The sequence below is a fragment of the Thalassospira sp. HJ genome (assembly GCF_000948415.1).
Classification (GTDB): domain Bacteria; phylum Pseudomonadota; class Alphaproteobacteria; order Rhodospirillales; family Thalassospiraceae; genus Thalassospira.
The window spans coordinates 1-57671 of sequence record NZ_JYII01000007.1 but is presented as its reverse complement, the minus strand read 5'-3'; the positions used below and the strand labels follow the sequence as shown (position 1 = coordinate 57671).

Below are 57671 nucleotides of genomic sequence, written 5' to 3'. Positions count from 1 at the left end.
CCTGCGGGCTGACATAAACCGCCCGCCATTTTGCCATCGCCATGAGCGGCGCAATCGCCAACGCCTGTGCGCGCCCGGTATCGTTGAGTGGCGGTTCGTTTGACCCGGCAATGATGCCCGCCCGGTTGGCATCGGTTTCCCCATGCCGGATGAAAACAAACGGCAGGCTGGGAAAATCGAACTTTTCAGCGGCATAGATCATGACCGGACATCACCTTTGTTGGAAAACGCATGCATTACAAATAGAACCGATCCGCAAGCTGTAGCCGCCCGTCAAACCCGTCGACAAGTCCAAAATCCTCTGGTCGGCTGGTGAAAAGCGGCACGACCTGCATGGCATGGCACTGATTGGCAAGGTCGATCACGTGGCTTGCCAACGGATGCACGTTCCAGCGCCTGAAATGCGCATGGCCCTTTTCGACCATCTTGCGGGCCTCGATCGGCATGAAGCCGGTAAAGATCACATGCGCACTTGACCCCATCCGACCTGCATCCTGCCACTGATCAATCAGTTCACGCGCCTTGCCAAAGGTCGCGCATGGTGCATGACACAACAGCAGCCGTGCATCGGCATTGAAATGCTTTGCCTTGTCCTTAAGCGCGCGCAGTTGACGAATGGCATCACCTGCGACGTAATCCGATCCATGGGCATCAAGCACCTGCTTGACCTGCCCGTAGCAGCGATCATCCATCGACCAGTCGGTCAGACCATGGCGTTCAAACAAAAGCGCCATTTCCGCCGCCCGGCCACTTGGCGGCACGGGAAACAGGATTTGCCCATCAAGCTTCGCCATGGTGGTCAGCAAGCCATCAATACGGACCTGCTGGGTGAGTTGTTCCATGCCATAGGACGCATCGAGTAACACGGTCGCAGCGTCCGGCGGCACGTCATAAAGGAAGTAACCCGATTCCTGGCAGAAATCGCCGGAATAGAGCACCCCACCGCCCAGTTCGAAATGCAACCACACCCCGCCAAAGGAATGCCCCGTGCGCCCGGTCGTGACCGTGACGCCATCAACCTGAATTTCCCCAAACGGTGGCAAGGGCACGACATTCGCCCCCTTGGGAAGCGAGCGCGCGGTGACTTCGGTGCAATAGATCGGCAAACCGGCATCAACGATTTCGCCCGCCGCCCCGATATGATCGATATGGTCGTGGGTAATGAAAACAGCGTTAACTTTATTGAGCCACGCCGGATCAAATCCCTGATCGCTTTCCGGGCCGACACCGCAATCAAGCAGCCAGCGCCGGTTAAAAAATTCCAGTCGCAAACAGGCCGGGCCTTTTTCACCAAGACCTGAAAGAACACGCATACGGGCTGACATCAGGCGGCCTCACCTGCCATGCGATCAAACACCCAGCCGTCTGATACTTTCAATCCGACCTGCTCACCAATCCGCGCTCGGCGGTTGGAATAGACCGGAACCGTGTGATCCGCACCAATCCGGACCGACAGGCGGAACCGCCCACCGAGATAGACGCAATCGTCGACCTGCCCGCGCAACGGCGCTTCGTCAGCAACCCAGACGTCTTCGGGCCGCAGACAAAGACCGGCATTGGTATTGGTGATGCCATCGGCCAGTTTCTGGCAGATGCGGGCGGTAAGGCTGCAGTCACCCAGCTGGACGGAGCAGTTTCCATCTCTTCCGACCGTAACACCTTGCACCGGCAGCACAGCCCCTGCCCCGACAAAGCCTGCCACCATCAGATCGGCGGGTTCGCGGTACAGCGTTTCGGGGGCGGCCATCTGGCGAATATGGCCCTTGTCCATCACGGCAATCCGGTCTGCCATCGCCATGGCTTCGGACTGATCATGGGTGACGTAAATCATCGTCGCGCCGGTGCGGCGATGGAAATCAAGAAAGGCCTGCTGCATGGTTTCACGCAAATGCACATCAAGGTTCGCCAATGGCTCATCGAGCAATACCGCGCGCGGCTCCATGACAAGGCAGCGTGCCAATGCAACACGCTGACGCTGTCCACCGGAAAGCTCGGACGGGCTGCGATCGGCATAGGGGCCAAGGGCGACGATATCGAGGGCCTCGGCAATCTTGCGATCCTGATCAGCACGGTTTAGCCCGCGCACCTCAAGCGGATAGCCGACATTGCGCGCGACCGACATATGCGGCCACAGGGCATAGGACTGAAACACGATGCCAAGATTGCGGTCTTCGGGGCTGATCATGATCCCGTTTTCCGGGCTTGCCATGATCTGACCGCCCAGCGAAATCTGCCCGTGATCGGGTTCTTCGAACCCGGCGAGCAACCGTAAAAGCGTTGTCTTGCCACAGCCCGACGGCCCCAGAAGTGCCACGAATTCACCATCGGCAATATCAAGCGAGACCTGATTGACCGCCCGATAATCGCCAAAGCATTTGGTAATGCGCGAAAGATTTATGTCTGCCACGGTACAACTCCTTTGGGCAAACGGCGCGCGGCAAGCTGAAAACAGCTCATCAGCGCGATCACCACAAGAACGACCAGAACCGCTACGGCAGAAGCCAGAACGGTGTCGCCACTGTCATCAAGATTGAAAATCAGAACGCCCAACGTCTCGTTCCCGGCCGACCACAAAAGGGCCGAAACGGTAAGCTCGTTAAAGGCCGTCAGGAACACCAAAAGCGCCCCGGCCGCCGCCGAGGGTGCAGCAAGCGGCAGCAGGATATCGCGCAAGCGCCGCGAAAGCCCGGCGCCACAGGCCTGGGCGGCTTCTTCGAGGGCCGGATCAAGCTGGGTAAAGCTGTTCATTACCGGGCGCAGCGCGATCACCAGAAAACGCGCCAGATAAGCGACAAAAATGATCGCAAGCGTGCCATACAGGCTGACATCAATCAGCGGAATGCGGATGAACAACAAGATGCAGGCAATCGCCAGAACCACGCCGGGAAGCGCATAGGGCACCTCGACCAGAAGGTTGATCAGCTTGGTCAGGTTGGATGGACGGCGGACCATCACATAAGCCAGCGGCAGGCACATCAGAACAAGCGTCACCGCCGCCCCGACCGAGAGCACGAAGCTGTTCTGGAATGCGCGAATGGTGGAGGGCTGCACGAACATGACCTCACGGAATGCCTCGAACGTGGCGTTGGCAAAGGTCAGCTTGACGCCAAAGGCCGGAACAAGTGCCGTGGTAAAGAGTGCCAGAAGCGGAATGACCAGAATGGCAACCAACACCGCCCAAAGTGCCGTTTCAATCACACTCCGGCGCGCGCCAAGTTTCACATCAAGCGGCCGTCCAACCATGCCCATCAGGCGATAGTCACGTTTGGACAGCAAGCGGTGATGCAGTGCCACACCGCAAATCGCAATCGCCCCGATCAGCATGGCAAGAACGGAAACCTCGCCCAGAACAGACGGGCCAAATCCGGCAAGCTTTTGATAAATCAATGTCGGCAGGGTCTGATAGCCCGCCGGAATGCCCAGCATCGCCGGAATACCAAAATTGCCAAGGGCGGTAACAAACGCCATCGCGGTGCCGGCAATCAGGCCCGGACTGGTCAGCGGCAAAATTATCTGCCACCACAAACGCCCGCCACGTGCACCGGCCAGACGGGCGGCTTCGATCTGTTCACGTGGCAACATGCGTAAATTGGCGCGTAGTGTCAGAAACACGATGGAGGCATGCTGAATACCGAGCAAAAGGGCAATGCCTTCTGCGGAATAAAGCGGCTGGGGTGATCCCATGGGCGGGGCCATGCCAATGGCGTTTAAAAGCGCGCTGCTGGGCCCGGTCAATTGCACCCAGCTAAGGGCTGTGATCTGTGGCGGGATCATCATCGGGATCATGAAACAGAACACGAGTGCCGCCTTGGCGCGTATGTCGGTCAGTGCGACCAAAAAGGCAAAGGCGCCCCCAATCAGAAGGGAAATAATCGTTCCCAGACCCGCCGTATAAAGACTGTTTGCCGTGGCCCGCCAGGTCGAAGAACTGCCCAGCACGTCACGAAAATAATCAAACGAAGGCACACCACCGACCATCACGCCCTCAAACCCAAGGCGCAGGATCGGCAAAATCGAAATAACAAATACCGGCACCACCAACCAGATGAGCAACCGGTCCGAAGACCGGTTGCCATTTGGTTTGGCGATTATGCCAGGCAGAACGCCGCGAAGGCGACCTGTAGCCTGCATTATTCAGCCCCGAAGATGTCTGCGAATTTTTCTTTGTTGGCTTCGGCCTGTTCCAGCGCGATGGCCGGATTGAAGTCCATCAGCTTGATGTCGCTACGCGCCGGGAAGCCAGCCGGAAGATCCATGCCGTTACGTGCCGGGATGTAGCCCATATCAAGAACCAGTTCCTGACCGGCTTCGGACAGAACGAAGTCAACGAACTTGTGCGCGGCATCAACGTTCTTGGCGTCTTTCATGATTGCGACCGGCTCGGTCACATAAGTCACACCCTCTTCCGGGAAGACGAAATCAACCGGTGATCCGTCGGCCTTGCCACGGATCGCAAGGAAGTCGACAACCACGCCATACGGCTTTTCACCCGATGCAACGGCCTTGAAGGTACCGCCATTACCACCCTTTGCACGTGCTTCGTTGGCAGCCAGTGCCTGATAGTAATCCCAGCCAAGATCCTTGTTCTCGGTCAGGGTGGACAGGTGAATAAGGGCCGCACCGGAATAAAGCGGGCTTGGCATTGCGATCTGGTTTTTAACGGCCGGATCAGCAAGGTCTTTCCACGATTTCGGGGCCTTGACGGCGGTGTTGTAAACGATGCCGCTCGTGATCAGCTTGGTCGAATAGTAATAGCCCTCACCGTCATAAAGGCCGTCTTCATAAGCACTTGCTTCGCCAGACTTGTAAGCCTGCAGCTGACCTTCCTGCTTGAGACCTTCAAGCGTTACGGTATCGGCAATCAGAAGAACATCCGGGCGCGGGTCGCCAGCAGCGATTTCGGCACGCAGCTTGGCCATGATTTTGGTGGTGCCGTCACGGACCCACTCAACTTCAACATCCGCATTGGCAGCCATGAAGGCATCAACAGTGGTCTGGGCATCCTTGTTCGGCTGGCTGGTATAAAGCACCAGCTTCTCAGCAGCCTGACCCACAACCGGCAGCATCATCGCGGCAGAGGCAACCGCAGCAAGAAGAACGTTACGCATGATCGGCATCCCTTAGATCGAAAAGAAGGTTTCGTTCGAAAATATTTCGACCGGGACGCTATATGGATTTCGATAACAGTTGTGTGACAACACCAAGAATTAAATGTTTCAATAGGTAAACCGCGCTATGCAGCAGCATTTCGGCCTGTTTATAAATATGCTACAAGCGAAATCACAACTTTCGAACGAAAGAAAACCCGTGTCCAAAACCCCCGATCCAGTACCCCTTGACCGCCGACGTGACCGCATCGTTGCCCTTGTCAAATCGACGGGCTTCATGGCGGTCGAGGAACTGGCACGCCGGTTTAATGTCTCGGTCCAGACCATCCGTACCGATCTGCGCGACCTGCATGAACAGGGCCGCGTGTTTCGCCGTCACGGCCTTGCCGGCCCGGCACCTGATCCGGATAACTCGGCCTATGAAAAACGCGAAGACTGGAACCGCACGGGCAAAATGGCGATTGCCGCCAAGGTGGCTGATCTGATCCCGGAGGGCTGCACGATTGCGATTGGCACCGGCACCACCGCCGAACTCGCTGCCCAGCATCTGGCATCGCATCGCAACTTAACGGTGTTAACCAACAACCTACATGTGGTGATGGCGCTGCAAAATGCGCCCAATGTCACGCTCCGCCTTGCTGGCGGCACAGTGCGCACCCGAGATCTTGATATCATTGGCGCAGACAGTGCGGACTTTTTCGGCAGCATGCGCGCCGATTTCGGGATTGTCAGTGTGGGCGGGATGAGTGACGAAGGCGACTTACTCGACTTCAACATGGATGAAGTCCGCGCAAGGCGTGCACTGGTATCGTGCTGCGACCACGCCATTCTGATGATCGACGAAAAGAAGGTCGGCCGCAAAGCGCTCTGTCGCGACGGCCACGCCAGTGATTTCCAAACGGTGTTACTTAACGCCGCGCCGGGGGATGCCCTGCAACGTGCGCTGGTCAAGGCGCGCAGTCAGATTGTCGTCGTGTCGTAATCAGCAGGCGAGCGTTGCTTCTTCGCTGATGGTCAGATCGCCTTCGACATGCAGGGTGTGGTTGGGCGCCACGGCCTTCCAGCTGTCGCTTTCGGTATCAAGCGGTTCGGAAACGACAATCACGTGGTCGTCGCGTTTGCGCCAGTAAAGCGATGGCGGCTTATCGTCGCTGGCGTGGCGGATGGCGCAGACGCTTTTGCCGTTTGACAGGCAGGCGGTGAAACGGAACGGCGACGTTGCACCGCGCTGCTTCATTTCATTTTCAACGACCTCGATCGTGCGGCGGATGGCGCGGTGCGGGTCTTCGCGCAAGCCAAGCGTCAGCATCAGACAAAAGATCAGCTCGCTGTCGGTGGAACCCTGCCGCCCTTCGTAAAACTCATCCTCGATCATCATTTCAAGCGATCGGCGTACCAGCGGGTAATCGCCGATCTGACCGTTATGCATGAACAGATATTGGCCATGGGAGAACGGGTGGCAGTTCGTGCGGCTGGTGTGGGTCCCGGTGGAGGCGCGGACATGGGCAAAGAAAAGGCCCGAGCGGATGTGATGGGCAAGCGAGCGCAGGTTCGGGTCGTTCCAGGCCGGCAGGATTTCGCGATAAAGCCCCGGTGTCGGGCGCTCGTCATACCAGCCAAGGCCAAAGCCGTCGCCATTGGTCGGTGTTTTGGCCTGTTCGGCATGCAGGCTTTGCTCGACCAGCGAATGGCGCGGCTCAAAGACCAGCTTTTCCAGATAAACCGGATCCCCGATATAGCTTAGCCAACGACACATGATTTGCCCCCGCACATGATTTTTGGTCGATTTTGATCGCGCACATCTAAGCCGGATAATTACAGCATGGTCAATGTGATATTGTGCGTCATCGCCCTGATTTCAGGGCATGGCTGAAAGTCCGGCATTTGTTGGCAAAAAGAACAACAAACCTCTTGCCAAGGGCGGTGATTGTCCGTATTTTCCGCGCCACAAAATGAATCGTGCTGGTGTAGCTCAGCTGGTAGAGCGGCGCATTCGTAATGCGTAGGTCGTAGGTTCAAATCCTATCACCAGCACCATTTTGATTAACAAAACCCCGTCGGGTCAGCCCCGGCGGGGTTTTGTGATTCAGGTCACATTGCACAACACAAAACCGGTGATTTCCCGGTCATTTGGCCGCAAAACTTTTCACATCGCACTCCCCGCCTCGTCTTTTTGCAAGGAACGTTAAACTTCTTGCAGATCAGGAGGCAGCTTTGTGCAGAGCCCTTTTGAGTGCTGCAAGGCACCATTGGGGAGTGCAGGCATGACCGATAGTGACGCGCCCAAACCAGCCAAACCATCTGGCAAATCCATGACCGATCCAGACAGCAACACCACCCCCGGACAAACCCCGTCCGAGGCTGGTCCCGCAGAAGCCGAAAACAATCTGAAAGAACCAAGCGAAAATCCCGATGCCGGCAGTGCCGAGCAGGCCGCCATTGATATGATGGCAGCCCTGTGTCGTGACCTTGGCCTGCCGGGTTTCCCGCCAGATCAAGGCGGGGGTCAGAGCACCCAACCCCAACCGATGGAAACAGCATTCCAGATCATTCAACGCTATCTGCTGGATGGGGATGGCAATGGTTCGACACATGCGCCCCAGGTCATGATGCCAAGCTATGTCGCATCATCGGAAAGTTCTGAACCCTGGTACAGCGCCGGGGATCATGGTGCATCCGCCCCGACAAGTACGGCAGATACCAATGCGCAGTGGGATGTGACCACCACCCATACTGACGGCAGCGTGACCGACATGAAGGGCCCGGTGATCGCCGATGATATGTTCAGAACGGCGATGCCATCGCTTGAAGGCAAGTCGGATACCACGGATGGCACGCCGGACTGGTCGATCAGGATGAAACAGGGCTATCCGCTGTCCCCGACCCGGACCAGCGCGCAAACGGCGATTGCCGCACGCATGCAGGCAACGGACATTCCGACGTCGCTTCGCAAATGGTCCCTGCATGTCGGGGCAACGCCCGATGCGCAGTCGGAACTTTCTGTCACCGTGCCGACCTCGGTCCCGTCGCAATTGCGCGCACTATTGTTTGACAGTGCGACAAGCGATGGCGGTGCACCGCTGATGTCGGAAGTACCGATTTATGGCGGGGAGGCCCATGCCCTTCATCTGGAACAAAACGTTGGCACCGTTACCAGCGAAACGACACCTGATCTGGCAAAAATCTGCCTGATCCTTGGCAACCATGCGCCGGTGCCAATCCATCTGGAATATACCGGCAGCTTGCCCAGCCCGATTGTGGCCGGCAGTGTCGTGGTCGGCCCCAATAACAGCATTCCGTTCTGGGTGCAGATCACCCCGCCCAGCGAAGGCAAAAAGGGTGCAGGTCTGGTCGTTCTGGTCCGTTATGAGGCCGAGGCCAGCTTTGATGTAACCGCCCAGCTTTTGACCGCGGCGCGCACCAGCACCCCGACCGCGATCCTGACCTGTAGCAGCCAAACCGATCATTCGGCCTGCCGTGCGGCAAGCATGATCTCCGATAGCCGCGGGCGGCTTGAAACCAGCCTGACCGGCCTGCCCAATGATCCCGATCCACAGGATCTGAAGAAGTATGGCTTCATGCCGCCAGCCTTCATGCTGGAAACAAACTCGACACCGTCAAAACCGTCAACACCATCGCCAGCGGCAAAAGCCGATAGCACCACCGCGAACGATAGCGATGACACAAGCAGCACGACCAGCGAGCACCCCCAGCCCCCCGCGACCAAGTCGCCAACCCGCAGCACCAAGGGCAAAACCGGCAATGCGGGAGGGTCTGGCAGCAGCAAGGGAGGCACCTGATGTCCGGACAGGCACAGAACGATATCGCCACGGCAAGTGGCCGCAAGGATGCGGTCAGAAAGGCGTTCAATCAGGAATATCTGGCAACCCAACAGGCCATGTCACAGGCCGCCGAACGCGCCCGCGCGCAGGTTCTTGATCAGAAACAGACCATTGCCGGTCACGCCGAGAACGTCAAAGCGGGCACTCAGGCCCCGCAGCCGCCCATCGGCGCACCAGCCACAGGGCAGGTCAGCGCGCCACCGGCACCAGGTCCACAACAAGGGGCACCGCATATGGCATCCGATCCGAACCCGCATGACGGTCAGCAGGTCATGTTCGAGATCGCAAACGAGATCCGCAAAATCATAGCACAAGAGATTGATTTGCGTATGCAGGCCCTGTCGGAAAAGGTCGAAACAGCCCTTGCCGAAGCCTTTCCACCGCGCACGGCCGATAAAGACCAGCCTTCTGAAAGCAGCACCCCGGACGGGCAAAAACCCGCTTCGGGCAAGAAGGCCTGATGTAACAACAAGGCGGGATTAAAACCCGCAACGTCCGAGATAACAACAAGCGCATCAAAGCGCGATCACGCGTCCCAACCTGACTCTCAGCCCGTTTCGCGACGGCTGCGCCGTTGCGTATGCAATTACAACTATAGGATGTATTGAAACTTTTATTCACACTTTCTTTGCGGCCACGTCATAATGATTACCGCGAAACTTAATCAGCCTATGGTTGCATTCAATCAACCGGAGGGGTCCATAGTGCAGAATGAAAAGAACAGTCCGCAGGATGAGGCAACCCTGACAGAAGCCGAGATCAGCTTTGCAAAAAGTCTTGAACAAAGCCTTTCTCTGGCGTTGGGCGACGATGACAAGGTGACCTCGATCTGGTCACGGCTCAAACCGGAACAACGCGCACGCATCGCCGAGGATTATCTGGCAAAGCTTGCCGAAACAGATGCGCAAGAAGAACCCGATGAGCCAGATTGCGATCCAACAAGCGCAACCGGTCCGACAAACGGGCCACTTGATGCGCGCTCGATCATGCAATCGATGGCAGCCATGTCAAAGCAAGTGCAAACACCGACTTGCACAGCCAAACAACCAACCAATACCGGTCAAACCCCCTATAGCCCACCGCCCGGTTATCCTTCTGACTTCAATCCGCTGGCAGGCTTTCCCGGTCTTGAACCATCGCGCAGCGGCCCCAGCCCGGAAGACATCATTGCCGGTGCTCTTGGATCCCCGGGGACCACACCAACCGACCCGCTTGATATCCTGCGCGGTCTTGTACCCGGCGCAGATAGCCCGGCCCTGCGCCAGCCGGTCCCCCAAGCACCCGTTACCCCGCAAACACCATCCACACCCGCCGAGGGGCAAACACCACCGGCGCAATCGACACCGCAAAGCCCGCCGCAAGAAAATGCGGATCTGGGTCCGGCAGCGCCGAATTTCTGGCCACTGTGGATTGATCAGCAGGACACGCTTTTGAAACAATGCCTGAAACTGATGTCGGGCAATATGGATGACGCGCAAGACGCATTGTCCGAAGCGATGGTCAAGGCATCGACCAAGTTTGAAGATTCCATGGATGAAATCCGTAACCACCGCGCCTGGCTGTCACGCATTGTCCATAATGCCTGCATTGATTTGCACCGCCAGAACCGGCGCAAGGCGGAATACCGCGAGGAAACCCATGGTGCGGCCGATACACCGGCCTCCCCCATCACCGCCCCGGTGACACCAAGTCCCGAGGAGTCCTATCTGGCCGGTGAAAAGCTTGATCAGCTTGAAACAGCGCTTCTGGCGATGCAGGAAAAACTGCGCAAACCGCTTTTGATGCGCTGTGTTCAGGATCGCACCTATGACGAGATCGCAAGCGCCCTAGGGCTTAGCAATTGCGCGGTGCGCAAGCGGGTTCAGCTCGCGCGTGAACATCTGAGAGCATCGGGCATTCAATAGGCCTGATGTGCGATGAAAAAAATAATCACCGCACCAAAAAGACGCGTCACAACAGCAAACACCCAGCGTCGATAGACTGAAAACGGGACGGCGAAACCCCGACAGAAGCACGATAGAAACACAACAGCAAGCAGCACACCGCAAAGCGTAACGAAGGAGAGTTTACAATGGCGATTCCGACCCCGGTAAACGGTCAGATCACTGATGCTGTCACCCAGGCTAACGTGAAAGTTCTGGGCGACGCCCCGGCAATGGCAATGGGCTCGATCTTCCAGTCCCTCGCACATTCCACCGGCATTCTTTATGAAAATGCTGTCAGCGCACAGCAGCAGATCGGCATCACTTCGCAGGCCGCAACCAATCAGGGCGTCATCCAGATCTATTCGGTCGACACGATGGCAGACTCTGTTGCGACCTCCAAGATTGCCAAAAGCGACGTTCCCGACAACATGCTGTCGCTTCTTACCGCCCTTCAGGCAACCAAGGGCTGATTTACCCGAAAATCTTTGGCCCGAACGGCCAGTTACCAATCGGGCGGTCGCATCCATCTGCGACCGCCCGATTTCTGTTTGGCAGGCTTGTTTTTCCACGCGGCAAGTTTCGCGCACCACGCCATCACAGAAGCCCGACTTCCCCGTCAAATCTTTGGACGCACTAGATGCGGAAGGCGAACGGCCTGACCAAGGTCATCGTTTTCCTTCTGCGAATTTCCCAAGCAATCAGGAGATAAACAGTGGCTGATAACACTCCGCTCAATGGTCAGATCACCGATGCCGTGACCCAGGCGAACGTGAAAGTTCTCGGTGACGCGCCGGCAATGGCGATGGGCTCGATCTTCCAGTCCCTCGCCCATTCGACCGGCATTCTTTATGAAAACGCCGTCAGCGCACAACAGCAAGTCGGCGTCACCTCGCAGGCGGCCACCAATCAAGGCGTCATCCAGATCTATTCCGTCGATACGATGGCTGGTGCCGCCGGGACCGCCAAGATCGCCAAAAGCGACGTTCCCGACAATATGCTCTCGCTGCTCACGACGCTTCGTGCGACGGCGGGCTAATCCCAGTCGGGCCAAGACGCATGTCCTTTAGCCTGGCGGTCAAATTCCAATCAGGCGGTCGTATCGATTTGCGACCGCCTGTTTGCGGTTTTCCGATACCGGTTCCCAAGATCCAAGTTTTTGCCCCGCCAGCGTCACAACCCCCAAAGCCCTCCGTCAAAAGTCTGACCGCAGGACATGCGGAAAGGGCCGGTTGCGAGCATCGCTTTCCTACCGGTACTTCTTTAGGCAATCAGGAGATACACAATGGCTGATAACACTCCGGTCAATGGTATGATTACCGACGCTGTCACCCAGGCCAATGTCGAGGTCATGGGTGATGCGCCGGCAATGGCCATGGGCTCGCTTTACCAGTCGCTGGCGCACTCGCATGGCATTCTCTACGAGAACGCTGTCAGCGCTCAGCATCAGGTGGGCATTTCCTCGCAGGCGGCCACCAATCAGGGCGTCATCCAGGTCTACTCTGTCAACACCATGGCAGGGGCTGTTGCGACCTCGAAGCTCGCCGCAAGCGACGTTCCCGACAATATGCTTTCGCTGTTGTCGGCTCTCAAGGCAACGACCGGTACGGCCGTGTCTTAACATCCAAGATGGTTTCGCCGCCAATCCCGCCCGGCATGCATGCGCTTGCCGGGCTTTTTCTTTCACAACTTTCACCGCCCGGCGTCATTTCGGTACGCACCCATTTTGCCAGCCCCATCCCTTCAGACCAAGGAGACGGACATGCCATCGGCACCACCTGCGCAAGACGGCAAGAAATCCCAGCACAGCCACGCCGATCACAGTGATGATCTGCACCAGTGCGAGGTTTCCGACCAGATCACCGACAGTGTCGCACAGACCAATGTCGCCACCATGGGCGCTGGCCCCGGCTATGCCGCCCTGCAATCCATGCTGGGACAGGCGCAATCGCAGAACATCCTGATGGCGAACATGGTCTCGGCCCAGAAGCAAAATGCCATGATCGGCATGACGACCATGACCCAAAGCATTCTGCAAATGATGAAACGTCGTAGTTAATAAGGATCACCCCGATGAGCAATCCGAACGAAGTCGACGAACAGATCACCGACAGCGTCACCCAGACCAACACATCGGTCATTGCCAATGGCCCGGCGATGGGGGCGATGCAGTCCTATCTGTCACAGGCCCAGGCACAGGGCATCCTGTTTGCCAACATGGTCAATGAACAGCAGCAACAGGCGGTTGCAAGCCTCGCAACCACTATGGAATGCGCCAAGGCGACCCTGTCCGTTCAGGAAGCCAAACCAAATTTTTTTACTATGGCCAGCCCGGCCAGTTCGCCGGCCAAGAAACCGGACGTGAACAACAACCCGACCTGAATGCGAACGCATCCCGGCAAGGTCAGAACAAGACAGGGGGCGAAGGATCTGGTGACGACGGCGAGACAGCGGAACCTTGGTATAAAAACATGGATCCACGGTTCTTTGGCCCGGCCAGACTCCCGACAGAGCCCGACACCAACAAGGGTGAGACAAGCAGTGAGGTCAAAGGATGAGTGATATCGTCAATCCACAAGTCACCGATGCCGTCACCCAGACCAACGTCAAGGTGCTGGGCGAAAGCCCCGCCCAGGCGGTTTCCATGGCCCTGCAGTCGCATTCCCATGCCACGGGCCTTGCGATGGAAAACGCCACCCTGACACAGGGCAACATGCAACAGGTCGTCAATACATCGACATCAAAGCTTGTTGCCCTGATCACCGCCCAGGCGGGCTGATGGCCCGGCAAATTTGATCACAATCGCGTCCGTGCGACGTCTAGAGATGTGCGGTCAGAAAGATCGCTTTTTCGGAGGATAACATGGCAATTCCAACCCCGGTGAACGGTCAGATTACCGACTCTGTCACCCAGAGTGCGGTCAGTGTTCTCGGCTCCGCCCCGGCAAACGCGATGGGCGCGATCTATCAAAGTGCGGCCCATTCGACATCGATCCTGTTCCAGAACGCCGTGCAGGCACAGCAGCAGGCATCGATGTGTTCACAGGCCGCAACCAATCAGGGCGTGATGCAGCTTTATTCCGTCAACACGATGGCGGGCGCACAGGCCACCGCCAAGCTCGGACGGTCGGATACCAGTGATACGCTTTTGACACTACTCGTAATTTTGGCAGCAACCCGCCGCTAGGCACCTGACCTGATCGGTCTTTAAGACCGGCAATGGTCACAAACGTGAGGGCGTGAAATGGCAGACAACACCCCTGTAAATTCACAAATCACCGACGCGGTGACCCAGAACAACGTCAAGGTTCTGGGTGAGGCGCCGGCACAGGCCATGGGCCTTGTGTATCAGACGATGGCCCATTCCATCAGTCTGTCGATGCAAAACGCCATGCAGACCCAGGGCGGCCTGCAGCAGATCGGCAATGCCGTAACGTCCAGCGCGTGCCGCATGATCCTTGATAGTTCGGGCGGCGGCATGGGTGGTGGCAAAGGTGGCGGCGGGTCAACCTAACCCCCAGCCACATTCAGACAAACCCGGCACTTGATCCAATTTGATCTTTCGACCAGTCATAAACGAGGTCTCCGATGGCAGACGAAGACAACAAAGCAAACGAAGATCCGAAAGCTGAAGGCAGTGATCAGGATGGAGCACAAGGCAGCGGCGATGCCAAGTCTGCCAGTGGTGAGGCCGGTGGCGGTGACGCATCAGGCAAGGACGCGTCAGCCAGCGAGAAAAGTGAAGACGCCAGCAGCCAGGATGACGCCAACAACAGCCCTTCGGGCAGTGATCCCTCAGCCCCGGACAACCCACCCGGCACACCGCCCCTTAGCACCGCCCTTAACCCGCAGATCGTTCAGGCTGTCGGCACGACCAACCATGCGGTCCTGAACGGGGCCATTCCAGGTGCGAACGGTGTTGCCTATCAAAAGGTCGCCCAGGCAGCGGCCTATGCTGTTCAGGATTCAACAGACTACATGCGCAACATCATGTCGATGGCAACGGCCACGACCGGTGTCGCCATGCAGAAAATGCTCGCAGAAAACAAGCCGGACCCCTACGACAAGATCATTGAAGCGGCGACCAAGGCTGTCGCAGATGCGCAAAAAACCTTCACCAGCGTCGGCCAGGCCGCAAGTGGTGTGGTGAAGGATTTCGACAATCTGGCTTAGATCAAGCTAGCCCGCACGCATCAGCTCGATACGGTGACAAGCTTCCGAGAAGTCAGGGGCAAACAGTTTGACACTAAGTCCCGTACCCTGAAGCTCATAGGCGCCCATTTCCGCCGTCGGACAGGAAATGAACTGTGCGACGGTCGAGCTGACCAGAACGCGTTTGCCAAGCTGTTTCGTCAGCTGTTCGATCCGGGCGGCTTCGTTTGCCGCCTGCCCGACTACGGTAAAGTCAACACGTTCGGACACCCCGACATTGCCGTAAATCACATCCCCGACATGCATGCCAAGGCCGTAATCAAACGGCAGTTTTCCCTCAGCCTCGCGCCGGGCATTAAGGGCATCGATATTTATCTGTGCCTCGGCCGCGGCATAAAGGGCCGCGTGACAGGCGGTTTCAAGGTTGGTTTCGTCTTCATCAATCGGGAAGATCGCAAGTGTCGCATCGCCGATATAGCGCAGCACTTGCCCGCCGTGCTTGAGCACCGCACTGGCGGTGGCACCAAAGAAATCGTTCATTTCACCAAGAAACGCGTCATCGCCGACATGAGTCGCGACCGAGGTCGAATTGCGCATGTCCGAGAACCAGATAACCGCACGGGTCTTGGTGCTGTCGCCCAGTTTGATCTGACCATTGCGTACGCGCTGCCCGGCGTCGGTACCCAGATAGGTTTCCAGAATCGTGCGGGTTTCTTCATGGTTGATGCGCATTTTGCAAGACACGGCAAAGCGGCGCTGAATACCGGAAAGGATCGCCAGATCCTCGTCCGAGAAGCCACTTGGGCGGCGCGTCAGATAGGTCATGAAAATGCGGTTGCTGTTAAGCGTGCTGTCGCTATCGGTCACGAACGGCGTCATCAGCGCGTAGTAATCCGTGCCGCGCTTCTGGCGGAAACTTTCAAGGATCGGGAAATCAACAACCGCGCTCGGACCGATCAGATGGCGGCGCATGAAGCTGACATCGTTATCAAGCATCCATTTCATCGGGCTTTCGGCCCAATCGCGGTTCTTTTCGTCACCGCCCATATGGGTTGTCCGCTCAACCTGGCCATTTTCCTTGGTCCAGATATAGGAAACACCTTCGTAAAGCGGGTGCAGGGTCTTGAATGCGACCATGACACGATCAACCGGAATGCCCGATGCGACCAGACGACTGGCCATGCCCGACAGAAGATCACTGATGTCGGTATCATCAAGCGCACATTCCATCAGCCAGTCATTGACAGAACGTACAAAGCCGCGCGCGGCCTGCGCGTTATTGGTCCCGGGAAGTGCGGTTACCACCCCCGTAGAAGACTGGTTATTGCTCATGGGTACGCTCCGTCCGTTCCTATGCTTGATTGTTGCACCGCCGCGGGTCCAAATCCAGACCCTAAATAGAACAGCATCACAATTTAGCAATTGTTGATTTTGATTTCTTGAAATTCCACGCAACAAATGACCACCGGTCACGTAAATTGCAAGTGCTAACTGTCAAAAAACTGACGCACTTTGTCAGGAGAGTTTTCGTCCCCGTCCAGACCGGCACAAAACACCTTTATTACGGCTGCGCCGGTGGCAGGTAAATACGCGCCAGAAGCCCGCCTTTCCGCGACTCATCAAGATAGATTTCCCCGCCATGGGCGCGGACGGCAGTACGCGCAATGGCCATACCCAGACCAACACCCCCGGTATCACGATTGCGTGACTCTTCAATCCTGAAGAACGGCTCAAATACCTGTTCGCGCTGCTCAATCGGGATGCCCGGCCCGTCATCGGCAATTTCGATCCACAGACCGTCATCATCGGCATCACGTACCGCAACTTCGACCGTATCGCCGAAGTTCAGCGCATTGGATACCAGATTGCCAAAGGCACGCTTGATCGAAAGCGGCCGGCACGGATAGACGCGCGTATCGACTTCGCCGGTGAATGTGATCGGGCGACCGGTTTCTGCCAGATCCTCGACCGCGGATTCAACAAGGGCGGTCAGATCGATCTTGCGGGTTTCCTCATTGGCGGTTTCTTCGCGCGCAAAGGTCATCGCGGCTTCGACCATCTGTTCCATTTCATCGAGTGTCTCGATAATCCGCGCACGGTTTTCCGGATCATCGACAAACTCTGCACGCAGACGAAGCGACGTGATCGGCGTGCGCAGATCATGGGAAATGGCGGCCAGCATGCGTGTGCGGTCCTCGACAAAGCGTTTGAGGCGCGCGGTCATGCGGTTGAATGCCTTGGTCGCCCGTCTGATTTCAATCGGCCCGGTTTCGGGCACCGGTTCGGGATAATCGCCGCGCCCGACGCGATCGGCCGCACGGGTCAATACATCCCAGGACCGCGAAATACGACGTGCAAGGAAGAAGGCAATGATTGCGATCACCAGTGTTGAAAGCAAGACACGCAAGGAACTATCGAGCACGAACCACGGGGGTGGCATTACCCCGCCAATCATGGCCTCAAGCCATATCTCGGGTTCGCTGCCCGTCGGCTCGCCATCAGGTCCGACCGTTATCACCGGTACGGCAAGGCGCATCACAGGTGCCGTATGGCAATCAAACCGTTCGAGATAGCGCAAGGACCACGGTGCGTCGCGGTCCCTGTGACCGTGGTGCTCGTCATCCTTGTCCTTGTTGTCTCGATCATCGTCATGATCTTCGTCCCATCCTGCCGAGCCGGGAGAGATTTCTTCGAGCAGGCTTTGCTTGGCACTGCGCAAAGATTTTCGCTCGTCCCAGCACTCATCTTCGGACAGGATTTCCACCCTGGCACTTGCACCGGTTTTGCTTGAAAGTGCCTCGTTCAAACGGCGGGAAAGGCCGTCGGCTTCACGCCCCTCGCCCATAGCAACATCGGTGACATCAACCAGTCGCAAACGACTTTGCGGCGACTGCGCCACTCGCAAAACATCGCGCCAGGTTTCTCGGGGGGTTGTACTCATAATTCGGGAGATTGCTGCGATACGCATCAATGAATAGACCCGGCGCTCCGAGGTAACAGCATCGCGGCGCTCCTCGGCCAGCATCACGCCAAGCACGATATGGGTCAGGATGATCGCGCCCAAAAGCAGGCAAACCAGCTGCGCGGTCAGGCTTTGGGGCCAAAGGCGTTTGATCAGGCGGCGCTTGGTCATTTTTCAGCCACCTCGCAAGTAAACATATAGCCCCCGCCCCAGACGGTCTTGATCAAGGCCGGATTCTTGGCATCGATTTCGATCTTTTTGCGCAGGCGACTGACCTGGTTATCGATGCTGCGATCAAACGGTACGGCTTCGCGCCCGCGCGTAAGGTCAAGCAGCTGATCGCGGTTAAGCACCATATTGGGATGTTCGACAAAGGCACAAAGAAGACCGTATTCGCCAGCACTAAGCGGTACGACCACATCATCGGCATCGCGCAATTCATGCCGGGTGCGATCCAGAACCCAGCGATCAAAATACACCTGCCCACCCGGAAGCGGTCCCTTGCGCCCGACCGGAAGACTTTGCGCACGCCGCATCACCGCCTTGATCCGGGCGAGCAATTCGCGCGGGTTAAACGGTTTGGCCAGATAATCATCCGCCCCCATTTCAAGACCGATGATGCGATCGGTTTCCTCGCCGAGCGCGGTCAACATCACAACAGGCACATCATAATTTTCCCGCAGCCACCGACACAGGCTCAGCCCATCTTCACCGGGCATCATCAGATCGAGCACAATCAGATCCGGTGCGATGTCATCATTCATAAGTTTGCGCAACTCGCGCCCGTCCGATGCCAATGTGACGCGATATTCATGCTGGCGCAGATACCGGCCGAGCAGGTCGCGGATATCGCGGTGGTCATCAACAACAAGAATGTGGGGCTGGTCGCTCATATGCGGTCCTGAAATCAAAAGTCTTGGCTCAGCCTAACTTAACGCGTTGGTCACGCGGGCAGAAATGGCAATTTGTATCAGATTGTCGCAAAGAGCCGTTTTGGCAAATCTTGCGACCAATTTGGCGGTTTGTCGGGATCATTTCGCGACAATCATAGGTGATAACCGTCCTCAACGAACTGATCCCCCACAAACCTGATGAGGTTACCATGAAACGCAAAAACACCCTGAAACTTGCTGCGGCCCTGATCGCAACCACCATCATCGCCACCCCGTTTGCAGCTTCCTATGCATCGCCGGGTGACCGTGGCGGCAACCCTGAATGGGCGATGTCCGGCGGCGACAATTGCGAAGGAAAGTTTGAACATAAGCGCGGCGAACGTGGTGAGCTTGGTGAACATCACAAAGGTGGAAAATTCGGACAAGAAGCCCGCGAACGCGCCGTTCCCCTCACTCCTGCAGAAGCCCGCATTCTGGTTGATGCAATGCTTTTGAAAACCGGAACCCCGGATTTCAAAACCGGTGATGCACTGATGGCCGAAGAACCGGGCAAGATCGACGTCCTGCTGGTCAATGCCGGAGGTGGCGTTGTCGAAGTCATCAAATTTGACGCAAAAACAGGCCGTATGGAACGTGAAGACCGTCGCGACATGCGTAAACTGATGCCGCGTCCTGACAAGGCTGAACGCTTTGATAACAAATACACTGCCGAACAAATGAACCTTCTGGCAAATGCCATGGTGATCCGGTTTGGCAATGGTGAATTGAAACTCGGCGAGCTGAGCGAAACCCCGCGCGGTACTTATACCGCCACGGTTACCAATCAGGCGGGCGACATCGTCCGCGAAATGGAACTGAGCAGCGTCACCGGTCGCCCGGTCAGCTGATCAGTTTGCGCTTTTAACATCCCCACCCCGGTCCGGGGCTTCCCCCATCCCAACCGATACCCCGGACCCGCACCGCGCCCCCAAGGCTCCCTTGGGGGCGTTTTGCGTTTTGGCGTTTAACTTCACCACTTTGTCACGCAATTGGGTTTGACGGCTCGTCGCAATCGACGCATTGTTACACGCTTCTGAATATTGCCCCATGAAAGAAGCACCATGACAACACCCGCCCCGAAATCCGCCCCCAGAACAGCCGAGCTTTCTGATATCCCCGTCCTGACAACGCTTTGGCAGGAAACCGGGCTTTATCGCCCGTATAATCCGCCGGAATGGGATGTGCGTTTTGCGCTTGAAAGCGACGAGGCCACCCTTTTCGTCTGGGAAGATAACAGCGATAACATTGTTGGTTCGATCATGGCTGGCCATGACGGACATCGCGGCTGGATCTATTACATGGCTGTTGCGCCAAGCCTGCAGAAATCGGGACTAGGTCGCCGTTTGATGGAAGTTGGGGAAAACTGGCTGCGTGATCAGGGTGTCTGGCGCATGCAGTTGATGGTGCGTGCCGATAACCATGCAACACAGGATTTCTATCGCCATCTGGGCTATCGCGCCTGCGATGTCACGGTGATGCAAAAGGATATCGACACCCCGCCGGCGGATCGATAATCCGCTAAAACGTTACATGGCATCGGCGATGGTCGATGCCGCATTCTGTTCATCAGGCGCTGGTTCTTCCTGATTTTTAATTGCGGTGGTCGCATGTGCAATCCGGCGCGCACGCTCATAAAGGCGGTTGACGCGTTCGACCATCGCAACCTCGATCCGGTAGCGGCGAATATCGATATCACGCGGACCGATTTCATCGCTGACCTTGCGCAATGTCGCTTCAAGCTTGGCGGCAAATTCCGCCTTGCGCCCCAGCACATGGTTGGCGGCCTCGATATCCTCGGCCGTGAAGGCGGTCATGGACTGTTTCAGGCAGTCCTCGGCGATCTCGTATAGCTCCGCCATTTTCTGACGGCTTTCGGCAGATGGCATGTGGCGAATATCAAGCCATTCGCCCACCAGTTTGACCATTTCCTCGCTGATCAGGTCGCCAACGGCCTCAAGATGGTTACTCACCGCCAATTCATTCTGCATGCGGTTAACGTCGCCTGGCAGCAGTTCCGCACGCGGCAGCTTTGCGGCAAACAGCGCAATCGCGTCCTGCAGGCTATCAACCCCATCATCGAGTTCGCCAAGTTTCTCAAGCTTGGCCCGCGTCGGGTTGCGCAGGTTTTCACGCCCGCGACGAACAACATCAATCACCACATCGCCCATATGCACCACTTCATTGCGCAGCAAACTAAGGGCTGCTGCCGGGGCGACGGTCAATTCGTGCATAACGTATTTCGGTTCCGGACTAAGGCGCGGTTCGGTATCGACCTCGGCCGGGACCAGTTTTTCAATCAGGCGCGCGATCCACGGGATAAACCCGATCATCAGGATGACATTGGCAACGTTGAAAATGGTATGCGCATTGGCGATTTCGCGCGCGACATCTGTGCTTTCCGGTGTGCGGCCAGTGGTAATCACTTCAACCAAGCGCGCCAATTGATCAATAAATGGCAACCAGATCACAACCCCGACCACGTTAAACAGGATATGACCAAGGGCGGTGCGAAGCGCATCGCGGTTCTTGCCAATCGTCACCAGAAGCGCCGTGACACAGGTGCCGATATTTGCCCCGAAAATAAGCGCGATCCCGCTTTCAAGCGGAACCAGCCCCTGCCCGGCCAGAACAATGACAATCCCCATGGTCGCGGCACTTGATTGCACCAACGCGGTAAAGGCCGCCGCCACCAGCAGGGCCAGAAACGGATTGCTCATCTGGCTCATCAGATCGATGAACGGGGCGTAGGTTCGAAGCGGTTCCATGGCATCGCTCATCATGCCCATGCCAAAGAACAGCATCCCCATGCCCAGCACCGCCTTGCCAATCAGCGAAAAGCGTTTGCGATCAGCCAGCATCGTCATGGCAAAACCGATGGCGATGAAAAGCGGGGCGATGGCATCAACGCGAAAGGCAATGATCTGGGCGGTGAGCGTACTGCCCATATTGGCGCCCATGATCACCGCAATCGATTGGGCAAAGGGCATCAACCCGGCCGAGACAAAGCCAACCACCAGAACGGTCGTAACACTTGAGGACTGCACCAATCCGGTAATGACCGCGCCGGAGACTGCTGCCCAAATGCGATTGCGCGTCATGCCCGACAGAACGCGGCGCAACCGTGCCCCGGCAAGGGTTTTAAGCGCACCGGCAAGATGATCCATCCCGTAAAGAAACAGGGCAAGCCCACCGACCAGACCAACCAGCATCGACCAGGTTTCAAGCGGGGCAACGTCGTCTGCCGCCCGGGCCACCGGAATGGTCAGAACAAGCAGAACGGCACTGGCAAAGATGGGTTTGAGGAATGCAGGCATCAGCGAACCGGTCGAGGTAATCAGTTGAAAACAAACCGACCATAGCGCAATTTAGGGAGTGAAAGGAAGCAGTAGCATGCGCAATATCGGGCCCAAATCATCGCGTGAAATCAGTGAAATCGGGATTGAAAACCGCGATGAATTGCGCGCGCTCGGCATTGAAGAAACAACACGCCGGTTGCTGTTTCGCTTTGGCAGCGAAAAGAAGATCAGCCTGAATTATCTCTATGCGCTTGAAGGCGCGATCCATGATCGTGACTGGCGCGACATCACGCCCACCCGCAAGCAGGAACTCCGTGCTCTGCTTGATGCGCTTCGCCACGAACTATCTGGCGATCAAGCCTGACAGTTCGCGGGCATGAAGTCGCCTATTCGGCTGCGACCGATTTGGGATCGTGCTTTTCCTGTGCCAGACGTTCGCCAAGATCGGCAACCTGATCACCCGTAAGACGCAAGCCAAGTTTGGACCGACGCCAGATCAGGTCATTGATGCCCTGCACCCATTCGTTATCGATCAAATAGCGGACCTCGGCTTCATACAGGTCGTGGCCATAACATTTGCCAAGATCACCGACGCCCTTGGCATCGCCAATGATCTGTTCGATCCGCGTGCCATAAGCGCGCAGCAGGCGTTTGAGCATCATCGCATCCATCCAGTCATAGCGCGCGGCATAATCGGCAAAGGCGGCCTCATAGGAGGCATTGGGGAAGTCCCCACCCGGCAGTACGGCATTGGCCGTCCAGGGCGTGTCCTTCGCCCCCAGTTCCTTTGAAATGATCTCAAGCGCATGTTCGGCAAGCTTGCGATAGGTGGTGATTTTACCGCCAAACACATGAAGTGCCGGGGCCTTATGCCCATTGGCTTCGAGTTTCAGGGTGTAATCACGCGAAACCTTGGAGGCATTTGCTTCGCCGCCTTCACCGGCATAAAGCGGACGCACACCGGAATAGGTCCAGACGACATCTTGGGATGCGATCGGCTTTTTGAAATAACCACTGGCAAGTTTGCAAAGGTAATCAATCTCGCCCTGGTCAATCTTGACCTTGGCCGGATCGCCCTTGAAATCAACATCCGTGGTGCCGATCAGGGTAAAGTCGCCCTGATAGGGAATAGCAAAGACAATGCGCCCATCACCGTGCTGGAAAATATAACAGAAATCGTGGTCAAACAGCTTGGGCACGACGATGTGACTGCCCTTTACCAGTCGGATATTGGCCTTGGTATCGGATTTGACCACACCGTTTTCCGGATTGATCAGATCGGCACACCACGGCCCGGCGGCATTAATCAACATGCGACCGGAAACCGCACGGTTTTCACCGCTTTCCTGATCGCGCAGCGTTACGTTCCAGACGTCGCCCGCGCGCTTTGCACCAACGCATTCGGTACGGGTCAAAATCTCGGCCCCTTTGGCCTTGGCATCCATGGCGTTCAAAACAACAAGGCGCGCATCATCCACCCAGCAATCTGAATAGACAAAGCCCTTGGTCATGTCATCGCGAAGCGGCGCACCGGCGACATGTTTGGCAAATGAAATGCCCTCGGACCCCGGAAGCTTTTTACGGCCACCAAGATGGTCATAAAGGAACAGTCCCAGGCGGATCATCCAGGCCGGGCGCAGGTCCTTTCTGTGCGGCAGCACAAACCGCAGCGGCCAGATGATATGCGGCGCGTTATCAAGCAGCACTTCACGTTCGGTCAGGGCTTCGCGCACCAGACGGAACTCGTAATGTTCGAGATAGCGCAAGCCACCATGGATCAGCTTGGTGCTGGCCGACGAGGTCGCACTGGCCAGATCATCCTTTTCACACAGCAGAATTTTCAGGCCCCGGCCCGCTGCATCGCGGGCGATCCCGGCACCGTTAATGCCGCCGCCGATAATGATCAGATCATAGTTTAAAGTGCCAGCCATGGGGTCTCTCATCGCAGAAGGAAAACTCTTTGATGATGAAAATAGTTCATTTTCGAAAATTTTCAAGTTTCGAATTGTGACATTTATTCGACACAGCCATGCGGGAAACGCACATGCGCATCATCTTATTTGCTTATAAATGTCGTAAAACAGCCAAGAATAACCATTCATTCGTGAACGAAAATAAAAACCCCGCCTGAACATCAGACGGGGTTATCAAAGATCAAATGTGATGAAAGTCCGGGCGATATCGACAGGCGATCAGGCCAGCCAGCGCTTCTGCCAGTCAGAGAGCATCGAAATGGTCCAGAGCTGATGGCCCCAGTTGCGCTTGCCCGACATATGCTCTTTGCGAAGCTTTTCGATCTGGCGGCGATCCAGACCGAAGTCAGTATAAAGCGCCTGATTGGCGAGATGGTCGCCCATCCATTCATTGAGCGGCCCGCGCAGCCATTGCGCCAGCGGCACGCCAAAGCCCGTCTTTGGCCGGTCGATCATCTCGCGCGGCACATATTTATACAGGATCTGGCGCAGGGCATATTTACCCACCGATCCATTCATCTTGAGCCGTGCGGGCAACCGCCAGCCAAATTCGATCACGCGGTGATCAATGAAAGGCACGCGGACTTCAAGCGAATTGGCCATCGATGCCCGGTCCACTTTGGTCAGAACATCATCGACCATATACATCATCGTATCCATGGCCTGCATGGAGGACACGTAATCCAGGTGACGGTTGCGACAGAACTTCTCGCCCGGCACGCGGAATTTCTTTGCGCCACCCCGATCGCCGCGCAGCTTGTCCGGGTCAAACAGCGAAATCAGCGCGTGATAACGGTCGATATCATCACCAATCGCCAAAAGCGGTGCCGCCTTGTGGATTTTATCGCCAATCGCACTGGTCGATTTCTTGCCTGGCACCAGTCTGATGAGCTTGTCCCAGCTCTCGGGCGAGATCATGGTCAGCGCGCGGGAGGCAAGACCACCGCCAAAGGGAATGCTACCCGCCGCACGGCTAAGCTGCTTGGCCCACAAATAGCGGTTATAACCGCCAAATGTCTCATCCCCGCCATCACCTGACAGGGCGACCGTGACATGCTTGCGCGTGAGTGCAGAGATCAGATAGGTCGGAATGGCGGAGCTATCAAAGAACGGCTCGTCATAGGTTTCCGAAAGCTTCGGCACCAGATCAAGCGCATCCTTTGGCGTCACGTAAAGTTCGGTGTGATCGGTCTTGAGGTGCTTGGCGACTTCACCGGCAAAGGCGGCCTCGTTAAAGGCCTCGTCCTCAAAACCCACCGAGAATGTTTTGACCGGTCGGTCGGAGACCGACTGCATCAGGGCAACGACGGTTGAGGAATCAATCCCGCCGGACAGGAACGCACCCAAGGGCACATCGGCCACCATGCGGCGTTGAACCGCATCACGCAGCAAGTCTTCTAGTGCGTCAATCGCGCTTTGATCATCGCCGCTCCAGGCGTGGGTCTGACCATTGAGAACCGCGTCCTCGACCGACCAATAGGCGGTTTCGGTTGCCTGATCGTGCGATGAAATCTCAAGGATATGACCCGGCTTGAGCATCTTGGCATGGGCATAGATCGAAAGCCCGGACGGCACATAGCCAAAGCGCAAATAGGCATCAAGGCCGGTCTGATTGACCTCGCGCGACATGACGTCACTGGCGAGCAATCCTTTGACCTCGGACGCGAAACCGATATGTCCGTCATAGCGCGACCAATAAAGCGGCTTGATACCAAGCCGGTCACGAACAAGGAAAAGCTTCTTTTTCTGGCGATCCCAAAGCGCTATGGCAAACATGCCAATCAGGCGCTTGATGGTATCGCGCAGGCCCCAATGGGCAATGCATTCAAGGATGACTTCGGTATCGGAATGGCCGCGCCAGGAAATATTGGCACTGGCAAGTTTTTCACGCAGTTCCGTGGCGTTATAGATTTCGCCGTTATAGACCATGACATAACGGTCATTGGCGGAATGCATAGGCTGCTTGCCGGCATCGGAAAGATCAATGATGGCAAGGCGGCGCTGCCCAAGGCCAAGGCCATTTTCATCATCAACCCAGACATCACCGCCATCCGGTCCGCGATGATACAGCGCATCATTCATGCGCGATACACGATCGCCCAAGCCCGAAGCATCAGCCTGTTCAGACAGCCATAAACCGGCAATTCCACACATGAAAATATCCTGTAAAGCCCTGCCGTTACTTAAAACAATAACGGTGCGCCCTACAATGAAAACATTCGCAAAATCAGCGGAATTTGCTGATTTTCAACGCCGCTCGATCCCGAGCCGCGCCATGCGGCGATAAAGCGTGTTGCGCCCGATGCCAAGCGCCTTGGCGGTGTTGCTGATATGCCATTGCTGATCTTCCAGCAGCTGACGCAGGGCATCGGCTTCGGCGCGCGCCATGGTTTGACGCGGGGTTGGCGTTTCCTCATCGGTCGGCGCTGCATGAAAATCATCGGGCAAATGATGGCGTTCAATCACGCCGTCTTCGGCAAAGACGGCCGCATATTGCAAGACATTGATCAGTTCGCGCACATTGCCCGGCCAGCCGTGGGCGATCAAAAGTGCAAGCACATCGTCTTCGCACTGAACATAGTCGTCCGACAAAACCGCCAGAAGCCGCCCGATCAGATCGGCAAGATCGGATCGTTCGCGCAAGGGTGGTACCGCAAGGCGCGCGCCCTTGATCCGATAAAGCAAATCTTCGCGGAATTTCCCCTCGGCCACCGCGCGGTTAAGATCGACATTACTGGCACAGATCAGGCGGAAATCGACCGGTACAGACTTGGTACTGCCGAGCGGTTCGACCGTTCGGCTTTCAAGGACACGCAACAACCGCCCCTGGGCGGCCAGCGGCATGTCGCCAATTTCATCAAGAAACAGCGTGCCGCCATTGGCCTCGCGAATGCGGCCACCAAAACCATCGCGCGCCGCCCCGGTAAAGGCCCCACCAGCATGACCAAACAGTTCGTTTTCAATCAAGCCTTCCGGCAGGGCGGCACAGTTGATCGCCACAAAAGCCTTGGATTTGCCAAGGGTGGCTTCGTGAATGTGGCGTGCGAGATATTCCTTGCCGCTGCCGGTTTCGCCCGACATCAGGACATTGATATCCTTGGCATGCAGGCGCGTGCCGATTTCAAAAATCCGCCGCAAGGCCGCATCCTTGTCCGGGATGTCGGCAACCGGACGCGCAGGCAGTGACGGCGCCTTGCGTGCAGTGGGTGTTGATCGCCCGACATAGCGACGGCGCATGCGTTCAGGGATGGTAACGCTGCCAAACAAAACCCCGCCGCCCGCGATATTAAGCGGCGTTGCCGATGCCCCCTGCCCGTCCGGGCTGGCCAGTTTGGCGACAAGGTTTTCGACGTCCATTTCAAACATTTGCGAAATGTCCGTGGAATTGTTGGCCGCAGCCAGAATACGCCGCGCGGTCGAGGTCGCCCCGCTGATCGTGCCATCGGGTGCAATCGAAATCATCGCATCGCGGGTCGATCCGACATGGCGGGCATCAGGATGCAGATGCAAGATCACATCACCGGCACGCTCATCAAAGAACAGGATACGTTCCAGCGCATCGGCATAATCGGCCACCATGCCACGCACGCGCAGGCAATCGGGGCGTTTGATATCTTCGCGCACGGCCGACACATCAAGGACCGAGCAGACCTTGCCATCGGGATCAAATACCGGGGCCGCCGTACAGGTCAGAACCGAATGCTGGGCGAGGAAATGTTCATCCTTGTGGATGGTGATTGCGCGGCCTTCAACGATACAGGTACCAATGCCGTTGGTGCCTTCGCGCTCCTCGCTCCAGACGGCACCTGGCAACAGGCCGTTGGTACGGAACGATGGCAAAAGCGATTGGGCCGCAACACTATCAAGGATCACGCCGCTATTATCGGTCAGAAAGACCGCATAGCCCGATGCATCGATCTTGCGATAAAGGGTGCGCACCAGATCATGGGCATGGTGATAAAGCCGCCCGTTGCGATCACGCAATTGCCGGGTTTGGCTTTCGGATATGACTTCGGGACGGCGCAAGGTGTCATGAGCCAGACCAAAGCGTTCTTCACACCGTTGCCAGCTTTCAAGCACCGCACGATTTTGCGCCCCACCGCTAAGCTGAAGGGCTGCTTCTATCCGTCCGCCGGGAAGGTTTCCTGACATAGACGCTATCTCCCTTGTGTCGGTGTTTTGGCCCGGATTTTTCCGGTGCGTGGCTTTTGCCACAGCCGATCACAGCGTTAATCGTAACACACTTAAATGCGTTCATAGCAAACAGTTTCGCGCGCAAAATCGGGCAAAACCATGACTGTTCCATTTTTGGAACAATTTGTGCCATCCGCCCTGTTCCAATGGCACGAATGGCGCAAAACGGTGCTTTGAATTGGAAAGGTTCAACTATCTGGAAAACGGGTTCTTTTTGCGAAACTGGCATGAAAATTCGTAAGTGGCATGACCTTTGCGGGTAAGGCGGCGTCACAAACAAAAACGCGGACGGAAAATCGTCCGTTATCTCGGAGGAACCCAAATGATCTACAAGAATCCAAATGACGCAGGCAGCCCGGTCAGTTTCAAAGGCCGTTATGAGAACTTCATCGGCGGTGAATGGGTCGCCCCTGCCAAGGGTCAGTACTTTGAAAATGTCTCGCCGGTGAATGGCAAACCATTCTGTGAAATGCCGCGCTCCAGCAGCGAAGACATCGAAAAGGCACTGGATGCGGCCCATGCCGCCTTCCCGGCCTGGGGTAAAACATCTCCGACAGAACGCGCAAACATGCTCAACAAGATTGCTGATCGTATGGAAGCCAATCTTGAAATGCTGGCCGTCGCCGATGCCTGGGATAACGGCAAGGCCGTGCGTGAAACGCTTGCCGCTGATATTCCACTTGCCATTGACCATTTCCGCTATTTCGCCGGTGCTATTCGCGCCCAGGAAGGATCGCTTGGCGAGATTGATGACAACACAGTCGCCTATCACTTCCACGAACCGCTTGGCGTGGTCGGTCAGATCATTCCGTGGAACTTCCCGATCCTGATGGCGGCCTGGAAACTGGCCCCGGCACTGGCTGCTGGTAACTGCGTTGTCCTGAAACCGGCCGAACAGACCCCGGCATCGATCTGCGTTCTTCTGGAACTGGTTTCCGATCTGATCCCGGCAGGCGTCTTGAACGTTGTTCAGGGCTTCGGCGTTGAAGCCGGAAAACCGCTGGCACAAAGCAACCGTGTGGCCAAAGTCGCCTTTACCGGTGAAACCACCACCGGTCGTCTGATCATGCAATATGCATCGGAAAACATCATTCCCGTAACCCTTGAGCTTGGCGGAAAATCGCCAAACGTATTCTTTGAAGACATCATGGCGTCTGATGATGATTTCCGTCAGAAAGCCGCAGAAGGCATGGCAATGTTTGCCCTTAACCAAGGGGAAGTTTGCACTTGCCCGTCGCGGGCGATCATTCAGGAAAGCATCTATGACAAGTTCATGGACAGCGTTCTGTCGCGTGTTGCCAGCATCAAACAGGGTAACCCGCTTGATACCGACACCATGATGGGTGCGCAGGTATCAAACGAGCAGATGGAAAAAATCATGTCCTATCTGGATATCGGCAAACAGGAAGGTGCCGAAGTCCTCTGTGGCGGTGACAAGGCCGATCTGGGCGGTGATCTTTCTGGTGGGTTCTATATCCAGCCGACCATCTTCAAGGGTCACAACCGCATGCGGATCTTCCAGGAGGAAATCTTTGGCCCGGTTGTGTCGGCGACCACCTTCAAGGATGAGGCCGAAGCCCTTCATATCGCCAATGACACGCTGTATGGCCTTGGCGCTGGTGTCTGGACCCGTGATGCCAACCGTTCATACCGCTTCGGCCGTGACATCAAGGCCGGTCGTGTGTGGACCAACTGCTATCACCTTTATCCGGCGCACGCGGCCTTTGGCGGCTACAAGCAATCGGGCATCGGTCGTGAAAACCACAAGATGATGATGAACCACTATCAGCAGACCAAGAACCTTCTGGTTTCCTACGATCCGAAACCGATGGGCTTCTTCTGATCCGACCCACTTCACACCCGGACGCGAGGCACCACCTTGCGTCCGGTCGCCTTTTGCAAAGAAGGAGGTGACATTGACCGGATCAGATACCGTACCTGACAGGGTAATTGCGACGGATGCCGCAACCCAACTGATCAGGAAGCTCAAGGATATCCACGGGCCGGTGATGTTTCATCAGTCCGGGGGCTGTTGCGATGGCAGCGCGCCGATGTGCTTTCCCGATGGGGAATTCAAAACCGGCGATCAGGATGTGCTGCTGGGTGAGATCGAAGGCAGCCCGTTCTATATCGGGCGCGCGCAGTTCGAATATTGGCGTCACACCCAGTTGATCATTGATGTGGTCGACGGGCGCGGCGGCATGTTTTCGCTTGAAGGGCCGGAAGGCAAACGCTTCCTGACCCGATCGCGCATCTTTAGTGACGATGAATGGAAGGCCTTGAAATCGTTCGAAGAGACAAACCCGATCGAAGCCTAGGAAATAACAACAACCAAAGGACGACAGGAACTTTCCCTTCCTGCGGCGTTTCGTTTACCTGCACCGCCTCCCACGGTGTTTATCCCCCCAACGAAACGCCAGAAGAGGCTGTCACATCCCCAAAAATGCGAAGCTTCTTCCTCCTGGCCCGCCGCCACCCCCATTCTGGCAGCGGGCTTTTTTTACACCAAAAAGTAAATTTTGACAAAAAAAAACAACCTATGATTTACTACGCGCACCTAATATAGAAAAAGGCGAAACACATGACACCTGATAACGTCAAAAACGCTACCTCACGGGGAAAAACTCATCGTACTCCTGACAACGAACTACGCCCAAAAGCGTCAGCTCTGCATGAGGCATGCTTGGATATCGAAGACCAAGTAATGACCTACTTGAGAAAAATTCGGTTCTCAGAGAAGAGTTATATCTATGCATTAAAGAGCAGAACAAAATCAACTGAGGGAATAATTTCAAAAGTTAAAAGAAAAAGGAAAGGAGCTCAAAAAGGATCTGACAACTGGAGATATGAAATACATCACATGACAGATGGATTTGGAATTAGAATAGTAACTATATTTCAATCCGACATAGTACAAGTTGTAAAAGATTTAATTGATATTATTAACCACAAACACGAAGAAAACCCTATTAGAAAAGGAAGAATTTTTGAGGCAAAAATATACACAAACCGCCCTAAAGATGAAGAAAACTCAGTTCACGTAAAAGTTCAATCCATTATAAACAATGCGAATTTAACATTTGAAAATGGCGCATACGAAGTTGAGACAGAAGGGCCAGAGAATAAAAAAAGCGGGTACTCGTCTATACACATTGTAGCATACGTTGAGTCTAACTCTGGCACAGGAAACTCCTCACGCACCAAACCCAAGGATATCGCATTTGAAATACAAATTCGCGATATATTCGAGGAGGCTTGGGGAGAGATTGATCATTCATTAAGGTATATAGCGCGCCGCGAAGAAGAAGGAGAGGAGAACCGCTTCGTAGCGCAATGGCGACCGCACCTTAACGCATTAAAAGCATTCGCGGATGGTTGCTCACAGCACGCAAGCCTCATTAAACGAAACGCAATTGATGCAGCAAAGTTCGCTGACGAAGATGCGAATAAGTCAATTGATTCAGCGGACGAAACCTTACCGATTTTATTTGATGTATTACCTTCTGAGCATCATAGCCTACTGCGAGAAGTCTATGAGTTACGTGATTCGGCAATCAATGAGACCAGCCCAGCAGAACATCGCAGCAAAATGCGTGAAACTCGTGCGCTACTAGAAAAAGTGAAGTCTAAACTTACTACAGACCAGCTAAACCGGCAGACAGAAGATGACCGAGATGTAGAATATCACATAAACATGGAAATAGCCTTCTGTCACGACCCGGATAGCATCGAAGAAATAAACCAAGCTATCACTATTTACCGGCAAGTTGCTGAGCAATTTAGAGATGATACTCTCGCCGCTTACCGTTGTGGCCTTCTAGAGAGAAACAATGACAATCTCGAGGAGTCACTTGCTTGGCTCCAACAAGCTGCTCAGCGAATTTCTAGAGACAGCACAGTAGGCTCACGTGACTGGATACACGCAGCAGTCCCGCGAAATATCGGCTACACGAATTGGCTAATTTTCGAACGTGACACCACAGGTAAGACGACAGATTTTCATTCTATCGACGAAGCCATTAGGTTAAGTCAACTAGCCTACAACCGAGCTGAGGAACTTGGGCTAGATGCTGGCGAACGCAGAAAAGCGCTGAACAATCACGTTTATTTCTTGATGAGAAAAATACAGGCGTCAAATTCACAAAAGAAGGCCGACAAGCAAGAGCTTCTTAAAATTTGCACCAATCTAGATAGCCTTCTAGAAACACACACACACACAGCCATCTATTCTCTTGACACGTTATGGAAAGCATACCAGCTACTGGGAGAGGAAATCAAAGCGATACTAAAACATGATCAACTGGTAGATTCGCTAATTATGATCGCTCAGAGGAACGCATATGGGCAACGAGTATCCCTATTGAACGTGAAACGCTTTCTACCAAGCGACACCCACTCAATTGTCGACGACGTAATTAGCTCGGCAAAATTAAGTGGTTAGCTTGCGAGAATCGTATCCTCGAAAAATGCACCTTAAAATTTAACACATTTCCATCTAGAATTTCGTCATCAACAAGTGTGATAGTGTTTTTCAAAATAGTGGCAAATACTGTTACGCATCGACCATCAACCAAGGGAGTATGACTTTGATCAATCGGAAACCGAACGGCGGCGACATTCATTGCGAATGAGTTGATCGTTACATCGCTATAAAAAAACACCTAAAAAAAAGGGGAAGTTCGCTTCCCCTTTTTTTTTACTTCCAAACTCGACCTGACCGTCAGTTTACAATTCCCAAAACGACCGAGCTTAATAAACATAAAAACACTAACGACAAAAGGGCTGCCACCACCACCCGACAGCCGACATGCAAGATATTGCGGATATCGACACTCAACCCAAGGGCCGCCATGGCAAGGATGGTCAGGAAGGACGAGGTGGTCTTGATCGGTGTGCGGGCAACATCCGGGATCAGATCAAGCGAACAGGCCCCCATCATGGCGATAAAGCCGATGATGAACCATGGCACAACCTGCGCAATCGGAAGCCTGGTTTCACGCGCCCGACCGCCAATCAGCGCCAAGGAAAAGATCACCGGACCCAGCATTAAAACCCGGATCAGCTTGACCAAAGTGCCAACCTGCACCGCAAGGGTCCCGGCCGGTGCGGTTGCCGCCAGAACCTGCGGCACGGCATAGACGGTAAGGCCCGAAAAGATCCCGTATTGGGTTGCCGACAATCCAAGCCCGGCATGGAGCATCGGCAGGACAAAGACAAACAGCACACCGAGAACTGCCGTAAAGGAAATCGAGGCGGCGACATCATCCGATTGCGCCTCAATCACCGGTGCGGTTGCCGCAATCGCCGAATTGCCACAGATCGAATTGCCGCACGCGACCAGCATCGAAAGATGGTTTGAAAGACCAAGCGCACGACCGATATGGTAGCTGACAAACAGGCTGATACAGACGACCACAATGATCGATGCGACCAGCCCACCGCCGGCCGATCCGATGGCCTGCGCACTGATGGATGCGCCCAGCAACACAATGGCGATTTCAAGCACGGTCTTGGCGCAAAACCGGATCCCGGCAAAATAGCGTGGGGCCAGACCAAACACGGATCGCACCACCACCCCGATCAGAATGGCAAAGACCAGACTTTCCACCCAGCCACGCCCGAACAGAACACGCTCGGCATGTTCGGCCAGCTTGGCGGCGAGTGCGACCAGAAGGGTCACGGCAAGCCCGGGCAGGATCGGTTTGATGCGGGTGGTAAAAAACATGATTTTCCTGTGTTTCGATCACAGTCAGAAAATCTCACGCTCAACCATTTACTTCCATCGAATAAAAATTCATATTTCATTCGATTTAATCGAATGAAATATGTGTAGCTTATCAGGACAACCCTCCGTCATTCCGGACGGCGCATTGCGCCGAGCCGGAATCTGGAACCGCACATTCAAGAGTTTCCCGCCTACGCGGGAAAGACGTCAAAGCAGATTGGAATATGCCGTCACCATGATGACACTCGAACAGCTTCAGATCTTTGTCGCGGTTGCCGAACGCGAACATCTGACCCGCGCGGCCGAGGCGATTGGGCTTACGCCATCGGCGGTCAGTTCTGCCATCAAGAACCTTGAAGGTTTTTATGGCGTGGCACTGTTTAACCGGGTTGGACGCCGTATTGAGTTGACCCAGACCGGACGCATGTTCCTCGATGAAGCCAAATCAACGCTGGCGCGTGCACGCGCGGCTGAACTGACGCTCGCCGAACTCGGCGGCATGCAGCGCGGCGAACTTAATGTCTATGCCAGTCAGACGATTGCCAGTTACTGGCTGCCGCCATTCCTGATGAAATTCCATGACCAGTATCCCGGCATTGAAATCCGCCTGACAATTGGCAACACCAAAACCGTATCTGATGCCGTGCGCGGCGGGGCCGCCGATATCGGCTTTATCGAGGGTGATATTGATGAACCCGCCCTTGCCAAGCGCGAAGTTGCCGAAGACGCATTGGTGATTGTCGTCTCCCCCAAACACCCCTGGGCCAATGGCAGAACCCTGACCCCGCAGGCGCTTGTTACCCAGACCAACTGGATCTTGCGCGAAGCCGGGTCGGGCACCAGATCGGAATTCGAAACCGCGCTTCGCGATCACGGCGTCGACCCCGCACGCCTGCGTACCGCCCTCATCCTGCCAAGCAACGAGGCGGTCATTACCGCAGTTGAAAACGGCATCGCCGCCACCGCTGTTTCGCAGTTCGCGGTCAGCTCTCTGATCGCCCAAGGCCGCCTTGCACGCGCAAACTTCCCGATCCCGCCGCGCAAATTCATGGTGCTCCGCCACAAGGAACGCCAGCAAACGCAAAGTTCGCTGGCACTTGAGAAACTCTGTCTTTCAGGCGCACGGGATTAGATCGCTACAATCGAATTTAAAAATATTCCAAATGTAAATTGCGCATTCGCAATGCAGCATTTTTGGGTCGGTTCTAATGGTCTTTCTGACAGGGCAACCTGTGCATGCGCCACCCAAAACAGACACATGCATCCGTCAAAGGGCACTTCCGATCGCGGAAGATGCAGAGTTGTCCCGAGGCTTTGCCACCTTAGAGGACCCTGCCAATGCTTGATGCAGAATTATTGGCGCGCATACAGTTTGCCTTTACCGTCTCGTTCCACATTATCTTCCCGTCTTTCACCATCGGACTGGCCAGCTTCCTGTTTGTGCTGGAAGCCCTCTGGCTGCGCACCAAGGATCAGACCTATCTTTCGCTATACAAATTCTGGATGAAAATCTTTGCCCTTGCCTTTGGCATGGGCGTGGTATCCGGGATTGTGATGTCCTATCAGTTCGGCACGAACTGGGGACCGTTTTCCGAATTTACCGGCGGTGTGATCGGCCCGCTTCTGGCTTACGAGGTGCTGAGCGCCTTCTTCCTTGAGGCCGGTTTCCTTGGCATCATGCTGTTTGGTTTGAACCGCGTCGGACCGAAGCTGCACTTTACCGCCACCACCATGGTTGCGATCGGAACGCTTTTCTCGGCCTTCTGGATCTTGTCGGCCAACAGCTGGATGCAGACACCGGACGGCTATGTCATTGAGAATGGCCGGGCGGTTGTTTCAAGCTGGATCGATGCAATCTTCAATCCAAGCTTCCCCTATCGTCTGGTGCATATGGTGCTGGCGGCTTACCTCACCACCGCCCTTGTGGTTGGTGCGGTTGGCGCATGGCACTTGATCCGCGATCGTGAGAACCGTGCCGCGAAAATCATGTTTTCCATGGCAATGTGGATGGCTGCCATCCTTGGCCCGATCCAGATTTTTGCCGGTGACTTGCATGGTCTTAATACCCTTGAACATCAGCCGGCCAAAGTGGCCGCGATGGAAGGGCATTTTGAAACCCGCGAAGGTGCGCCCCTGATCCTGTTTGGCATGCCCGACATGGAAGAAGAGGAAACCAAATACGCGGTCGAAATCCCCAAGCTGGGATCCCTGATCCTGACCCATGAATGGGATGGCAAGATCACGGGCTTGAAGGACTTCGCCCCCGAAGATCGCCCGAATGCGCCGATTGTGTTCTGGACCTTCCGCATCATGGTCGGGCTGGGTCTTTTGATGGCGCTTCTGGGTATTGCCAGTGTCATCGCACGACTGCGCAAGAAGCTTTATAGCTGCGGCTATTTGCATCGCTTTGCGCTTTTGATGGGTCCCAGCGGCTTTATCGCCATTCTGGCAGGCTGGTTTACCACCGAAGTCGGGCGTCAGCCCTGGGTAGTTTATGGCATGATGCGGACGTCAGAAGCCGGATCGCCGGTCGTTCCGACGGCCATTGCCGGATCGCTGATCGCCTTTGTGCTGGTCTATGCCATCGTGTTCGGGGTCGGCACGGCCTATATCCTGCGCGCCATGGTCAAGGACCCGCGTTCGGCCCATGTGCCCGAAGACAGTGAAATCATGCGTGCGGGTGGCCGTCAGTCCACCGCAGCCCATCCCCCAGTCGCAGGAGAATGATCATGGACTATCAACTGATCTGGGTTCTGCTGATCGCGGTTGCCGTCTTTTCCTATGTCACGCTTGATGGCTTTGACCTTGGCGTCGGTATCCTGTTCCCGTTCATCAAGGACCCTGCAAAACGCGGGCGGATGATGAACACCGTGGCACCTGTTTGGGATGGTAATGAAACCTGGCTGATCCTTGGCGGGGGTGGCCTTTATGCCGCCTTCCCGCTGGCCTATTCGTTGCTGATGACGGCGTTTTATATTCCGGTCTTTACCATGTTACTCGCCCTTGTGTTCCGGGGCGTGGCATTCGAATTCCGGTTTAAAAGCAAGAACCATCAGAAACACTGGGACTTTGCCTTTTCAGCCGGATCGATCATTGCTGCGGCCATGCAGGGTGCGATGCTGGGTGGCTTTATCGAAGGCATTGCCGTTGAAAACGGACGTTTCGTTGGCGGTGCGTTTGATTGGCTGAGCCCGTTTTCGGTCTTCTGCGCCACCGCGGTTGTGGTGGGCTATGGCCTGCTTGGCACCGGCTGGCTGATCATGAAGATGGAAGGCGATTTTCAGGGAAATCTGCGCCGCCTCGCCAAACCGGCTGTGATCTGGATGGCGGCAAATCTTGGCGTGGTGTCTTTGATGACGACCTACGTCAATCCGGCATATGCCCAGCGCTGGTTTGAACTGCCAAACATGCTGTATCTCGCCCCGATCCCGATTGTGACGGTTGGTTTACTGTATTGGCTATGGCATGCGGTCAAGAAGCGTGAAAAGACCGTTTTTGGCATCACGCTTGGCATTTTCTTCCTGTGCTATCTCGGCTTCGGGATCACGCTTTATCCCAATATCGTGCCGCCGATGATCACCTTCCGCGATGCAGCCGCACCGGAAAACAGCCTTGCCTTCATGCTGGTGGGCGCTGTGGTGCTGCTGCCGATCATTCTGGCCTACACCGCCTATGCCTATTGGGTATTCCGCGGCAAAACCGGGGATGAGGGGTATCACTGATGGCCAATATCAAGTCAACAAAGGCCCGCAAATGGCTGTGGTTTGTTGGCCTTTATGTCGGCGGCGTTGTCGTGCTTGGCGCAGCATCCTTGTTGCTGCGCGCCCTGATGGGACAGGCATGACAATGACACCATCACACACCTGATACACGCAAACTCCCGTGACCTGCTGCGCTAATCCCCAGAAGCAGCAGGCCCTCCTCCCGGCAGCAATCCCCGCCCGCTGCCGGGTTCTTTTTTGCTTACTGATTGTCCTTGCGCTTGATCAGATCGGCCAGACGCGTGATGCCGTCCTTGATCCGATCGACCTTCTCGGCGGAGAAGCTAAGCCGCGCGGTGTTCTTGCCACTGCCATCGGTAAAGAAGGCTTGACCGGGCACGAACGCGACATGCACATCCTCAAGCGCTTCTTCAAGCAACTGACGGGCATTGATATGTTCCGGCAAGGTCAGCCAGACAAACATACCACCCTCGGTCTTCGTCCATGACACATCATCGGGCATCGTATCTGCCAGGGTTTGCAACATGACGTCGCGCTTGGTGCGATAGGACGCCCGCAGTTTTTCAAGATGATCCGGGAACAGTTGCTTGGCAGCCCGAAGTGCGGCTTCCTGATTGACCGTGGAAACATGCAGGTTTCCGGCCTGCATCATCAAAACCAGCTTGTCGATCACCGGACGCGGCGCACAGACCCAACCGATACGAAGTGCCGGGGCCAGCGTTTTGGAAAACGTGCCAAGCTGAATGACATTGCCTGACGCTGGATCACGGCCCTCCTCATCTAGACTGAGCAAGGATGGAAGGCTTTCTCCGCCCTCATAGGAAAGCTTGCTATAGGCCGCATCTTCAAGCAGCACCGCACCATAACGACGTGCCAGTTCCAGTACGGCCTTGCGGCGCGCAACGGACCAGGACCGACCGGTCGGGTTCTGGAAATCCGGGGCGACATAGGCAACCCGCGCGCCCTTGGCAAAGGCATCTTCCAGCTGACTTAATACCGGACCTTCGTCCTCGGCATCGACACCGACGTAATTCGGCAACCGGGTCGAAAAGGCCTGCATCGCGCCAAGGTAGCTTGGCTTTTCAACGATCAGATCGCGGCCTTCTTCAAGCAACAAGCGCGCCAGGATATCAAGTCCCTGCTGCGCGCCATTGGTGATCAGGACATTATCAATGGTGCGCGTTGCCCCCTGGTCAGCCAGATCATCAACAATCCACTGACGCAAGGCTGGCAGACCTTCACTGACGGAATATTGCAGGCTGCGGCGCGCCTGTGCGCCGTCCTGCATCATCGCACCATAGATCTCGCTGAAAGTCTCGACCGGAAACAGATCAGGGTCGGGCACACCACCGGCAAAGGAAATCACTTCCGGGCGCTCGGCCACTTTCAAAAGATCACGAATTTCAGAGGCCACCAGCACCCGCGCATCATGCGCAATCAGATCATTCCAGCTTACAGACATTTCAAACTTCCAATTAGGTCAGTATTTATGTCCTTTAAATGGGGCCTCCCGCCCCTTAAAATCAAGTTCTTTTCAATACCAACATCAAAATTGAAATAAAATTACTTGAAATTCGCCAATCAAGCATAATTCCGGAATGCGAAATAAAGCCAAAAGTAGCAACCACTGATGTTTGCGCATGGCAGAACAGCGGCAGAAGAAAAGCTTCCACCGCTGTTCCGATACGCAATTTTTTTACGATCTGGTGCTGATGCTATTCAGCGGCGCGCATGTTAAAGCGCGGCAATGACAAAACAAGGCCCGAAACCAGCATGACAAGGCTGAGCACAAGAATAAGCCAGCTGGTTTGCGCCAGACTGCCGGTGAACCCGACAAGAAGCCCAGCGATTGGCTGTGTCATATTGTTAAAGAGAATAATCACACCGGTTGTTTTGCCATAATCCCGTGCCGGGATGATCTTCTGCCGGATGGTACGGATATAGATGTTAAACATCCCGTCAAACCCAAGCACCACGGCAAAGCCGACCATATAAAGCCAGTAATCCGGGCCGATTGCCGTCAAAACACCGCCAAGGAAAACCCCGGCAAATGATATGAGCCCGATACGCCCCACAGAAAGGCTGCTCGCCCCGACCAGCATCAGAACCACGATGGTGAATGCCGCACCGACAGTCTGCAACAGGGCGTAATGTTCCTCGCTTTGGCCATGAAGCCCGGTGACCATTGCGGCTGACGTCGCAAGCGTAATGCCAAACACAAGGTTCACACTGGCGGTCAGCGCGATCACGCGTTTCAGTCCCGGCAGATGGATAAGATGTGAAAACGCTGTTTTAAAAGGCACAACCCAGGACGGGTTTTCATCGGTTGCCGTGATCGGTGTCTGATTGAAGTGGCGCCAGACCATCATGGAAAGTTCGGCAATGCCAAACAGGATCGCGGCGACCACCACAACTGTCTGCCAGTTGCTGATCGCAAACAGGCTTGCGGCCAAAAGCGGGCCGAGAACGATACTCGCCTGATTGACGCTTTGTGAAACCGACTGGATTTTCTCAAACCGGGCATTGGCAAAGATTTGCGGCAATAACACTTCGCGCGCCATGAAGCCCTGCGTGGTCAAAAGACCGCAAATCGCCGAAATACCGACAACCCAGCCAAGCCCATCAAACAACGCGAAACCGATCAGTCCCAGCACGCAAACAACCGCACGCCCGATCTGACTAAGCTGCATTAACCGAAGCGGCGAATAACGATCTGAAAGAACCCCGCAGACCGGATAGAATAAAACGCGCGGCAATGTCTCCGCCGCATAGGCAAGCCCCGACAGCGCAACACTTTGCGTGGTCTGATAGACCACCAACGGAACAACAAACAAAAGAAACTGATCAGCAAGCCTTGCGGCAAACATGGACGTGAAGAACAGAGTGGCAGGCTTTCGGATATCAAATCGCACCGCGAAGCATCCTTTTGAAATCAGTGCAAAAAGTCTGCCGCCACCCTGCGTTGATTACACTGCCTCTAAAAGGCGCAATACTGCATGGCTGCCGCGCTACTTTGGGTAGTGACTTTCACATATCTCCGCGCGAACAGAGTCCTTGGGCGCAAATATGCTTGCCCTGTCGCGTATTTCAAATTAAACACAGCAAACAGTGTTGATACGTATTCGACTACAAAATTTTGTGTAAAAATGGAAATCACACTTGCGTTGCGGGGCATTCCATATTACCCATCAAAGCCAAGTGAAATACTTTTATGAACACAATATTTTGTGTTGATTTACCGTCAGGAAAGAGAATGCAGCCTAATCTGACCCATCTCCGCCAGCTTGAGGCAGAGAGTATCCACATCATCCGCGAGGTGGCGGCATCCTTTGAACGGCCGGTGATGCTTTATTCCATCGGCAAGGATTCATCGGTTCTGCTGCATCTGGCGCGGAAGGCCTTTTATCCGGCCCCGCCGCCCTTCCCGTTGATGCATGTCGATACCACCTGGAAATTCCGCGAAATGATCGAGTTTCGCGACCGGATGGCCGCTGAATACGGCTTTGATCTGATTGTTCATATCAATCAAGACGGCGTTGATCAGGGCATCGGCCCGTTCACCCATGGATCGAGCCTTCATACCGATGTCATGAAGACGGAATCGCTCAAACAGGCGCTGAACAAATACAAGTTCGATGCAGCCTTTGGCGGTGCGCGGCGTGACGAGGAAAAGGCACGCGCCAAGGAACGTGTATTTTCCTTCCGGACCGAGACCCATCGCTGGGATCCGAAAAACCAGCGCCCGGAACTGTGGGATATCTATAACGCCCGGATCAACAAGGGTGAAAGCATCCGCGCCTTCCCGATCTCCAACTGGACCGAGCTTGATATCTGGCAATACATCTATCTTGAGCAGATCCCGATTGTACCGCTCTATTATTCCGCCAAACGTCCGGTGGTCGAGCGTGATGGCATGCTGATCATGGTCGATGATGACCGCATGCCGCTTAATCCGGGTGAAACACCGGAAATGAAATCGGTGCGTTTCAGGACCCTTGGCTGCTATCCGCTGACCGGGGCCGTTGAGTCCGAGGCGGCCACTCTGCCCGACATTATCCAGGAAATGCTTCTGACCCGCTCAAGCGAACGTCAGGGCCGCATGATTGACCACGACCAGGCCGGGTCGATGGAGAAGAAGAAGCAGGAAGGTTATTTCTGATGTCACATAAATCCGACCTGATTGCTGATGATATCCTTGGCTACCTCAAGGCCCAGGAAGAAAAAAGCCTTCTGCGTTTCATTACCTGCGGCAGCGTGGACGATGGCAAATCGACCCTGATTGGCCGTCTGCTTTGGGATTCCAAACTAATCTTTGAAGATCAGCTGGCAGCCCTTGAATCAGATAGCCGCAAAGTCGGCACGCAGGGCGGCGAGATTGATTTTGCCTTGCTGCTCGATGGTTTGCAGGCTGAACGCGAACAGGGCATCACCATTGATGTTGCCTATCGCTTCTTCTCCACCGACAAGCGCAAATTCATCGTCGCCGATACGCCGGGCCACGAACAATATACCCGCAACATGGCAACCGGCGCCTCGACCGCTGATGTGGCCGTCATCCTGATTGACGCACGTAAAGGCATTTTGACACAGACCCGTCGTCACAGCTTCATCACATCCCTTCTGGGGATCAAGCACGTGGTGCTGGCGGTCAACAAGATGGACCTGATCGACTATGACCAGTCGAAATTCGATCAGATCGTTGCCGAGTACAATGAATTCGCCAAGCAGCTGAACTATAGCTCGATCACCGCGATCCCGCTTTCGGCCCTGCGTGGCGATAACATGATTGAACCGAGTGCAAATACGCCCTGGTATTCCGGCCCGACGCTTCTGGCCCATCTTGAAGATGTGCAGGTCGAACAGGACGCGATTGATAAGCCGTTCCGCCTTCCGGTGCAGTGGGTCAACCGCCCGAACCTTGATTTCCGGGGCTTTTCCGGCACGATTTCGTCTGGCCGCATCAAACCGGGCGACGAGATCGTTGTGACCGCATCGGGTCAGACCAGCAAGGTCAAGGAGATCGTTACCTTTGATGGCAACCTTGATGAAGCGATTGCCGGTCAGGCGATCACGCTGACCCTTGAAGATGAAATCGACATTTCGCGTGGCGACGTTCTGGCCGAAGCAAAGGCAAAGCCGGACTTTGCTGATCAGTTCGAAGCTCGCATCATCTGGATGCATGAAGATCATCTTCTGCCCGGTCGTCCCTATCTGATCAAGATGGGCGCACAACTCGCCAATGCGCAGATCAGCGCGCTGAAATACAAGGTCAATGTCAACACGCTTGAACATGTGGCCGGCAAGACGCTTGAACTCAATGAAGTCGGCATTGCCAATATTTCAGCAGACAAGGCGCTTGCCTTTGATCCCTATGACAAAAACCGTCATTCGGGCCGCTTCATCATCATTGACCGCTTCACCAACGCAACCGTTGGGGCGGGCATGGTCAACCATTCCCTGCGTCGTGCAACCAACATCAAATGGCAGGAAATGGACATCAACAAGGGGGCGCGCGCCTATCAGAAAGGCCAGAAATCGGCCATTCTGTGGTTCACCGGCCTGTCGGGTGCGGGCAAATCCACCGTTGCCAACCTGGTTGAGAAGAAGCTCCATGCCCTTGGCAAGCACACCTACACCCTTGATGGCGATAATGTCCGTCATGGCCTGAACAAGGATCTTGGCTTTACCGATGCCGATCGCGTGGAAAACATCCGCCGTGTGGGTGAGACGGCCAAGCTGTTTGTCGATGCCGGCGTGATCACGCTGGTATCCTTCATCTCGCCGTTCAAAAGCGAACGCCAACTGGCGCGCAGCCTTGTCGAGGAAGGTGAATTCATCGAGGTGTTTATCGACACCCCGCTTGAAGTCTGCGAACAGCGCGATGTGAAGGGTCTTTATAAAAAGGCCCGTGCCGGCGAGATCGCCAACTTCACCGGGATCGACAGCCCCTATGAGCGGCCAGAAAATGCCGAGATCGTGGTCAGCACCGCCGATCAAAGTGCAGAAGAAGCCGCCGAGATCATTGTCGCCAAGCTTGAAGAGTTTGGCGTTCTGGGGGCCTGGTTCCCTGAAATCTGATTACTGACTTGCTTTATTATCAGCCCCCGGCATCAGAGGATGCCGGGGGCTGTTTTTAGGTCACTTGCCCGATCAATGCATTTTGACTCTTGTTCCGATTTGACCACACGAAAAGAACAAATCAACAACAATTGAGCATGTTAGACAGACGCATTCATTTCAACACTTCCCGAAACTCAAACGGGCTTTATTGATCGGTATGTGTGGTCTGTAAAATTGGATAATAGCTAGCCTGACAAAACCTACAAACTACCGGCCTTACCGCACTGATCCCCATACCAACCATCCCATAAGAAGAGGCACCAGTATCGCCAAATTGGCCCCGTCATATTTACGAAAATGGCACTAGAATACAGAACCAATTCTGGTCACTCTGTTGATCAAACATCATATCAACAGAAAGGCTCCATGCCCGTGCCCCACAAAGACCAATTTGGCAAACCCGTCGGCCACCCGATTGAAAACTGGACCGGATGTGCGCTACCGCCGCGCAGCGACATGACCGGCAGCCACGTCATCGTACGCCCGCTTGATGTCGCCCGCGATGCCCAGCAGCTTTTTGACGCCAACAGCAAGGCGTCTGACGGGTCACGCTTTACCTATCTTCCGACCGGGCCGTTCGCGGATTTTGCCGCTTACAAGGCATGGCTTGAAGGCATGACTGCCAGCGACGATCCGATGCTGCACGCCATCATCGATAAGGTCACCAACACAGCTGTTGGCGTTGCTGCCTTTATGCGGATTGACCCAAAAAATGGCGTGGTGGAAGTCGGCAATATCAACTATGCCCCGGCCCTTTCCAAAACCATTGGTGGGACGGAGGCGATGTATCTGATGATGAAGCGGGCCTTTGATGAGCTGGGCTATCGCCGCTATGAATGGAAATGCGACGATCAGAACGCCCCGTCCCGCGCTGCTGCGGCCCGCTATGGCTTTACCTATGAAGGCACGTTTCGCAATCATTTGGTCTATAAGGGACGCAACCGCGACACGGCGTGGTTTTCCATCACATATGAGGAATGGCCGGCGATCCGCGCTGCGTTCGAAGCCTGGCTCGCCCCGGACAACTTTGATGATGCTGGCCAACAGCGCAAACGCCTTGAAGACCTGCGTCCCTGATCTTTCGTCATAATCGGCTGATCAAGCGCAGGTCGGCGACAAACAAAGTGATGATTTTCATTTGATTGGGGTTCGGCTTATAGTCGCCATCTCAACATGTTAAATGGATCCGCCCGATGTTTGATGCCCGCCTGCGCCCGCTGATTGATGTGCCATTGAATGCGATTGCACGTACGCTTTCGGGCACGGGCATCACGCCCAACATGATTACGGGGTTTGGCTTTTTTCTTGGCCTCCTCTCTGCTGCCTGTCTTGTTTTCAAACTCGATTACGCGGCCCTTGCCCTGATCCTGGCGTCACGTTTCATGGATGGGCTTGATGGGGCGGTTGCACGGCATGCCGTACCCCGGTCGCGTCATCCGGGTGCGAAAAGTCAGGAAAGTGATCTGGGTGGTTATTACGATATCGTCTCGGACTTTCTGTTTTATTCGGGCATCATTCTGGCCTTTGCGATCGGGCGGCCGGAACATGCGCTTATGGCGGCGTTTCTGATTTTCTGTTTTATCGGCACCGGGTCGAGTTTTCTGGCCTATGCCATTATTGCCGCCAAACTGGGCCGCAGTGACAATGACGCCCAAGGCAAAAAAAGTTTCTATTACCTGACCGGCATTACCGAAGGCAGCGAGACCATACTGGTCTTATGTCTCATATGCATTTTCCCGGCCTTGTTTGACAATATCGCTGCGATTTTCGGAGCCTTATGCCTGCTGACCACCGCAGGCCGGGTGCTGCAGGCCAGACGCGACTTTGGTTGATCGTGCAAAGATTACGATACCAACCGCTTGAAACGCGTTCGGGAAACATCCATATCGAAATCGTCAAAACCTGTACATACGGATAGGTTTACGCAATACAAACGTCGACAGGTCATGATTTTTGACCACGCGAGGAAACTGCAAGGAATAACATGCGGTCCATCAGGTTTTTATGTGCTGTTTTTGTCGGATGCCTCTTACTGGCTGCCTGCGAAGAATCAGGCCCGATCAAGATAGGCTTTATCGCCGGCTTATCCGGCCCTGGATCCGATGCTGGAACCGGTGCACTTGAGGCCCTCAAACTCGCCGCCCAGCAGGTCAATACCGATGGCGGCATCAATGGCCGCATGATCGAAATCATTCCCCGTGATGATCTGAAAACCCCCGAAACCGCCCAAAACCATGTCCGCGAACTCAAACGCCTTGGCGTTGATGCCATCGTTGGCCCGATCATCAGTTCGATCGGTATGGCAATGCTTCCGGTAATTAACGAGCTTGGTGTTGTCACCATCTCGCCAACTATTTCGGCGGCCGACTTTGCCGGCTTTCGCGACAACCTGTTTCGCATGAACACCACCACGCGGGAAAACGCACGCGCCTATGCGAGGCGCTATATCGATCTTGGACTGACCCGCGTTGCACTTGCCCTTGATGGTCAGAACCAGGCATTCACTGATAGCTGGTATCGCGAGTTTCTTCTGGAATTCGATGCGCTGGACGGGTTGGTCATTTCCAAAATCTGGATCAATGTTAACAACGTTACCCATGCCGATGCAGCCGCCCAGCTCCTTGCCGATGATCCCGACGCGATTGTCCTGATCACCAACAGCGGAGACGGTGCCTCCATGGCGCATGAAATCCGCAAATTGTCGCCTGATATCCCGCTGGCAGCAGCCGAATGGGCCGGATCACAGGCCCTGATCGAACTGGGAGGCAAGGCTGTCGAAGGCATGGAACTGGTCCAAGCCTATGATCGCTATGACACCAACCCGCGCTTCCAGCAATTCATCAAGGATTACAGCGCAATGTTTGCCCATCAGCCGGGCTATACCGCTGTTCTGACCTATGATGCGGCAACGGTTCTGTTTGCCGCCATGCGCGCCAAACATCCGGAACAATCCCTGGCGGATGCCCTGACAAACCTGTCCCCGCAACAGGGGCTGCATCAGGAACTGGTGTTTGATGCCTTTGGCGATGGCAACCGGGCGATCTATTTCGTGGCCATTCAGGATGGCAAGTTTATCCGGGTTAACTGATCCGACGGGTTCGACGTACCCCAAAAACAAAAGCCCTGCTTGTGCAGGGCTTTTTCATATCGTGATCCCGGGCATGCCCGGATCGAAAACGATCCTAGTGATCGCTTTCCTCAAGGAAATGATCGCCAAGGCCGGTGTCATATTCCATGCCTTCCTTGGTCAGGACGATGGCGGCCGGATAGCCTTCCTTGACCAGCCCCTTACGGTTCAGTGCCACCCAGACAGCCGGGTTTTCAAAACCGCTGGCATCGCGGGCCGCCACGGTGAACTTGCCGACATGAACGTGATCGCCATGGGCATGCGGAACGCGCAGAAGCGTTGCTTCGCCGGTTGCCTCATCGATCTTCCCGGAATTGGGATCCTTGGCAATCACCTGTGCCAGCACAAGGGTGCGCAGTTGCAGCTTGTTGAGTTTCAGCGGATTTTTGCGAACGAATGCCATGATCGACGGGCCCTTAGTTTGAAGGTGTGATTTGCAAGCACATATCTGTTACTTGGCGCGATGATGCAAGTGCTGATTTGGGCATACCCCATCCGGACTAGCCGCCAGCCAGCATCTTGCGCAGCTTGCGATCGCGTTTCAGATGCCATTCCCGGCTCATCGCCTGCCCGAAGGTGCGGAACCGTTCGACATAAACCAGCTCCCACTGCCGCCCGCGCGTCGTCTTGGCGCCCCTCCCGCTGTTATGCGTGGCGAGCCTCGCCTCGACATCGGTCGACCAGCCAACATAGGTCCGGGGCAGTTTGACCTTGCCCTGCCCCGGCACAAAATCCAGTTCGCGCAGCACATAAACAAAGGTGAATGACGCCATCTGCGAATTACCCGGTCTTTGATTGCACGACCGAATTCGTTTCATGCTGTGGCGAAAACGGCTGACTTTGAGAACCGGCGCGCAACGTACTTAAGGTACGTGAGCACCGGAAGCGCAGAAGCCAGCCGTTTGCAGACCAGCATGGGACGAATTAAAGGGTGGAGTTGAAGGCTCCGCCATCAAGCAGAACGTTCTGCCCGACCATGAATTTCGCATGCTCGCTGCACATAAACGCACAGGTCGCCCCGAAATCAAGCGGATCGCCAAAACGTCCGGTCGGAAGACCGGCCTGGGTTTTGGTGCGTGCTTCTTCAAGCGAGATGCCCTCGGCCTTCGACTTGTTGGTCATCAGCGCATTGATACGGTCGGTATCATGCTGACCCGGCAGAAGGTTGTTCATGATCACACCATCCTTGGCAACCTGGCGCGAGGTTCCGGCGACAAAACCGGTCAGACCGGCACGCGCCCCGTTCGAAAGGCCCAGATGCGGGATCGGTGATTTCACAGAACCCGACGTGATGTTCACAATCCGGCCCCACTGACGCGAAATCATGCCCGGCAGGACAGCTGTTGCCAGCAGGATCGGGGTCAGCATGTTCGACTGAACGGCTGCTTCCCATTCTTTCTGGCCCCAATCGGACCAAACACCCGGGGGAGGACCGCCGGCGTTATTGACCAGAATATCCGGCGCATCGACAGCGGCCAGAACCTTGTTACGGCCTTCTTCGGTAGTGATATCGCACGCGACCGTTGTGACGTTCACGCCATAGGTATCGCGGATATATTCCGCCGTTTCAGCAAGCGGCCCTTCGGAGCGCGCATTCAGCACAAGGTCAACACCGGCTTCGGCCAGCTTGATCGCACAGCCACGACCAAGCCCCTTGGACGACGCACACACAATGGCCTTGCGGCCCTTAATTCCAAGATCCAATGGATCCTCCCATGTTCAGGAATTCAGACAATGACAGGAATTTAGCCCGCACGCCCAAAAGGGTCAAACGCACTTCCACGATTTGGAATTATTTCAAAACAGAATATTCCGGAACGGGCCCCTCAGCCAAACACCGCATCATGTGCGCTGACATAGGCGATCGCGGCATTTGATACGTCAGTCGCTGTCATGCCGGGCTTATAGAGGCCAGATCCAAGGCCAAAGCCATCGCAGCCTGCCTTGGCGTAAGAGGCAAAATCATCCGGGCCGACGCCGCCGACAGCATAGACCGGCGTGCTTTGGGGCAAAACAGCGCGCATGGCCTTGATGCCCTCGGCCCCGATGATGCTGGCCGGAAAAATCTTGAGCCCGTCGGCCCCGGCCTTGATCGCGGCAAAGCATTCGGTCGGGGTCAGAACACCCGGCCAAGAACCCATGCCAAGTTCCTTGGTTTTCGTGATCACATCGATATCGCAATTGGGCGAGACAACAAACTCGCCCTTGGCGGCCTTAACATCGGCAACATCCTTGGTGGTCAGAACCGTGCCCGCCCCGATCATGGCGGCATCACCGACCGCCTCTTTCATCGCAGCAATGCTTTTAAGCGGCTCTGGCGAGTTCAGGGGCACCTCGATCATGGTGATCCCGGCATCGACCAGCGCACGTGCCATATCGGCGGCCTCATGCGGCTGTACACCGCGCAGGATTGCGATCAGGCGACGGCGCCCTTTGCCCGTCACCGGATCCGTAATCTGTTCTGCAACATAGGATGTCATGGCTCAGTTTTCCTTTGATGTCGGAACAAGGGTCGTGCGTGCCCGCGCCAACCCTGAAAGTGTAATTGTCGCCCCGTCCTGAGGTGTGGCCTTGTGGCCATGCACAGCCAAGGCCGCCTGATAAAGCGACGCCAGCTTGCCCGCCCCGATCAGGGCAATGTTTTCGTTCGGCTGCAACAGCCCCAGCACATCGGCGATTTCCGTGCCGATGACGGTGCCAGACAAAACCGAAGCCCCCGACGCTACAGTGGTCCCGGCTGGCGCGACAAGTGCCGCGGCCCGCACACCAAACAGGCGATGCAAAAAGGCCGTCGGCTGTGTCTGGGCCGCGCGCACCGCATCGGCGAACGCCGCATCATCCCAGCCATCATCAACCGAGTGCTGCAAAATGGAATGTTGCGACAGAAGGGCAAACACCTCCCCACTCATATAGGTGCGAAAGGTCGTGATCTCCCCGCCCGATATCCGCGCCCATTTCGAATGGGTGCCGGGCAAACAGACCCAGCCGGCAAAACCCGGATGGGCGGCCATAAAGCCAACCAGTTGGGTTTCCTCGCCGCGCATGACATCAGGATCCCCGCGCTGACACAGTCCCGGCAGAATAAACACCGAAATGCGAGGATCCCTCACATCCGGTTTCGCAGCCCCCTGCGCCAGGTCCGCAGGCCGTGCCGGCACATCGCAATAAGGTGCTTCAAGCCATCCTTGCTTCGCCCCAGCCATCCCACAAATCACGACGGGCAATCCGACCATGTCCTTGGCAAGCCAAGCGTCAATCAGGTCAATCAGCACCGCCTCGAATGAAAGCTTCGGGTCACCGGCAATCGCATTCATGCCAAGCGGGCTTTCAACAGAACCAAGGATGTTAGCGTTATCATCCATCGCCCAGACCCGCAGGTTGGAGGTCCCCCAATCAACCGCAATCCATGAAAGAGATGGTCCGTAATCCTGATTTAGCGCGCTCACCCTGCCCTCGAATTTTGGTGTTGATTTTATTCCTCATACAATTGCGCAGACCCGCGGTCAATGCGCGCGGGTGATGTTCGCAATAATGTACACTCACCCGGGATGTTCTGCGCCCTCCCCTTCTTCGGCCGCACGGGCTTGCTCCAGCAAAGTCTGATGCCCGGTCCAACTTTGCGCTTCGATAAACACCTTGGAGACTTCCGGGATCGCCGCGCGAATTTCGCTTTCCAATCGACTGACAGCCGCTTCCACCTGCGGGGAAGTCACCTTGTCCTCGAAATCGACACTGACGCAGACCATCAGGCTTTGCGGCCCGTGATGCAGGGTGATGATCTCATTCACCTTAAGGATGCCCGGAATGGCCGCGACCATATCGGCAATCATTTTGCGGCTTTGGGCATTGGCACTTTCGCCAATCAGAAGCCCCTTGCACTCGACCGCCAGCATGAACGCCGTCACCGCCAGAATAAGCCCGATCATCACCGATGCCAGACCATCAAGTACGGGCATCTCAAGCCAATAGGCCGCCGCAATCCCGACACATGCCACCACAAGGCCAAGCAACGCTGCTGAATCCTCAAACAGGATGACAAATACCGTCGGGTCCTTGCTGCTGCGCACCGCCTTTACCAGCGGCATATCGGGGTGCTGCGCGCGAAACGTCAGGTAAGCCGTGCGAAACGCGGCCCCCTCGAGCACAATCGCAATCACTAGGATCGAAAACACAACGTGATAGGTCCGGACATCAAACCCTCCAAACGTGGCCACCACATGCACATCAAGCGCATGCGGATGCAGGATCTTGTCCACCCCTTCCCAGATCGAAACACCAGCCCCCAGCCCGAAAATCATCACCGCCACCAGAAACGACCAGAAATAGGTCTCCTTGCCATAGCCCAGCGGATGCCGCTCATCCGGTTCACGGACTGACAGCCGCAAGCCCAAAAGCAAAAGCCCCTGATTGCCGGTATCGACCAGCGAATGAATGCCCTCCGACATCATCGCGGCCGAGCCGGTAATCGCCGCCCCGCCAAACTTCGCCACAGCAATCAACAGATTGGCCGCTGCTGCCATGTAAATGGCACCTTTTGAAGAATGAGACATGTCGGGATTTCCGCTTTCTGTGGGGCTGCATCAAGGCAGTGTGGTGGGCGCGCAACATCCGGGATCAGGAAAACCCGGAACGTTTAAACACTTAAGACTGTGAACTCGAACACAGTCTAACCGACTGAGAACAAATGTCACGACCCCAACCAACAGCGCCCGCAAACCAACGCGCTTGGCCCCTTTCACATATTCATCGATAAAAACTATCGAAAACACATGAAATAACTATTTCCCCTATTATACCCGCTGTTGTTAGCCTTCACACAGCGATGAGGGAAACCCGTCGCATCGGATTGAATGATCTGTGTCGCATTGCGATCTTTGAGTTGAGCATTACCTACAACATGAAACCTTAACGCATAATCTCTGGTTTCATCTCGCTGGTTTTGGTTAAATCAATTCAGGGAGAAACAATGAAACGGGCGCAACCAATCAAAGCGCCCTATCTACCGCGCGATCAACGCGATACGGGTCCAGGAGCTGTTTAAAACATCTCAGCCACGACGGAGAGAGAAAAAATGGACGGAAAACATACCGCAGGGAAATGTCCGGTAATGCATGGCGGCATGACCGAGACCGGCAAATCAGTAAGCGATTGGTGGCCGAAAACGCTTAATCTCGACATCCTTCATCAGCACGACACCAAGGTGAACCCCTATGGTGCAGACTTCAACTATGCTGAAGAATTCAAAAAGCTCGACCTTGAAGCCGTTAAGACCGACATCAAAAACCTCATGACCGATAGCCAGGAATGGTGGCCGGCCGACTGGGGCCATTATGGTGGTCTGATGATCCGTATGGCTTGGCACTCTGCCGGCTCCTACCGTCTGGCCGATGGCCGTGGCGGCGGTGGCAAGGGCAACCTGCGTTTCGCCCCGCTGAACTCCTGGCCCGATAACGCCAACCTTGACAAGGCGCGTCGTCTTCTCTGGCCGATCAAAAAGAAATATGGCAACAAGCTTTCCTGGGCTGACCTGATCATTCTCGCCGGCACCATGGCCTATGAATCCATGGGTCTTAAGGTCTTTGGTTTCGGTGGCGGCCGTGAAGATATCTGGCATCCGGAAAAGGACACCTATTGGGGTGCTGAAAAAGAATGGCTGGCACCTTCTGACAACCGTTATGACGATGTCTCCAAGCCCGAAACCATGGAAAACCCGCTGGCCGCTGTCCAGATGGGCCTGATCTATGTGAACCCGGAAGGTGTGAACGGCGTTTCCGACCCGCTCAAGACCGCAGCCCAGGTCCGTGAAACCTTCGCCCGTATGGCGATGAATGACGAAGAAACCGCAGCGCTGACCGTTGGTGGCCACACCGTTGGTAAAACCCATGGTAATGGCGATGCCTCCCTTCTTGAAGCCGAACCCGAAGCAGCCGACGTCCATGAGCAGGGCCTTGGCTGGATGAACCACACCAAGCGTGGCATTGGCCGCGACACCGTGACCTCTGGCATCGAAGGCGCCTGGACCGCCCACCCGACCAAGTGGGATAACGGCTATTGCGAACTTCTGCTGGGGTATGAGTGGGAGCTCAAGAAAAGCCCCGCCGGCGCGACCCAGTGGGAACCGGTCAACATCAAGGAAGAAGACATGCCGGTTGACGTCGAAGACCCGTCAATCCGTCGCATGCCGATCATGACCGATGCCGACATGGCCATGAAGATGGACCCGACCTATCGCGCCATCATCGAGAAATTCAATAACGACTTTGAATATTTCTCCGATTGCTTTGCCCGTGCATGGTTCAAGCTGACCCACCGTGATATGGGCCCGAAGGCCTGCTATCTCGGCCCGGATGTACCGGCAGAAGACCTGATCTGGCAGGACCCGATCCCGGCTGTTGATTACACCCTCTCGGATTCTGAAATCGCCGATCTCAAATCCAAGCTGCTCGGTCTTGGCCTGTCCTCGACCGATCTGATCAACACCGCCTGGGACAGTGCCCGTACCTTCCGTGGCTCTGACCGCCGTGGTGGTGCCAATGGTGCACGCATCCGGCTTGCCCCGCAGAAGGATTGGGAAGGCAACGAACCGGCACGTCTTGCCAAGGTTCTCAAAGCGCTTGAGGACTTCCGGGCAGGCCTTGCCAAGAAAGTCTCGATGGCTGACCTCATCGTGCTTGCCGGCTCGGCTGCGGTTGAAAAGGCAGCAAAAGATGCTGGCATCAACATCACCGTCCCGTTCGCACCGGGCCGCGGTGATGCGACCGACGAGATGACCGATGCCGACAGCTTCGACGTCCTCGAACCGCTGGCTGACGGCTTCCGCAACTGGTCGAAAAAGGACTATGTCGTCTCACCGGAAGAAATGCTGCTCGACCGCGCACAGCTCATGGGCCTGACCGCCCATGAAATGACCGTACTGATCGGCGGCATGCGCGCACTTGGCACCAACCATGGCGGCACCAAACACGGTGTCTTTACCGATCGCGTTGGCGTTCTCTCGAACGACTTCTTCGTTAACCTGACCGACATGGCCTATAGCTGGAAACCGGCTGGCGACAACCTTTACAACATCGTTGATCGCAAGTCCGGCGACACCAAATTCACCGCCACCCGCGTGGATCTGGTCTTCGGTTCCAACTCGATCCTGCGCGCCTACGCCGAAGTCTACGCCCAGGACGACAACCACGAGAAGTTCGTCAAGGACTTCGTGGCGGCTTGGGTCAAAGTCATGAACGCCGATCGCTTTGATCTGGCGTGAGGGCTGATGGATTGATGTGATTTGGAGCTTTAAGGCTTTGAAATGAGAACACCCCCGGTCGCTAGGCCGGGGGTGTTCTCGTTAATGGCAAAAAATGTTTCCCAAAACACAACCATACAATTTGAATTCTAATTTCTGCCACACCTACATTTAGCAAGCACAAATCTTCTATTAACAACCAACGGACAAGCTAAGGAGTCCTCAGCTAGCTAAAAGTATATTTCACTATGCAACTTTGATCATAGGAACCACAGCTACATTTCCCTTGAAACATTCAGAGAAATTGATATACACTTTTGGTTACAATTTTACGAAAGAATCTATCTAAAGTGGAAAAATGATTAACAAGGTATTGAGTTACTTCGATTTGCAATCAAACTACCGTTCTACCATCCCATCCGGCCAAAGGGGCAGCGACAATCATGCCCGAATTTTTCCTCAGTATATTGCTGTTTTGGCAGGTGTTTTTGTGGAACCTTTCCTAAGGCACTATTCTGATCATGGAACTTGGTCTATTGAGTTCTCGACAATCTGGGGACAACTTTTGTTTAGTGCTGTCGCAGCAGTATTAATCCTTCCGAGCGTCTACAAATCTTCATTCGATCCTCAAAAACCTATTGCGCTTCAGCTAATTGCTCTGGTTCCAATTGGACTGGGCTGGCAATCAGCTCTGGCAAGCCTCTTAAGTTAAATTTGTGATTAAGATGTCATGCTGATTGATTATTTAAGGTATGAAGCATTCTCTGGAAGGTTGAGTAAACTCTTCCAAAGTGACCTGCCTGACTTTATTAATCCAGAGCATTCTACCGGCCAACACATTCGCTATATACCTGACGAAACATATGCTCGTTGGCTGCTTGCTGTACAAGCTCATTATAGTACACCTTGGCATGTCAGTAATGACTACCTTCACTTTTACTACAATTATTTTATTCACTCCGAACCAGAGAACCAACCGCAGTTTATATTGGACCAGATTCCTCCGACTCACCCTTACAGGTCTTTATCTTTTCCAAAGTACGAGATCATCATTGACGTTGCCCCTGAGTATTGGGGGGATAAGTACTACGAGCGTCGAGAATTTGAGACAACTCCAATCCGCTACCGCAAAAGTGGGCCTGCAAAAGCAAACCTCGGGACTGGCGACAGGATTGTGAGTGAGGGCTCGATTTCTAGCGGAAGCTATGGAACACTCTGCGGAACATTTAAGTTAGAAAATGGAGATGTCTTCGGTTTGACATGCGGGCATGTGACTGATTTGGGAAGCGAAGTACATTTAGAGAGTTTCCGCCGTATCCTCGGGATTAAATTCGGCAGCCAGCGCTTTCCTCTGGGAACAACGCAGCACTATACAACATGCGGGCCAGATATAAAAATCGGCCAAGTCACTACCAAACTAGATGCTGCCCTTATCAAGGGGTCAAACTCTTCAAGTCCTTCTTCACAACATCGAAATACAACGTCCGCTATAATTCAAAAAATCTCCGAAATTCATCAAGAAGACCCAATATTCTTTTACGGTGCTTATCGCAACTCCGCTACGAAAGGGAAAGTATCCGCCCTCACCGTCCGTAAATCTATTGATATATTTAACGACGGCACCCTTCACTCAATTGGTGACGTCTTAATGCTTGGACATCGCAGTCCTCAATACGTTTCCCAGCGCCTCAGCAATCCTGGTGATTCTGGGTCCGCTGTTCGCCTAGGTGTTTCGTCATTAGGCCCAGATGATGATACCAGTCGGTGGTATGGGATGATCATCGGCGGAGATGAACATCATAGTTATGCAAGCCATGCTGAATGTATTTATGCATGGGTAACACGCGAACTTAATACCCAAAACATGCAGTTCCTCCTCTGAAAGTATTGAACTACCATAAAGCTTCACAAAACTGGGGAGGAGTTCGGTTTTCATTAATTTCAAACCTGAACGCTTAAGGAACAGCTCAATTGCGATATCTCCAGGATCACTGGCAAGGAAAGCACGCGCTGTTATTCGCGCTGTGCGTCAATCTGATCCTGATCCGCGCTCTGATCCTGTTTGCCGATCGCTATACGCTCCCGCCCTATATCTCTGATCGCACTCCCGCCCTGATCGCGACGGTTGTTTTTATTCTTCTTTTTCATGGCGTTGTTTTTGCCTGGCAGGTGGTCGGGGTGCTGCGCGCCACCCGCCATCAGGTGAGCATTCTTGCGAACATCTGGACCGTTGTGACCTATGGGGTGACCGGGCTGTGTCTGGCCTTTACCGTACTCAGCATCGCGGCCTCTTTCCGTTCCCTCGCCCCGGAACGGTTTATACCGGTCAACCTGACCGAGCTTGAAGATGCCCGCGCCAGCCAATATGCGCTCACACTCAGTCCCGATAACACCCGCATCCACATCACCGGCATCTTTGCCCTTGGCATGGCGCAGCGATTGGCGGCCTTGCTCGATCAAAATCCCGATGTGACCGGCATCGTCCTTAGCAGTGACGGCGGGCATGTCTATGAAGGGCGCGGTGTCGGCTTCCTGATCCGGGACCGGGGCTTGGACACCTATGTGTTTGCCGATTGCAGTTCCGCCTGCACGACCGCCTTTATCGGCGGCGCCAAACGCTATCTCGGTCCCGATGGCCGGCTGGGCTTCCATCAATACAAGATCGATCTGAACTATCCCGTGCCGCTGTATGACATCAAGGGCCAGCAGGAAAAGGAAATCACCTTCTATCGCAGCCAGGGCATTGCCGAGAGCTTCCTTAAGCAAGTCTTCCTCGCCCCGCATACCGGGATCTGGTTCCCGGAGACAGCGGAGCTGCTTGAGGCGGGTGTTGTGGATGGGGTGGTTGAGGAGTGAGCTTGTGGCGCGTTTTGAACCTGCGCAGTCTGCGCGCGGCTTCGCCGTGCTCGACCTTCAGACTAAAAACGTGCCACTGGCACGTTTTCTATACGTCTTCAGCCTTCAAGTTATGAGCACAGGCTCAGAACGCAGGAAGACCAGAGTTCAAAGCGTCTTCGCGTGATCAAATAAAAAAGGCGGCCCCAATGCGGGACCGCCTTTTTTATTTGGTTGCGGGGAGAGGATTTGAACCTCTGACCTTCAGGTTATGAGCCTGACGAGCTACCGGGCTGCTCCACCCCGCGTCAGTGGGTGTAATCTGTTGTTTAAACAGATAACGCCGCGTCTGGGATGAAGCGGCGTTTGATGTTTGGTGTGTGGTTTAGGGAATATGATGTGCTGTATTTGGAAGGCCCGGCGGTGACCTACTCTCCCGTGCCTTAAGACAAAGTACCATCGGCGCAGGCTGGTTTCACTTCTGAGTTCGGGAAGGGATCAGGTGGTTCCCGGCCGCTATGGCCACCG

The 57671-nt window shown here is 55.1% G+C and carries 54 protein-coding genes, 2 tRNA genes and 1 rRNA gene (1 of these 57 running past the window's edge); 33 read left to right on the top strand and 24 right to left on the bottom strand.

The features are described 5' to 3' along the window. The 5 genes in view from UF64_RS04245 to UF64_RS04225 are tightly spaced (at most 34 nt apart) and all read right to left on the bottom strand, a layout consistent with a single transcriptional unit that may run on beyond the window. A protein-coding gene (locus UF64_RS04245; protein WP_044827388.1) for a histidine phosphatase family protein crosses the window boundary here: on the bottom strand, nucleotides 1–202 show its 5' end (the start). Its footprint begins 389 nt before the window's first position; the window shows 202 of its 591 coding nt (coding positions 1–202); its start codon is at nucleotides 200–202; its stop codon lies off the left edge, out of view. A 34-nt stretch (nucleotides 203–236) separates the two neighbouring features. Further along, nucleotides 237–1325 carry an MBL fold metallo-hydrolase gene (locus UF64_RS04240; protein WP_052657448.1) on the bottom strand — a complete coding sequence of 363 codons (1089 nt, stop codon included), beginning with the start codon at nucleotides 1323–1325 and terminating at the stop codon, nucleotides 237–239. After that, nucleotides 1325–2407, bottom strand: coding sequence for an ABC transporter ATP-binding protein (locus tag UF64_RS04235; RefSeq protein WP_044827387.1), 1083 nt, complete (start codon nucleotides 2405–2407; stop codon nucleotides 1325–1327). The genes UF64_RS04240 and UF64_RS04235 overlap by 1 nt, the downstream gene beginning before the upstream one ends. Continuing rightward, entirely contained in the window at nucleotides 2395–4131 is a 1737-nt protein-coding gene (locus UF64_RS04230; RefSeq protein ID WP_044827386.1) for an iron ABC transporter permease, read from the bottom strand. Before UF64_RS04230 ends, UF64_RS04235 begins: the two co-directional genes overlap by 13 nt. Then, entirely contained in the window at nucleotides 4131–5108 is a 978-nt protein-coding gene (locus UF64_RS04225) for an ABC transporter substrate-binding protein (RefSeq protein WP_200892637.1), read from the bottom strand. The genes UF64_RS04230 and UF64_RS04225 overlap by 1 nt, the downstream gene beginning before the upstream one ends. Nucleotides 5109–5307: 199 nt before the next feature. On the opposite strand from UF64_RS04225, the gene UF64_RS04220 reads away from it, so the two are divergent. Beyond that, the gene (locus UF64_RS04220) at nucleotides 5308–6090 is read left to right on the top strand and encodes a DeoR/GlpR family DNA-binding transcription regulator (protein ID WP_044827511.1); all 783 of its coding nucleotides are present in this window, start codon (nucleotides 5308–5310) and stop codon (nucleotides 6088–6090) included. On the opposite strand, the gene UF64_RS04215 is transcribed toward UF64_RS04220, so the two are convergent. Continuing rightward, complete coding sequence (locus UF64_RS04215) at nucleotides 6091–6864, bottom strand: class II glutamine amidotransferase (RefSeq protein ID WP_044827385.1); 774 nt, start codon at nucleotides 6862–6864, stop codon at nucleotides 6091–6093. A 205-nt stretch (nucleotides 6865–7069) separates the two neighbouring features. On the opposite strand from UF64_RS04215, the gene UF64_RS04210 reads away from it, so the two are divergent. The 13 genes from UF64_RS04210 to UF64_RS19585 all read left to right on the top strand — a co-directional run bounded on the left by UF64_RS04210 (nucleotide 7070) and on the right by UF64_RS19585 (nucleotide 15044). Then, a tRNA-Thr gene (locus tag UF64_RS04210) sits at nucleotides 7070–7145 on the top strand. 227 nt (nucleotides 7146–7372) lie between these two features. After that, nucleotides 7373–8908 carry a hypothetical protein gene (locus UF64_RS04205; protein ID WP_044827384.1) on the top strand — a complete coding sequence of 512 codons (1536 nt, stop codon included), beginning with the start codon at nucleotides 7373–7375 and terminating at the stop codon, nucleotides 8906–8908. Continuing rightward, entirely contained in the window at nucleotides 8908–9411 is a 504-nt protein-coding gene (locus tag UF64_RS04200; RefSeq protein ID WP_044827383.1) for a hypothetical protein, read from the top strand. Before UF64_RS04205 ends, UF64_RS04200 begins: the two co-directional genes overlap by 1 nt. 243 nt (nucleotides 9412–9654) lie before the next feature. Further along, nucleotides 9655–10854, top strand: coding sequence for an RNA polymerase sigma factor (locus tag UF64_RS04195; protein ID WP_161794593.1), 1200 nt, complete (start codon nucleotides 9655–9657; stop codon nucleotides 10852–10854). A gap of 167 nt (nucleotides 10855–11021) precedes the next feature. Then, a complete protein-coding gene (locus tag UF64_RS04190; protein WP_008890488.1) occupies nucleotides 11022–11345 on the top strand; it encodes a RebB family R body protein in 324 nt (107 codons plus the stop codon). 242 nt (nucleotides 11346–11587) lie between these two features. After that, complete coding sequence (locus UF64_RS04185; RefSeq protein ID WP_044827381.1) at nucleotides 11588–11911, top strand: RebB family R body protein; 324 nt, start codon at nucleotides 11588–11590, stop codon at nucleotides 11909–11911. Between the two features lie 246 nt (nucleotides 11912–12157). Next, nucleotides 12158–12493, top strand: coding sequence for a RebB family R body protein (locus UF64_RS04180; RefSeq protein WP_044827380.1), 336 nt, complete (start codon nucleotides 12158–12160; stop codon nucleotides 12491–12493). Nucleotides 12494–12634: 141 nt separating this feature from the next. Beyond that, nucleotides 12635–12931, top strand: a complete 297-nt coding sequence (locus UF64_RS04175) for a RebB family R body protein (RefSeq protein WP_044827379.1) — start codon at nucleotides 12635–12637, stop codon at nucleotides 12929–12931. A gap of 14 nt (nucleotides 12932–12945) precedes the next feature. Then, complete coding sequence (locus UF64_RS04170) at nucleotides 12946–13254, top strand: RebB family R body protein (protein WP_044827378.1); 309 nt, start codon at nucleotides 12946–12948, stop codon at nucleotides 13252–13254. A 172-nt stretch (nucleotides 13255–13426) separates the two neighbouring features. Further along, nucleotides 13427–13651: a RebB family R body protein gene (locus UF64_RS04165; RefSeq protein WP_044827377.1), complete on the top strand. Its 225-nt coding sequence runs from the start codon at nucleotides 13427–13429 to the stop codon at nucleotides 13649–13651. Between the two features lie 83 nt (nucleotides 13652–13734). Continuing rightward, a complete protein-coding gene (locus UF64_RS04160) occupies nucleotides 13735–14058 on the top strand; it encodes a RebB family R body protein (RefSeq protein ID WP_044827376.1) in 324 nt (107 codons plus the stop codon). Nucleotides 14059–14115: 57 nt separating this feature from the next. Then, the gene (locus tag UF64_RS04155; protein ID WP_044827375.1) at nucleotides 14116–14385 is read left to right on the top strand and encodes a RebB family R body protein; all 270 of its coding nucleotides are present in this window, start codon (nucleotides 14116–14118) and stop codon (nucleotides 14383–14385) included. Nucleotides 14386–14459: 74 nt separating this feature from the next. After that, the gene (locus UF64_RS19585; RefSeq protein WP_052657447.1) at nucleotides 14460–15044 is read left to right on the top strand and encodes a hypothetical protein; all 585 of its coding nucleotides are present in this window, start codon (nucleotides 14460–14462) and stop codon (nucleotides 15042–15044) included. A gap of 6 nt (nucleotides 15045–15050) precedes the next feature. Here the strand turns inward: UF64_RS19585 and UF64_RS04145 are convergent, their stop codons facing one another. From UF64_RS04145 to UF64_RS04135, 3 genes are all read right to left on the bottom strand, one after another. After that, nucleotides 15051–16355: an adenylate/guanylate cyclase domain-containing protein gene (locus tag UF64_RS04145; RefSeq protein WP_044827374.1), complete on the bottom strand. Its 1305-nt coding sequence runs from the start codon at nucleotides 16353–16355 to the stop codon at nucleotides 15051–15053. A gap of 229 nt (nucleotides 16356–16584) precedes the next feature. Then, complete coding sequence (locus UF64_RS04140) at nucleotides 16585–18156, bottom strand: ATP-binding protein (protein ID WP_044827373.1); 1572 nt, start codon at nucleotides 18154–18156, stop codon at nucleotides 16585–16587. Continuing rightward, nucleotides 18153–18878, bottom strand: coding sequence for a response regulator (locus UF64_RS04135; protein WP_044827372.1), 726 nt, complete (start codon nucleotides 18876–18878; stop codon nucleotides 18153–18155). The genes UF64_RS04140 and UF64_RS04135 overlap by 4 nt, the downstream gene beginning before the upstream one ends. 209 nt (nucleotides 18879–19087) lie before the next feature. On the opposite strand from UF64_RS04135, the gene UF64_RS04130 reads away from it, so the two are divergent. Both UF64_RS04130 and UF64_RS04120 read left to right on the top strand, forming a co-directional pair. After that, nucleotides 19088–19765, top strand: coding sequence for a hypothetical protein (locus UF64_RS04130; RefSeq protein ID WP_044827509.1), 678 nt, complete (start codon nucleotides 19088–19090; stop codon nucleotides 19763–19765). Nucleotides 19766–19978: 213 nt separating this feature from the next. Continuing rightward, the gene (locus UF64_RS04120; protein WP_044827370.1) at nucleotides 19979–20431 is read left to right on the top strand and encodes a GNAT family acetyltransferase; all 453 of its coding nucleotides are present in this window, start codon (nucleotides 19979–19981) and stop codon (nucleotides 20429–20431) included. Nucleotides 20432–20443: 12 nt separating this feature from the next. Here the strand turns inward: UF64_RS04120 and UF64_RS04115 are convergent, their stop codons facing one another. After that, nucleotides 20444–22231: a Na/Pi cotransporter family protein gene (locus tag UF64_RS04115; RefSeq protein ID WP_044827369.1), complete on the bottom strand. Its 1788-nt coding sequence runs from the start codon at nucleotides 22229–22231 to the stop codon at nucleotides 20444–20446. A 76-nt stretch (nucleotides 22232–22307) separates the two neighbouring features. Here UF64_RS04115 and UF64_RS04110 point away from each other — a divergent pair, with 76 nt between their 5' ends. After that, entirely contained in the window at nucleotides 22308–22577 is a 270-nt protein-coding gene (locus UF64_RS04110) for a TfoX/Sxy family DNA transformation protein (RefSeq protein ID WP_044827368.1), read from the top strand. Between the two features lie 22 nt (nucleotides 22578–22599). Here UF64_RS04110 and glpD read toward each other — a convergent pair whose 3' ends face one another. From glpD to UF64_RS04095, 3 genes are all read right to left on the bottom strand, one after another. Beyond that, on the bottom strand, nucleotides 22600–24144 hold the full coding sequence (glpD, locus tag UF64_RS04105; protein WP_044827367.1) for a glycerol-3-phosphate dehydrogenase: 1545 nt from the start codon (nucleotides 24142–24144) through the stop codon (nucleotides 22600–22602). Nucleotides 24145–24405: 261 nt separating this feature from the next. Next, nucleotides 24406–26340, bottom strand: coding sequence for an asparagine synthase (glutamine-hydrolyzing) (gene asnB, locus UF64_RS04100; protein WP_044827366.1), 1935 nt, complete (start codon nucleotides 26338–26340; stop codon nucleotides 24406–24408). Between the two features lie 93 nt (nucleotides 26341–26433). After that, nucleotides 26434–28338, bottom strand: a complete 1905-nt coding sequence (locus UF64_RS04095; RefSeq protein WP_044827365.1) for a sigma-54-dependent Fis family transcriptional regulator — start codon at nucleotides 28336–28338, stop codon at nucleotides 26434–26436. Between the two features lie 364 nt (nucleotides 28339–28702). On the opposite strand from UF64_RS04095, the gene UF64_RS04090 reads away from it, so the two are divergent. The 3 genes from UF64_RS04090 (at nucleotide 28703) to UF64_RS04080 (ending at nucleotide 32821) form a co-directional block, all read left to right on the top strand. Further along, nucleotides 28703–30223, top strand: coding sequence for an aldehyde dehydrogenase family protein (locus UF64_RS04090; RefSeq protein WP_044827364.1), 1521 nt, complete (start codon nucleotides 28703–28705; stop codon nucleotides 30221–30223). A 73-nt stretch (nucleotides 30224–30296) separates the two neighbouring features. Further along, nucleotides 30297–30698 (top strand): DUF779 domain-containing protein, encoded by a 402-nt coding sequence (locus UF64_RS04085; RefSeq protein ID WP_044827363.1) that lies wholly within the window; start codon nucleotides 30297–30299, stop codon nucleotides 30696–30698. A 263-nt stretch (nucleotides 30699–30961) separates the two neighbouring features. Beyond that, nucleotides 30962–32821 (top strand): hypothetical protein, encoded by a 1860-nt coding sequence (locus UF64_RS04080; RefSeq protein ID WP_044827362.1) that lies wholly within the window; start codon nucleotides 30962–30964, stop codon nucleotides 32819–32821. Nucleotides 32822–33100: 279 nt separating this feature from the next. Here UF64_RS04080 and UF64_RS04075 read toward each other — a convergent pair whose 3' ends face one another. Beyond that, nucleotides 33101–34105, bottom strand: a complete 1005-nt coding sequence (locus UF64_RS04075) for a YeiH family protein (RefSeq protein ID WP_044827361.1) — start codon at nucleotides 34103–34105, stop codon at nucleotides 33101–33103. Nucleotides 34106–34343: 238 nt separating this feature from the next. Between UF64_RS04075 and UF64_RS04070 the strand changes: the two genes are divergently transcribed. The 4 genes from UF64_RS04070 to UF64_RS20115 all read left to right on the top strand — a co-directional run bounded on the left by UF64_RS04070 (nucleotide 34344) and on the right by UF64_RS20115 (nucleotide 37949). Continuing rightward, the gene (locus tag UF64_RS04070) at nucleotides 34344–35237 is read left to right on the top strand and encodes a LysR substrate-binding domain-containing protein (RefSeq protein ID WP_044827508.1); all 894 of its coding nucleotides are present in this window, start codon (nucleotides 34344–34346) and stop codon (nucleotides 35235–35237) included. 206 nt (nucleotides 35238–35443) lie between these two features. Next, nucleotides 35444–36832, top strand: a complete 1389-nt coding sequence (locus UF64_RS04065; RefSeq protein WP_044827360.1) for a cytochrome ubiquinol oxidase subunit I — start codon at nucleotides 35444–35446, stop codon at nucleotides 36830–36832. Continuing rightward, the gene (gene cydB, locus UF64_RS04060) at nucleotides 36829–37827 is read left to right on the top strand and encodes a cytochrome d ubiquinol oxidase subunit II (protein WP_044827359.1); all 999 of its coding nucleotides are present in this window, start codon (nucleotides 36829–36831) and stop codon (nucleotides 37825–37827) included. Before UF64_RS04065 ends, cydB begins: the two co-directional genes overlap by 4 nt. Further along, entirely contained in the window at nucleotides 37827–37949 is a 123-nt protein-coding gene (locus UF64_RS20115; RefSeq protein WP_114129884.1) for a DUF2474 family protein, read from the top strand. Before cydB ends, UF64_RS20115 begins: the two co-directional genes overlap by 1 nt. Before the next feature lie 119 nt (nucleotides 37950–38068). Here UF64_RS20115 and UF64_RS04055 read toward each other — a convergent pair whose 3' ends face one another. Together UF64_RS04055 and UF64_RS04050 are read right to left on the bottom strand one after the other, a co-directional pair. Further along, complete coding sequence (locus tag UF64_RS04055; protein ID WP_044827358.1) at nucleotides 38069–39289, bottom strand: PLP-dependent aminotransferase family protein; 1221 nt, start codon at nucleotides 39287–39289, stop codon at nucleotides 38069–38071. 253 nt (nucleotides 39290–39542) lie between these two features. Further along, the gene (locus tag UF64_RS04050; RefSeq protein ID WP_200892636.1) at nucleotides 39543–40739 is read right to left on the bottom strand and encodes an MFS transporter; all 1197 of its coding nucleotides are present in this window, start codon (nucleotides 40737–40739) and stop codon (nucleotides 39543–39545) included. A 341-nt stretch (nucleotides 40740–41080) separates the two neighbouring features. Here UF64_RS04050 and cysD point away from each other — a divergent pair, with 341 nt between their 5' ends. The 5 genes from cysD (at nucleotide 41081) to UF64_RS04025 (ending at nucleotide 47035) form a co-directional block, all read left to right on the top strand. Further along, nucleotides 41081–41986, top strand: coding sequence for a sulfate adenylyltransferase subunit CysD (gene cysD / locus UF64_RS04045; protein WP_044827356.1), 906 nt, complete (start codon nucleotides 41081–41083; stop codon nucleotides 41984–41986). Next, entirely contained in the window at nucleotides 41986–43905 is a 1920-nt protein-coding gene (cysN, locus tag UF64_RS04040; RefSeq protein ID WP_044827355.1) for a sulfate adenylyltransferase subunit CysN, read from the top strand. Before cysD ends, cysN begins: the two co-directional genes overlap by 1 nt. A gap of 408 nt (nucleotides 43906–44313) precedes the next feature. Beyond that, nucleotides 44314–45024, top strand: a complete 711-nt coding sequence (locus tag UF64_RS04035) for a GNAT family N-acetyltransferase (RefSeq protein WP_044827354.1) — start codon at nucleotides 44314–44316, stop codon at nucleotides 45022–45024. Nucleotides 45025–45140: 116 nt separating this feature from the next. Beyond that, nucleotides 45141–45779, top strand: coding sequence for a CDP-alcohol phosphatidyltransferase family protein (locus tag UF64_RS04030; protein ID WP_044827353.1), 639 nt, complete (start codon nucleotides 45141–45143; stop codon nucleotides 45777–45779). A 152-nt stretch (nucleotides 45780–45931) separates the two neighbouring features. Next, on the top strand, nucleotides 45932–47035 hold the full coding sequence (locus UF64_RS04025) for an ABC transporter substrate-binding protein (RefSeq protein WP_044827352.1): 1104 nt from the start codon (nucleotides 45932–45934) through the stop codon (nucleotides 47033–47035). A gap of 94 nt (nucleotides 47036–47129) precedes the next feature. On the opposite strand, the gene UF64_RS04020 is transcribed toward UF64_RS04025, so the two are convergent. The 6 genes from UF64_RS04020 to UF64_RS03995 all read right to left on the bottom strand — a co-directional run bounded on the left by UF64_RS04020 (nucleotide 47130) and on the right by UF64_RS03995 (nucleotide 51624). Further along, nucleotides 47130–47477 carry a hypothetical protein gene (locus UF64_RS04020; RefSeq protein WP_044827351.1) on the bottom strand — a complete coding sequence of 116 codons (348 nt, stop codon included), beginning with the start codon at nucleotides 47475–47477 and terminating at the stop codon, nucleotides 47130–47132. 97 nt (nucleotides 47478–47574) lie between these two features. Then, nucleotides 47575–47847 (bottom strand): GIY-YIG nuclease family protein, encoded by a 273-nt coding sequence (locus UF64_RS04015; RefSeq protein ID WP_052657446.1) that lies wholly within the window; start codon nucleotides 47845–47847, stop codon nucleotides 47575–47577. Nucleotides 47848–47998: 151 nt separating this feature from the next. Continuing rightward, on the bottom strand, nucleotides 47999–48778 hold the full coding sequence (locus UF64_RS04010; RefSeq protein ID WP_044827349.1) for an SDR family oxidoreductase: 780 nt from the start codon (nucleotides 48776–48778) through the stop codon (nucleotides 47999–48001). Between the two features lie 122 nt (nucleotides 48779–48900). Further along, entirely contained in the window at nucleotides 48901–49554 is a 654-nt protein-coding gene (locus UF64_RS04005) for a 2-dehydro-3-deoxy-6-phosphogalactonate aldolase (protein WP_044827348.1), read from the bottom strand. A 3-nt stretch (nucleotides 49555–49557) separates the two neighbouring features. Further along, entirely contained in the window at nucleotides 49558–50520 is a 963-nt protein-coding gene (locus UF64_RS04000; protein WP_044827347.1) for a 2-dehydro-3-deoxygalactonokinase, read from the bottom strand. Between the two features lie 93 nt (nucleotides 50521–50613). Next, nucleotides 50614–51624 carry a cation diffusion facilitator family transporter gene (locus UF64_RS03995; protein WP_044827346.1) on the bottom strand — a complete coding sequence of 337 codons (1011 nt, stop codon included), beginning with the start codon at nucleotides 51622–51624 and terminating at the stop codon, nucleotides 50614–50616. Nucleotides 51625–52145: 521 nt separating this feature from the next. Between UF64_RS03995 and katG the strand changes: the two genes are divergently transcribed. The 4 genes from katG to UF64_RS19580 all read left to right on the top strand — a co-directional run bounded on the left by katG (nucleotide 52146) and on the right by UF64_RS19580 (nucleotide 57164). Beyond that, nucleotides 52146–54329, top strand: coding sequence for a catalase/peroxidase HPI (gene katG, locus UF64_RS03990; protein ID WP_044827345.1), 2184 nt, complete (start codon nucleotides 52146–52148; stop codon nucleotides 54327–54329). A gap of 337 nt (nucleotides 54330–54666) precedes the next feature. Continuing rightward, nucleotides 54667–55020, top strand: a complete 354-nt coding sequence (locus tag UF64_RS20110) for a hypothetical protein (protein ID WP_152630598.1) — start codon at nucleotides 54667–54669, stop codon at nucleotides 55018–55020. Between the two features lie 18 nt (nucleotides 55021–55038). Continuing rightward, on the top strand, nucleotides 55039–56190 hold the full coding sequence (locus UF64_RS03985; protein ID WP_044827344.1) for a hypothetical protein: 1152 nt from the start codon (nucleotides 55039–55041) through the stop codon (nucleotides 56188–56190). 89 nt (nucleotides 56191–56279) lie between these two features. Further along, complete coding sequence (locus tag UF64_RS19580) at nucleotides 56280–57164, top strand: hypothetical protein (RefSeq protein ID WP_052657445.1); 885 nt, start codon at nucleotides 56280–56282, stop codon at nucleotides 57162–57164. Nucleotides 57165–57374: 210 nt separating this feature from the next. Here UF64_RS19580 and UF64_RS03975 read toward each other — a convergent pair. Next, nucleotides 57375–57451 (bottom strand) — tRNA-Met (locus UF64_RS03975). Nucleotides 57452–57558: 107 nt separating this feature from the next. After that, nucleotides 57559–57671 (bottom strand): 5S ribosomal RNA (gene rrf, locus UF64_RS03970); the annotation flags it as partial.

What these genes read in the sequence shown, in the direction of transcription:
- UF64_RS04130 (WP_044827509.1), top strand. Translation starts at nt 19,088, where the DNA reads ATGAAACGCAAAAACACCCTGAAACTTGCTGCGGCCCTGATCGCAACC.
- UF64_RS04080 (WP_044827362.1), top strand. Translation starts at nt 30,962, where the DNA reads ATGACACCTGATAACGTCAAAAACGCTACCTCACGGGGAAAAACTCAT.
- katG (WP_044827345.1), top strand. Translation starts at nt 52,146, where the DNA reads ATGGACGGAAAACATACCGCAGGGAAATGTCCGGTAATGCATGGCGGC.
- UF64_RS04140 (WP_044827373.1), bottom strand. Translation starts at nt 18,156, where the DNA reads ATGACCAAGCGCCGCCTGATCAAACGCCTTTGGCCCCAAAGCCTGACC.
- UF64_RS04175 (WP_044827379.1), top strand. Translation starts at nt 12,635, where the DNA reads ATGCCATCGGCACCACCTGCGCAAGACGGCAAGAAATCCCAGCACAGC.
- cysD (WP_044827356.1), top strand. Translation starts at nt 41,081, where the DNA reads ATGCAGCCTAATCTGACCCATCTCCGCCAGCTTGAGGCAGAGAGTATC.
- UF64_RS19585 (WP_052657447.1), top strand. Translation starts at nt 14,460, where the DNA reads ATGGCAGACGAAGACAACAAAGCAAACGAAGATCCGAAAGCTGAAGGC.
- UF64_RS04225 (WP_200892637.1), bottom strand. Translation starts at nt 5,108, where the DNA reads ATGCGTAACGTTCTTCTTGCTGCGGTTGCCTCTGCCGCGATGATGCTG.
- UF64_RS04180 (WP_044827380.1), top strand. Translation starts at nt 12,158, where the DNA reads ATGGCTGATAACACTCCGGTCAATGGTATGATTACCGACGCTGTCACC.
- UF64_RS04005 (WP_044827348.1), bottom strand. Translation starts at nt 49,554, where the DNA reads ATGACATCCTATGTTGCAGAACAGATTACGGATCCGGTGACGGGCAAA.
- UF64_RS04170 (WP_044827378.1), top strand. Translation starts at nt 12,946, where the DNA reads ATGAGCAATCCGAACGAAGTCGACGAACAGATCACCGACAGCGTCACC.
- UF64_RS04110 (WP_044827368.1), top strand. Translation starts at nt 22,308, where the DNA reads ATGCGCAATATCGGGCCCAAATCATCGCGTGAAATCAGTGAAATCGGG.
- UF64_RS04070 (WP_044827508.1), top strand. Translation starts at nt 34,344, where the DNA reads ATGACACTCGAACAGCTTCAGATCTTTGTCGCGGTTGCCGAACGCGAA.
- UF64_RS04115 (WP_044827369.1), bottom strand. Translation starts at nt 22,231, where the DNA reads ATGCCTGCATTCCTCAAACCCATCTTTGCCAGTGCCGTTCTGCTTGTT.
- UF64_RS04120 (WP_044827370.1), top strand. Translation starts at nt 19,979, where the DNA reads ATGACAACACCCGCCCCGAAATCCGCCCCCAGAACAGCCGAGCTTTCT.
- UF64_RS20110 (WP_152630598.1), top strand. Translation starts at nt 54,667, where the DNA reads ATGATTAACAAGGTATTGAGTTACTTCGATTTGCAATCAAACTACCGT.
- UF64_RS04205 (WP_044827384.1), top strand. Translation starts at nt 7,373, where the DNA reads ATGACCGATAGTGACGCGCCCAAACCAGCCAAACCATCTGGCAAATCC.
- UF64_RS04035 (WP_044827354.1), top strand. Translation starts at nt 44,314, where the DNA reads ATGCCCGTGCCCCACAAAGACCAATTTGGCAAACCCGTCGGCCACCCG.
- UF64_RS04160 (WP_044827376.1), top strand. Translation starts at nt 13,735, where the DNA reads ATGGCAATTCCAACCCCGGTGAACGGTCAGATTACCGACTCTGTCACC.
- UF64_RS04090 (WP_044827364.1), top strand. Translation starts at nt 28,703, where the DNA reads ATGATCTACAAGAATCCAAATGACGCAGGCAGCCCGGTCAGTTTCAAA.
- UF64_RS04025 (WP_044827352.1), top strand. Translation starts at nt 45,932, where the DNA reads ATGCGGTCCATCAGGTTTTTATGTGCTGTTTTTGTCGGATGCCTCTTA.
- UF64_RS04030 (WP_044827353.1), top strand. Translation starts at nt 45,141, where the DNA reads ATGTTTGATGCCCGCCTGCGCCCGCTGATTGATGTGCCATTGAATGCG.
- UF64_RS03985 (WP_044827344.1), top strand. Translation starts at nt 55,039, where the DNA reads ATGCTGATTGATTATTTAAGGTATGAAGCATTCTCTGGAAGGTTGAGT.
- UF64_RS04230 (WP_044827386.1), bottom strand. Translation starts at nt 4,131, where the DNA reads ATGCAGGCTACAGGTCGCCTTCGCGGCGTTCTGCCTGGCATAATCGCC.
- UF64_RS04215 (WP_044827385.1), bottom strand. Translation starts at nt 6,864, where the DNA reads ATGTGTCGTTGGCTAAGCTATATCGGGGATCCGGTTTATCTGGAAAAG.
- UF64_RS04075 (WP_044827361.1), bottom strand. Translation starts at nt 34,105, where the DNA reads ATGTTTTTTACCACCCGCATCAAACCGATCCTGCCCGGGCTTGCCGTG.
- UF64_RS04095 (WP_044827365.1), bottom strand. Translation starts at nt 28,338, where the DNA reads ATGTCAGGAAACCTTCCCGGCGGACGGATAGAAGCAGCCCTTCAGCTT.
- UF64_RS03995 (WP_044827346.1), bottom strand. Translation starts at nt 51,624, where the DNA reads ATGTCTCATTCTTCAAAAGGTGCCATTTACATGGCAGCAGCGGCCAAT.
- UF64_RS04065 (WP_044827360.1), top strand. Translation starts at nt 35,444, where the DNA reads ATGCTTGATGCAGAATTATTGGCGCGCATACAGTTTGCCTTTACCGTC.
- glpD (WP_044827367.1), bottom strand. Translation starts at nt 24,144, where the DNA reads ATGGCTGGCACTTTAAACTATGATCTGATCATTATCGGCGGCGGCATT.
- UF64_RS04165 (WP_044827377.1), top strand. Translation starts at nt 13,427, where the DNA reads ATGAGTGATATCGTCAATCCACAAGTCACCGATGCCGTCACCCAGACC.
- UF64_RS04200 (WP_044827383.1), top strand. Translation starts at nt 8,908, where the DNA reads ATGTCCGGACAGGCACAGAACGATATCGCCACGGCAAGTGGCCGCAAG.
- UF64_RS20115 (WP_114129884.1), top strand. Translation starts at nt 37,827, where the DNA reads ATGGCCAATATCAAGTCAACAAAGGCCCGCAAATGGCTGTGGTTTGTT.
- UF64_RS04020 (WP_044827351.1), bottom strand. Translation starts at nt 47,477, where the DNA reads ATGGCATTCGTTCGCAAAAATCCGCTGAAACTCAACAAGCTGCAACTG.
- cysN (WP_044827355.1), top strand. Translation starts at nt 41,986, where the DNA reads ATGTCACATAAATCCGACCTGATTGCTGATGATATCCTTGGCTACCTC.
- UF64_RS04190 (WP_008890488.1), top strand. Translation starts at nt 11,022, where the DNA reads ATGGCGATTCCGACCCCGGTAAACGGTCAGATCACTGATGCTGTCACC.
- cydB (WP_044827359.1), top strand. Translation starts at nt 36,829, where the DNA reads ATGATCATGGACTATCAACTGATCTGGGTTCTGCTGATCGCGGTTGCC.
- asnB (WP_044827366.1), bottom strand. Translation starts at nt 26,340, where the DNA reads ATGTGTGGAATTGCCGGTTTATGGCTGTCTGAACAGGCTGATGCTTCG.
- UF64_RS04015 (WP_052657446.1), bottom strand. Translation starts at nt 47,847, where the DNA reads ATGGCGTCATTCACCTTTGTTTATGTGCTGCGCGAACTGGATTTTGTG.
- UF64_RS04145 (WP_044827374.1), bottom strand. Translation starts at nt 16,355, where the DNA reads ATGAGCAATAACCAGTCTTCTACGGGGGTGGTAACCGCACTTCCCGGG.
- UF64_RS04135 (WP_044827372.1), bottom strand. Translation starts at nt 18,878, where the DNA reads ATGAGCGACCAGCCCCACATTCTTGTTGTTGATGACCACCGCGATATC.
- UF64_RS04240 (WP_052657448.1), bottom strand. Translation starts at nt 1,325, where the DNA reads ATGTCAGCCCGTATGCGTGTTCTTTCAGGTCTTGGTGAAAAAGGCCCG.
- UF64_RS04155 (WP_044827375.1), top strand. Translation starts at nt 14,116, where the DNA reads ATGGCAGACAACACCCCTGTAAATTCACAAATCACCGACGCGGTGACC.
- UF64_RS04055 (WP_044827358.1), bottom strand. Translation starts at nt 39,289, where the DNA reads ATGTCTGTAAGCTGGAATGATCTGATTGCGCATGATGCGCGGGTGCTG.